The 53283-nt window shown below is 66.2% G+C and carries 67 protein-coding genes (2 of these 67 running past the window's edge); 52 read left to right on the top strand and 15 right to left on the bottom strand.

The features are described from left to right. From K8P63_RS19655 to K8P63_RS19635, 5 genes are all read left to right on the top strand, one after another. A protein-coding gene (locus K8P63_RS19655; protein ID WP_223797666.1) for an EAL domain-containing protein crosses the window boundary here: on the top strand, positions 1-211 show its 3' portion. Its footprint begins 788 nt before the window's first position; the window shows 211 of its 999 coding nt (coding positions 789-999); its start codon lies off the left edge, out of view; the stop codon is at positions 209-211. 152 nt (positions 212-363) lie between these two features. Then, positions 364-795: a hypothetical protein gene (locus tag K8P63_RS19650; RefSeq protein WP_223797665.1), complete on the top strand. Its 432-nt coding sequence runs from the start codon at positions 364-366 to the stop codon at positions 793-795. Between the two features lie 167 nt (positions 796-962). After that, positions 963-3392 (top strand): ATP-binding protein, encoded by a 2430-nt coding sequence (locus tag K8P63_RS19645; protein WP_223797664.1) that lies wholly within the window; start codon positions 963-965, stop codon positions 3390-3392. Between the two features lie 24 nt (positions 3393-3416). Then, complete coding sequence (locus tag K8P63_RS19640; RefSeq protein ID WP_223797663.1) at positions 3417-3803, top strand: response regulator; 387 nt, start codon at positions 3417-3419, stop codon at positions 3801-3803. 106 nt (positions 3804-3909) lie between these two features. After that, complete coding sequence (locus K8P63_RS19635; protein WP_317629329.1) at positions 3910-4929, top strand: sulfate ABC transporter substrate-binding protein; 1020 nt, start codon at positions 3910-3912, stop codon at positions 4927-4929. 9 nt (positions 4930-4938) lie between these two features. Here the strand turns inward: K8P63_RS19635 and K8P63_RS19630 are convergent, their stop codons facing one another. From K8P63_RS19630 to K8P63_RS19620, 3 genes are read right to left on the bottom strand one after another with little or no spacing between them, the layout of a single operon-like run. Next, positions 4939-5388 carry a nucleoside deaminase gene (locus K8P63_RS19630; RefSeq protein WP_223797662.1) on the bottom strand — a complete coding sequence of 150 codons (450 nt, stop codon included), beginning with the start codon at positions 5386-5388 and terminating at the stop codon, positions 4939-4941. A gap of 27 nt (positions 5389-5415) precedes the next feature. Beyond that, positions 5416-5604: a YqaE/Pmp3 family membrane protein gene (locus K8P63_RS19625; RefSeq protein WP_223797661.1), complete on the bottom strand. Its 189-nt coding sequence runs from the start codon at positions 5602-5604 to the stop codon at positions 5416-5418. 1 nt (position 5605) lies between these two features. Next, entirely contained in the window at positions 5606-5863 is a 258-nt protein-coding gene (locus tag K8P63_RS19620; RefSeq protein WP_223797660.1) for a hypothetical protein, read from the bottom strand. A 142-nt stretch (positions 5864-6005) separates the two neighbouring features. Between K8P63_RS19620 and rpmB the strand changes: the two genes are divergently transcribed. Together rpmB and K8P63_RS19610 are read left to right on the top strand one after the other, a co-directional pair. Further along, complete coding sequence (gene rpmB / locus K8P63_RS19615; protein WP_223797659.1) at positions 6006-6293, top strand: 50S ribosomal protein L28; 288 nt, start codon at positions 6006-6008, stop codon at positions 6291-6293. Between the two features lie 116 nt (positions 6294-6409). Beyond that, on the top strand, positions 6410-6790 hold the full coding sequence (locus K8P63_RS19610; RefSeq protein WP_223797658.1) for a glycine zipper 2TM domain-containing protein: 381 nt from the start codon (positions 6410-6412) through the stop codon (positions 6788-6790). A 24-nt stretch (positions 6791-6814) separates the two neighbouring features. On the opposite strand, the gene cobT is transcribed toward K8P63_RS19610, so the two are convergent. After that, positions 6815-8641 (bottom strand): cobaltochelatase subunit CobT, encoded by a 1827-nt coding sequence (gene cobT, locus K8P63_RS19605; RefSeq protein ID WP_223797657.1) that lies wholly within the window; start codon positions 8639-8641, stop codon positions 6815-6817. 358 nt (positions 8642-8999) lie between these two features. On the opposite strand from cobT, the gene K8P63_RS19600 reads away from it, so the two are divergent. Continuing rightward, positions 9000-9629 carry a PEPxxWA-CTERM sorting domain-containing protein gene (locus tag K8P63_RS19600; protein ID WP_223797656.1) on the top strand — a complete coding sequence of 210 codons (630 nt, stop codon included), beginning with the start codon at positions 9000-9002 and terminating at the stop codon, positions 9627-9629. 63 nt (positions 9630-9692) lie between these two features. Here K8P63_RS19600 and cobS read toward each other — a convergent pair whose 3' ends face one another. Beyond that, complete coding sequence (gene cobS, locus K8P63_RS19595) at positions 9693-10697, bottom strand: cobaltochelatase subunit CobS (protein ID WP_223797655.1); 1005 nt, start codon at positions 10695-10697, stop codon at positions 9693-9695. Positions 10698-10879: 182 nt separating this feature from the next. On the opposite strand from cobS, the gene K8P63_RS19590 reads away from it, so the two are divergent. Both K8P63_RS19590 and K8P63_RS19585 read left to right on the top strand, forming a co-directional pair. Continuing rightward, the gene (locus tag K8P63_RS19590) at positions 10880-11248 is read left to right on the top strand and encodes a DUF1428 domain-containing protein (protein WP_223797654.1); all 369 of its coding nucleotides are present in this window, start codon (positions 10880-10882) and stop codon (positions 11246-11248) included. Positions 11249-11292: 44 nt separating this feature from the next. Beyond that, a complete protein-coding gene (locus K8P63_RS19585) occupies positions 11293-11754 on the top strand; it encodes an SRPBCC family protein (RefSeq protein ID WP_223797653.1) in 462 nt (153 codons plus the stop codon). Positions 11755-11834: 80 nt separating this feature from the next. Here K8P63_RS19585 and K8P63_RS19580 read toward each other — a convergent pair whose 3' ends face one another. Further along, positions 11835-12362, bottom strand: a complete 528-nt coding sequence (locus K8P63_RS19580) for an FxDxF family PEP-CTERM protein (protein ID WP_223797652.1) — start codon at positions 12360-12362, stop codon at positions 11835-11837. Positions 12363-12564: 202 nt separating this feature from the next. Further along, positions 12565-13161: a J domain-containing protein gene (locus K8P63_RS19575; protein WP_223797651.1), complete on the bottom strand. Its 597-nt coding sequence runs from the start codon at positions 13159-13161 to the stop codon at positions 12565-12567. A gap of 38 nt (positions 13162-13199) precedes the next feature. Between K8P63_RS19575 and K8P63_RS19570 the strand changes: the two genes are divergently transcribed. The 8 genes from K8P63_RS19570 to K8P63_RS19535 all read left to right on the top strand — a co-directional run bounded on the left by K8P63_RS19570 (position 13200) and on the right by K8P63_RS19535 (position 21505). Next, positions 13200-13484 carry a BolA family protein gene (locus K8P63_RS19570; RefSeq protein ID WP_223797650.1) on the top strand — a complete coding sequence of 95 codons (285 nt, stop codon included), beginning with the start codon at positions 13200-13202 and terminating at the stop codon, positions 13482-13484. A gap of 2 nt (positions 13485-13486) precedes the next feature. Next, a complete protein-coding gene (locus K8P63_RS19565) occupies positions 13487-14197 on the top strand; it encodes a glutathione S-transferase (RefSeq protein ID WP_223797649.1) in 711 nt (236 codons plus the stop codon). 67 nt (positions 14198-14264) lie between these two features. Continuing rightward, positions 14265-15662, top strand: coding sequence for a dihydrolipoyl dehydrogenase (lpdA, locus tag K8P63_RS19560; protein ID WP_223797648.1), 1398 nt, complete (start codon positions 14265-14267; stop codon positions 15660-15662). A gap of 72 nt (positions 15663-15734) precedes the next feature. Continuing rightward, positions 15735-17249, top strand: coding sequence for a hypothetical protein (locus K8P63_RS19555; protein ID WP_223797647.1), 1515 nt, complete (start codon positions 15735-15737; stop codon positions 17247-17249). Positions 17250-17286: 37 nt separating this feature from the next. Next, a complete protein-coding gene (locus K8P63_RS19550) occupies positions 17287-17640 on the top strand; it encodes a DUF3140 domain-containing protein (protein ID WP_223797646.1) in 354 nt (117 codons plus the stop codon). Between the two features lie 61 nt (positions 17641-17701). Next, a complete protein-coding gene (locus K8P63_RS19545; protein ID WP_223797645.1) occupies positions 17702-19003 on the top strand; it encodes a Xaa-Pro dipeptidase in 1302 nt (433 codons plus the stop codon). Continuing rightward, positions 19000-19968, top strand: coding sequence for a cation diffusion facilitator family transporter (locus tag K8P63_RS19540; protein WP_223797644.1), 969 nt, complete (start codon positions 19000-19002; stop codon positions 19966-19968). The genes K8P63_RS19545 and K8P63_RS19540 overlap by 4 nt, the downstream gene beginning before the upstream one ends. Continuing rightward, positions 19931-21505 carry a hypothetical protein gene (locus K8P63_RS19535; protein WP_223797643.1) on the top strand — a complete coding sequence of 525 codons (1575 nt, stop codon included), beginning with the start codon at positions 19931-19933 and terminating at the stop codon, positions 21503-21505. Before K8P63_RS19540 ends, K8P63_RS19535 begins: the two co-directional genes overlap by 38 nt. Here K8P63_RS19535 and K8P63_RS19530 read toward each other — a convergent pair. Further along, on the bottom strand, positions 21502-23031 hold the full coding sequence (locus tag K8P63_RS19530) for an ArnT family glycosyltransferase (RefSeq protein WP_223797642.1): 1530 nt from the start codon (positions 23029-23031) through the stop codon (positions 21502-21504). The two genes, K8P63_RS19535 and K8P63_RS19530, sit on opposite strands and share 4 nt — an antisense overlap. 357 nt (positions 23032-23388) lie before the next feature. Between K8P63_RS19530 and rpsL the strand changes: the two genes are divergently transcribed. The 28 genes from rpsL (at position 23389) to K8P63_RS19390 (ending at position 41384) form a co-directional block, all read left to right on the top strand. Beyond that, positions 23389-23760, top strand: coding sequence for a 30S ribosomal protein S12 (gene rpsL / locus K8P63_RS19525; protein WP_116091428.1), 372 nt, complete (start codon positions 23389-23391; stop codon positions 23758-23760). A 107-nt stretch (positions 23761-23867) separates the two neighbouring features. Then, on the top strand, positions 23868-24338 hold the full coding sequence (rpsG, locus tag K8P63_RS19520; RefSeq protein WP_223797641.1) for a 30S ribosomal protein S7: 471 nt from the start codon (positions 23868-23870) through the stop codon (positions 24336-24338). Between the two features lie 83 nt (positions 24339-24421). Beyond that, a complete protein-coding gene (fusA, locus tag K8P63_RS19515) occupies positions 24422-26518 on the top strand; it encodes an elongation factor G (protein ID WP_223797640.1) in 2097 nt (698 codons plus the stop codon). A gap of 150 nt (positions 26519-26668) precedes the next feature. After that, positions 26669-27859 carry an elongation factor Tu gene (tuf, locus tag K8P63_RS19510; RefSeq protein ID WP_223797639.1) on the top strand — a complete coding sequence of 397 codons (1191 nt, stop codon included), beginning with the start codon at positions 26669-26671 and terminating at the stop codon, positions 27857-27859. A 214-nt stretch (positions 27860-28073) separates the two neighbouring features. Then, positions 28074-28382 carry a 30S ribosomal protein S10 gene (gene rpsJ, locus K8P63_RS19505; protein ID WP_167074487.1) on the top strand — a complete coding sequence of 103 codons (309 nt, stop codon included), beginning with the start codon at positions 28074-28076 and terminating at the stop codon, positions 28380-28382. Positions 28383-28681: 299 nt separating this feature from the next. Further along, complete coding sequence (rplC, locus tag K8P63_RS19500) at positions 28682-29419, top strand: 50S ribosomal protein L3 (RefSeq protein WP_223797638.1); 738 nt, start codon at positions 28682-28684, stop codon at positions 29417-29419. 2 nt (positions 29420-29421) lie between these two features. Further along, entirely contained in the window at positions 29422-30048 is a 627-nt protein-coding gene (gene rplD / locus K8P63_RS19495) for a 50S ribosomal protein L4 (RefSeq protein WP_223797637.1), read from the top strand. Then, positions 30041-30355, top strand: a complete 315-nt coding sequence (locus K8P63_RS19490) for a 50S ribosomal protein L23 (RefSeq protein WP_223797636.1) — start codon at positions 30041-30043, stop codon at positions 30353-30355. The genes rplD and K8P63_RS19490 overlap by 8 nt, the downstream gene beginning before the upstream one ends. Positions 30356-30359: 4 nt before the next feature. Continuing rightward, positions 30360-31196 (top strand): 50S ribosomal protein L2, encoded by an 837-nt coding sequence (gene rplB / locus K8P63_RS19485; protein ID WP_223797635.1) that lies wholly within the window; start codon positions 30360-30362, stop codon positions 31194-31196. 3 nt (positions 31197-31199) lie between these two features. Then, complete coding sequence (gene rpsS / locus K8P63_RS19480; RefSeq protein WP_223797634.1) at positions 31200-31475, top strand: 30S ribosomal protein S19; 276 nt, start codon at positions 31200-31202, stop codon at positions 31473-31475. Further along, positions 31475-31852: a 50S ribosomal protein L22 gene (rplV, locus tag K8P63_RS19475; RefSeq protein WP_223797633.1), complete on the top strand. Its 378-nt coding sequence runs from the start codon at positions 31475-31477 to the stop codon at positions 31850-31852. The genes rpsS and rplV overlap by 1 nt, the downstream gene beginning before the upstream one ends. Further along, on the top strand, positions 31852-32547 hold the full coding sequence (gene rpsC / locus K8P63_RS19470) for a 30S ribosomal protein S3 (RefSeq protein WP_223797632.1): 696 nt from the start codon (positions 31852-31854) through the stop codon (positions 32545-32547). The genes rplV and rpsC overlap by 1 nt, the downstream gene beginning before the upstream one ends. A gap of 64 nt (positions 32548-32611) precedes the next feature. Continuing rightward, complete coding sequence (gene rplP, locus K8P63_RS19465) at positions 32612-33043, top strand: 50S ribosomal protein L16 (protein WP_223797631.1); 432 nt, start codon at positions 32612-32614, stop codon at positions 33041-33043. Positions 33044-33045: 2 nt separating this feature from the next. Beyond that, positions 33046-33249 carry a 50S ribosomal protein L29 gene (gene rpmC / locus K8P63_RS19460; protein ID WP_223797630.1) on the top strand — a complete coding sequence of 68 codons (204 nt, stop codon included), beginning with the start codon at positions 33046-33048 and terminating at the stop codon, positions 33247-33249. Positions 33250-33262: 13 nt separating this feature from the next. Continuing rightward, on the top strand, positions 33263-33529 hold the full coding sequence (gene rpsQ / locus K8P63_RS19455; RefSeq protein ID WP_223797629.1) for a 30S ribosomal protein S17: 267 nt from the start codon (positions 33263-33265) through the stop codon (positions 33527-33529). A gap of 16 nt (positions 33530-33545) precedes the next feature. Then, the gene (rplN, locus tag K8P63_RS19450; protein ID WP_223797628.1) at positions 33546-33917 is read left to right on the top strand and encodes a 50S ribosomal protein L14; all 372 of its coding nucleotides are present in this window, start codon (positions 33546-33548) and stop codon (positions 33915-33917) included. Then, the gene (gene rplX / locus K8P63_RS19445; RefSeq protein ID WP_223797627.1) at positions 33917-34234 is read left to right on the top strand and encodes a 50S ribosomal protein L24; all 318 of its coding nucleotides are present in this window, start codon (positions 33917-33919) and stop codon (positions 34232-34234) included. The genes rplN and rplX overlap by 1 nt, the downstream gene beginning before the upstream one ends. Beyond that, positions 34227-34808 (top strand): 50S ribosomal protein L5, encoded by a 582-nt coding sequence (gene rplE, locus K8P63_RS19440; protein WP_223797626.1) that lies wholly within the window; start codon positions 34227-34229, stop codon positions 34806-34808. Before rplX ends, rplE begins: the two co-directional genes overlap by 8 nt. Positions 34809-34856: 48 nt before the next feature. After that, the gene (gene rpsN, locus K8P63_RS19435) at positions 34857-35162 is read left to right on the top strand and encodes a 30S ribosomal protein S14 (protein WP_223797625.1); all 306 of its coding nucleotides are present in this window, start codon (positions 34857-34859) and stop codon (positions 35160-35162) included. Between the two features lie 10 nt (positions 35163-35172). Next, positions 35173-35568 carry a 30S ribosomal protein S8 gene (gene rpsH / locus K8P63_RS19430; protein ID WP_223797624.1) on the top strand — a complete coding sequence of 132 codons (396 nt, stop codon included), beginning with the start codon at positions 35173-35175 and terminating at the stop codon, positions 35566-35568. After that, complete coding sequence (gene rplF / locus K8P63_RS19425) at positions 35568-36101, top strand: 50S ribosomal protein L6 (protein ID WP_223797623.1); 534 nt, start codon at positions 35568-35570, stop codon at positions 36099-36101. The genes rpsH and rplF overlap by 1 nt, the downstream gene beginning before the upstream one ends. Then, a complete protein-coding gene (gene rplR, locus K8P63_RS19420) occupies positions 36101-36457 on the top strand; it encodes a 50S ribosomal protein L18 (RefSeq protein WP_223797622.1) in 357 nt (118 codons plus the stop codon). Before rplF ends, rplR begins: the two co-directional genes overlap by 1 nt. Then, positions 36458-37186: a 30S ribosomal protein S5 gene (rpsE, locus tag K8P63_RS19415; RefSeq protein WP_223797621.1), complete on the top strand. Its 729-nt coding sequence runs from the start codon at positions 36458-36460 to the stop codon at positions 37184-37186. Between the two features lie 4 nt (positions 37187-37190). After that, entirely contained in the window at positions 37191-37367 is a 177-nt protein-coding gene (gene rpmD, locus K8P63_RS19410; RefSeq protein ID WP_223797620.1) for a 50S ribosomal protein L30, read from the top strand. A gap of 131 nt (positions 37368-37498) precedes the next feature. Next, positions 37499-38605, top strand: coding sequence for an acyltransferase family protein (locus tag K8P63_RS19405; RefSeq protein ID WP_223797619.1), 1107 nt, complete (start codon positions 37499-37501; stop codon positions 38603-38605). Between the two features lie 46 nt (positions 38606-38651). Then, positions 38652-39182, top strand: coding sequence for a 50S ribosomal protein L15 (gene rplO / locus K8P63_RS19400; RefSeq protein WP_223797618.1), 531 nt, complete (start codon positions 38652-38654; stop codon positions 39180-39182). A 172-nt stretch (positions 39183-39354) separates the two neighbouring features. After that, positions 39355-40716 (top strand): preprotein translocase subunit SecY, encoded by a 1362-nt coding sequence (gene secY, locus K8P63_RS19395; RefSeq protein WP_223797617.1) that lies wholly within the window; start codon positions 39355-39357, stop codon positions 40714-40716. A 2-nt stretch (positions 40717-40718) separates the two neighbouring features. Beyond that, entirely contained in the window at positions 40719-41384 is a 666-nt protein-coding gene (locus K8P63_RS19390; RefSeq protein ID WP_263282735.1) for an adenylate kinase, read from the top strand. Positions 41385-41473: 89 nt separating this feature from the next. Here K8P63_RS19390 and K8P63_RS19385 read toward each other — a convergent pair whose 3' ends face one another. Then, positions 41474-41995: a hypothetical protein gene (locus K8P63_RS19385; protein WP_223797615.1), complete on the bottom strand. Its 522-nt coding sequence runs from the start codon at positions 41993-41995 to the stop codon at positions 41474-41476. 360 nt (positions 41996-42355) lie between these two features. Further along, positions 42356-43408: an NAD(P)-dependent alcohol dehydrogenase gene (locus tag K8P63_RS19380; RefSeq protein WP_223797614.1), complete on the bottom strand. Its 1053-nt coding sequence runs from the start codon at positions 43406-43408 to the stop codon at positions 42356-42358. Between the two features lie 285 nt (positions 43409-43693). Here K8P63_RS19380 and rpsM point away from each other — a divergent pair, with 285 nt between their 5' ends. The 4 genes from rpsM to rplQ all read left to right on the top strand — a co-directional run bounded on the left by rpsM (position 43694) and on the right by rplQ (position 46401). Next, entirely contained in the window at positions 43694-44062 is a 369-nt protein-coding gene (gene rpsM / locus K8P63_RS19375; RefSeq protein ID WP_223797613.1) for a 30S ribosomal protein S13, read from the top strand. 101 nt (positions 44063-44163) lie between these two features. Further along, the gene (rpsK, locus tag K8P63_RS19370; RefSeq protein ID WP_223797612.1) at positions 44164-44553 is read left to right on the top strand and encodes a 30S ribosomal protein S11; all 390 of its coding nucleotides are present in this window, start codon (positions 44164-44166) and stop codon (positions 44551-44553) included. A 94-nt stretch (positions 44554-44647) separates the two neighbouring features. Then, the gene (locus tag K8P63_RS19365) at positions 44648-45715 is read left to right on the top strand and encodes a DNA-directed RNA polymerase subunit alpha (protein ID WP_223797611.1); all 1068 of its coding nucleotides are present in this window, start codon (positions 44648-44650) and stop codon (positions 45713-45715) included. Positions 45716-45984: 269 nt separating this feature from the next. Then, a complete protein-coding gene (gene rplQ, locus K8P63_RS19360) occupies positions 45985-46401 on the top strand; it encodes a 50S ribosomal protein L17 (protein WP_223797610.1) in 417 nt (138 codons plus the stop codon). A 68-nt stretch (positions 46402-46469) separates the two neighbouring features. Here the strand turns inward: rplQ and K8P63_RS20900 are convergent, their stop codons facing one another. Further along, positions 46470-47546 carry a methyl-accepting chemotaxis protein gene (locus K8P63_RS20900; RefSeq protein ID WP_317629328.1) on the bottom strand — a complete coding sequence of 359 codons (1077 nt, stop codon included), beginning with the start codon at positions 47544-47546 and terminating at the stop codon, positions 46470-46472. A 101-nt stretch (positions 47547-47647) separates the two neighbouring features. Here K8P63_RS20900 and guaA point away from each other — a divergent pair, with 101 nt between their 5' ends. Continuing rightward, positions 47648-49207: a glutamine-hydrolyzing GMP synthase gene (guaA, locus tag K8P63_RS19350; RefSeq protein WP_223797609.1), complete on the top strand. Its 1560-nt coding sequence runs from the start codon at positions 47648-47650 to the stop codon at positions 49205-49207. Between the two features lie 114 nt (positions 49208-49321). On the opposite strand, the gene K8P63_RS19345 is transcribed toward guaA, so the two are convergent. The 3 genes from K8P63_RS19345 to K8P63_RS19335 all read right to left on the bottom strand — a co-directional run bounded on the left by K8P63_RS19345 (position 49322) and on the right by K8P63_RS19335 (position 51522). Next, positions 49322-49498 (bottom strand): type II toxin-antitoxin system prevent-host-death family antitoxin, encoded by a 177-nt coding sequence (locus K8P63_RS19345; RefSeq protein ID WP_223797608.1) that lies wholly within the window; start codon positions 49496-49498, stop codon positions 49322-49324. A 72-nt stretch (positions 49499-49570) separates the two neighbouring features. Continuing rightward, on the bottom strand, positions 49571-50413 hold the full coding sequence (fghA, locus tag K8P63_RS19340) for an S-formylglutathione hydrolase (protein WP_317629376.1): 843 nt from the start codon (positions 50411-50413) through the stop codon (positions 49571-49573). After that, positions 50410-51522 carry an S-(hydroxymethyl)glutathione dehydrogenase/class III alcohol dehydrogenase gene (locus tag K8P63_RS19335; RefSeq protein WP_223797606.1) on the bottom strand — a complete coding sequence of 371 codons (1113 nt, stop codon included), beginning with the start codon at positions 51520-51522 and terminating at the stop codon, positions 50410-50412. The genes fghA and K8P63_RS19335 overlap by 4 nt, the downstream gene beginning before the upstream one ends. Positions 51523-51717: 195 nt before the next feature. Here K8P63_RS19335 and K8P63_RS19330 point away from each other — a divergent pair, with 195 nt between their 5' ends. After that, entirely contained in the window at positions 51718-53133 is a 1416-nt protein-coding gene (locus K8P63_RS19330; RefSeq protein WP_223797605.1) for a methyl-accepting chemotaxis protein, read from the top strand. 4 nt (positions 53134-53137) lie between these two features. Here the strand turns inward: K8P63_RS19330 and K8P63_RS19325 are convergent, their stop codons facing one another. Then, positions 53138-53283, bottom strand: the 3' portion of a protein-coding gene (locus tag K8P63_RS19325) for a heme exporter protein CcmB (RefSeq protein WP_223797604.1). 502 nt of this gene lie beyond the right edge of the window; the window shows 146 of its 648 coding nt (coding positions 503-648); the start codon falls outside the window, past its right edge — the gene reads right to left on this strand; it ends in the stop codon at positions 53138-53140.

Genomic DNA, 53283 nt, shown 5'->3' with positions numbered 1-53283 from the left:
GCTCGAAATGGAAGTGACCGCCGAAGGCGTCGATTCGCCCGCGGCGCTGGCCTTGCTTAAGGTCATGGGCTGCGACATCATCCAGGGATTCCTGATCGCCCAACCGATGCGTCTGGGTGAACTGCGCGCCTTCTTGGACACGCGCGATAGCGGGAAGACTGAGGGGATGTCCTTGGGTTTCAACTGGCTGAGGAGGGCGACTGGACGGTAGTTCATTCCCCGGATGTGACTTTTGCGTGACAAGCTTGGACTTTAGTCCAAGGGTTAATGGTGCGTTAAACTTAACTTTACGTTAAAAGCCGGAAGGGCTATCTTCCGCTGCGATGGCGTGCGCCCCCGCGCGTCCGTCGATGCGGAGGCGTTATGATCAAGCGTTCGGCTCGTTTTGTCTGTTCGGCAGCGGCAGTTTTGGCAGCCATGGGTGCGGGCGCTCCGGTCGCAGCCTCGACGGCTCAGACGACTGCGTATGACGATATCCGCCCGGTCGTGACCGCGTATGACGACATCCGCCCGGTCGTGACCGCGTATGACGACATCCGCCCGGTTGCGACCGCGTATGACGACATCCGCCCGGTTGCGACCGCGTATGACGACATCCGCCCGGTTGCGACTGCGTATGACGACATCCGCCCGGTTGCGACTGCGTACGACGACATCCGCCCGGTTGCGACCGCGTACGACGACATCCGCCCGGTTGCGACTGCGTATGACGACATCCGCCCGGTTGCGACCGCGTATGACGACATCCGTCCGGTCGTGACTGCGTATGACGACATCCGTCCCGTCACGGCCTGACCCGACCCACTCGGCCCAGCCGCCATCTAGGCGGGCGGCCGATACATTTGCCGGTTCTGATCGAGCCCTCGCGCCTGCCAAAGCGCGAGGGCTTTTACATTTATGGGGTAGCCGAGCAAAGTGGTAACCTCCTCGCGCTACGCCCCAGACTGAACGGCAGGATTGGCATGAAGCGCGGGATATTGGCCGTCATCGGCGTCACGCTTGCAAGCGCCGCGGCGGCGCAATCGCTGCCGCCGGTATCGCCTGCCTTCGACGCGCGCGTGGCTGGCCTTCGCGCGGACATCATGCGCAACCCGCAACAGTCGCTCGATTCGGCAGCCCAGTTGCGTATCGTCGCCGATCGCATGACCCAGCCCCGGCAGCGTCTGCTTGCCGAGGCGATCGCCGATTGGCTCGGTGCCGAGGCGCTGCTCGGGCTGAACCGCCCCCGCGAGGCGCGGCGAAAGATCGAGCAGGGGCTCAGGCTTACCCGTCAGGTCGAGCCGGATTCCGCGCTTGCGGGTGAGCTGATCCTCGCGCGTGGCGGCGCATCGAATATGATGGGGCGGGTCCAAGATGCCCTGACCGATTATCAGCGCGCCTATCAGATCTTCCAACGCGCCGGCGAGGCGCGGGGGCAGTCCGTGGCGCTGCAGACGATCGGTTCGATCTACCGGAGCGCCGGCGATTACGAGAATGCGTTGCGTTATAATGCGGAGGCGATCGAGGCCTATGGCGGCGATCCGGCGCTGCTTCTTTCCGCCTATAACAACCGCGGAAATGCACTGATCGAGCTGGGCCGATCGCGTGCTGCGATTGCCGAATACAACAATGCGTTCGCGGCGGCGCTGAAGCTCGGAAGCCCGTTACTCCAGACCCGCATCCTCCAAAATCTGGCACGCGCCCAAACGGATGCGGGCGATTATACCGATGCCGACGCGACCCTCGCACGCGCGTTCCGCTTGTCGGAAACCGGCCCGGCGGCAAGCTGGCAGCCAGCGCTTTACGGGGTCGCCGCACAGCTCGCGCTGCGGCGTGGCCAACTGGATCGCGCAGCCGATCTGATCGATCGCACCTTCGCCGGCGCGAGCGCGGTCGCGGCGGCGATGCCGATGCGCGATTTTCATCGCACCGCCTACGAGATCTACAAGCGTCTCGGCCAGGACGACAAGGCGCTCGCGCATCTCGAGGCATTCAAGCAACTCGACGACGATGCGCGCGCCGTCGCCGCCTCGGCCAGCGCCGCGCTGATGACCGCGCAGTTCGATTTCGCCAACCAGGATGCCAAGATCAAGACGCTGCAGCTCGCACGCGAGCGCGTTCAGACGCGGCTGCGCACCACGATCATCGGCGGGTTGCTGGCCGCGGCGACGATCATTTCGGCCCTGCTCGCACTGGGCTTCATCTCGATCCGGCGCAGCCGCAATCAGGTGCGCGCGACCAATGCCGAGCTGACCCATAGCAACGCTGAACTTGGCAAGGCATTGGCCGCCAAGGGAGAATTCCTTGCGACCACCAGCCACGAGATCCGCACGCCGCTGAACGGCATCCTTGGCATGACCCAGGTCATTCTTGCCGACCAATCCGTCGCAGGGCCATTGCGCAACCGCATCGAACTAGTGCACGGCGCCGGCGAGACGATGCGGGCACTGGTCGACGACATCCTCGACATGGCGAAAATCGAGAATGGCGAATTGCGCATCCTGCCTGTGGAAATGAACCTTGCCCGGCTGCTCGACGATGCCGTGACGGTGTGGAGCGGTCAGGCGGAGACCAAGCGTCTCACGATCGAAACCGATCTTGGCCAATGCCCGGCCATGATCATCGCCGATGAAGTGCGCCTGCGCCAGATCGTGTTCAACTTGATGTCCAACGCCATCAAGTTCACCGATCAAGGTCATGTGCGGCTCAGCGCCGGCGCGATATCGGCGCCCGATGGCGAGCGGCTGGTGATCCGGATCGCGGATACGGGCATCGGCATCCCGGCCGATCGCCTTGCCGACATCTTCGACTCGTTCAGCCAGGTGGATAGCGGCACCACGCGGCGCCACAGCGGCACCGGGCTTGGTCTGGCAATCTGTCGCAATATCGCGCGCGCGATGGGCGGCGACGTGACGGTGTCGAGCCTGCTCGGCGCTGGATCGACCTTCATCCTCGATCTGCCGCTGGAGCGCGCCGCAGTGCCCGAAGCGAAGCCCAGCGCGGGTGCGCCGTCGAAGCTGGCCGCCGCCGACCTGCTGCTGGTGGATGCCAACCCGCTGGCACAGGGCATCATGCGCGCGTTGCTGACGCCCGCGGTGGGGTCGTTGCGGATCGTCGCGAGCCTCGATGAAGCGCTGGCGGCGATCGCGGCGGGTGGTGTCGATCATGTCGTCGCCGATGGCGGCACGCTCGGCCTCGATGCCGGTCGTGCGGGCGCGGTCGCCGATGCGGCACACGCCGCGGGTGCGCGCCTGACCCTGCTGTGGCCGCAACCCGATGCCTCGACGGCGGACGATCTGCGCGCCCGTGGCGTCACGCATTTGATCGCCAAACCAATTCAGGCGCCCGACCTTCTCGCCGCCTTGCAGATGGTCTATGATCCACAGCCCGCCAGCCGCGACATTGCGGCATGACGTGCAAGCCGGGAGCGCGCTGAGATGAACATCCTGTTCGTCGAAGATGATGCGATGAACCGACGTGTCGTTCGCGACATGCTGACGGTTGCTGGCGCAAGCATGGACGAGGCGGAGAATGCCGAGACCGGGCTCCGCATGATCGATCAGCGTGATTACGACATCGTGCTGATGGATTTGCGCATGCCGGGGATGGACGGGCTCACCGCGATCCGTCACGTCCGCGCGCGCACCGACGCCAAGGCGACGGTGCCGATCATCGTCGTCACCGCCGACACCGCGCTCGATATCTGCCGCGACTGCATCGATCAGGGCGCCGACGAGGTCATCCTGAAGCCGGTGGCGATGAACAAGCTGTTCGACGCGATCGGGCGGCTGATCGCGCGCGGCGGCGCGGTGATGCTCAACTAGCGGCGCGACGGCGGCTTCGACCCCGCCAAGATTTTCTGCCCTGCCGCCGCTGGCGTCATCTCCTATTCCCGGCGTGGGAAAAGTTGCAGCGACGGAGAAGCGACCAATGCGCCTGTTCACTCGGATGATTGCGGCAATGACGGCAGTCTCTGCTGCCATCGGGCCGACCGCCGCGGCGCCGCCGCCTCCGGCCGAGCTGCTGAACGTCTCCTACGATCCCACGCGCGAGCTTTACCGCGACATCGACGCGGCGTTCGCCGCGCAGTGGAAGGCGAAGACCGGGCAGGACGTTACGATCAAGCAGAGCCATGGCGGCTCGGGCGCGCAGGCGCGCGCGGTGATCGACGGGCTGCAGGCGGACGTGGTGACGCTGGCGCTGGCCGGCGACATCGATTCGATCGCCGCCAAGACCGAGGCGCTGCCCGCAAACTGGCAGACGCGGCTCCCGGAAAACTCGACCCCTTATTATTCGACGGTCGTGTTCCTCGTGCGCAAGGGCAATCCCAAGGGCATCAAGGATTGGGGCGACCTGATCCGGCCCGACGTGAAGGTCATCACCGCCAACCCGAAGACGAGCGGCGGTGCGCGCTGGAACTACCTCGCGGCGTGGGGCTACGCCCAGCGCAAGACCGGCACCGTCGCCGGCGCGCGCGATTACATGACCAAGCTGCTGCACAATGTGCCGGTGCTCGATTCGGGGTCGCGCGGCGCCACCACCACCTTCGTCCAGCGCGGCCAGGGCGACGTGCTGCTGGCGTGGGAGAATGAGGCGATGCTGGCGGTCGACGAATTGGGCAAGGGCCAGTTCGAGATCGTCGCGCCGTCGGTCTCGATCCTCGCCGAACCGCCCGTGGCCCTGGTCGACCGCGTCGTCGACAAGAAGGGCACGCGCGCCGTGGCCGAGGCTTATCTGCGCTTCCTCTACACCCGTCCGGGGCAGGAGATCATCGCCAAGAATTATTATCGGCCGCGCGATCCCGTCGTCGCAAAGAAATATGCCACCACCTTCCCCAAGCTGACCCTGCTGACGATCGACCGCAATTTCGGCGGCTGGGCGCGTGCGCAGGCGGCGCATTTCGACGACGGTGGCGAGTTTGATCGCCTGTTCGAGGCGGCGAAAAGGTAACGCTTCCCGTCAGCGCCGACTGGCGAAGAAGGCGCGCAGCTGACCCGCCGCCTCTTCGCCGCCGATGCCGGGATAGACGTCGGGCCGGTGATGGCAGGTTGGCTGGGTGAATAGCCGTGGCCCGTGTGCCACGGCGCCACCCTTCGGATCGTCGGCGGCGTAATAGAGGCGCGCTATCCGTGCGAGCGCGATGGCGCCGGCGCACATCGCGCACGGCTCCAGCGTCACCCACAGATCGCAATCGTCGAGCCGGCTGGTGCCCAGCGCGCTTGCGGCACGCCGAATCGCGACGATCTCGGCATGGGCGGTAGGATCGCTGTCGCTGACCATCGCATTGGCCGAGGTGGCGATCACCACGCTGCCGCGGGTCACCGCCGCCCCGACCGGCACCTCGCCGGCTTCGGCTGCGGATGCGGCGAGGTCGAGGGCAAGGCGCATCGGGTGGGGCAGCGGGAACATCGCGCCGCCCCTTACGTCAGGCGTGGCTCAGGCGCGAGCGATGGGTGCCGGGCGCAGGATCGCGACCAAGGCGAAGATGACCCCCGGCACCCACCCCAACAGGGTCAGTACCACGCCGATCCAGAATTCGGTCCCTAGGCCACGAACCAGGAAGATGCCCAGCGGCGGGAGCAGGATGGCGGCGACGATCGCGCCGATGCCGGCTTCGCGTGGCATCTTATTGCGGCTTGTTGACGGTGACGGTGGGGACGGCGACGTCCTTCTTCACCGTCTCGACCTTCGGCACGTCGACCTTGGTGGTCTTGGTGCCGACATCGACCGATCCGACGTCGGCGTTGACCGTCGGCAGCTTGCCGCCCGAGACCGCGACGCTGGGAAGCTGGCCGGAATTACCGTGCAGATTGACGAAGCCGGTAGCGACGGCGACGATCGCGATCACCACCACGATCGCGAGAATAGTCACAATGGCGCGCATCGGAGGTTCCTTCTTTCGTGTCGCCGTCGTAACGTCGGTCGCGCATTGGGGTTGCATCCGCGGCCCATCCACCTTGACGCGAATCGGTCGTGCCGCTAAGGGCGCGTCCTTTCCGGACACCAATATTGGGACTTTGAAGCGCATGGCGCGTATTTGCGAGCTGACCGGCAAGGGCCGGCAGGTGGGCCACAATGTGAGCCACGCCAACAACAAGACCAAGCGCACGTTCCTGCCCAACCTGCAGAACGTCACGCTGATTTCGGACAAGCTCGGCAAGAGCGTGAAGCTGCGCGTCTCGACGCACGGCCTGCGTTCGGTCGAGCATGTCGGCGGTCTCGACAACTGGCTGCTCAAGACGCGCGCCGAGTCGCTCTCGCTGAAGGCTCGCCGCCTGAAGCGCGAGATCGAGAAGGCCTCGATCGCCGCCTGATCCCGCAACCGTTGCCGCCGATGAACGGCGGCTAACGGGTGCATTCAGCCTCGTCTCAGTGACGATCCGGTAGATCCATTCCCGACAGCGCGTGACGCGCCGGTCGGGAGTTGGTCATGCCGGGTCGTTCTTTCGCGTTGGTGGGTGCCGCCCTGATCGGCCTGGGTGCATTGGCGCCAAGCGCGGCGCTGGCCCAATATTGGGGCGGCCCGCCGCCACCCCCGCCTCCCGTCGCTTATTATTATGACCGTGGTTATGGCTGGGATGCTCCGCCACCGCCGCCACCGCCTCCCCCGCGCGTGGTCTACGCCCGGCCTTATTATGGCGGCTATCACCGCTATCGCTGCGACCGTGGCACTGGCGGCGCCATCGTTGGCGCGATCGCGGGCGGCCTGCTCGGCAATGTCGTGGCAGGGCGTGGCGATCGTGGCATCGGCACGCTGTTCGGCGCGGGTGCCGGCGCCCTCGCCGGCCGTGCGGTCGATCGCCACTGCTGATCGTCCCCGAACGGTGGCGAAGCCTTATGCCGCCTCGAACAGCGAGGCGAGTTGTTCGACCATCGTACCGCCGAGCTGCTCGGCATCCATGATCGTCACCGCGCGCGCATAATAACGCGTTACGTCGTGGCCGATGCCGATCGCGATCAGCTCCACCGGCGAGCGGTCCTGGATCCAGCCGATCACCTGGCGCAGATGTTTCTCGAGATATGAGCCGCTGTTGACCGACAGCGTCGAATCATCGACCGGCGCGCCGTCGGAGATCACCATCAGGATACGCCGCTCCTCCGGCCGCGCAATCAGGCGCGAATGCGCCCACAGCAGCGCCTCGCCATCGATATTCTCCTTCAGCAGCCCTTCGCGCATCATCAGGCCGAGCTGCTTGCGCGCGCGCCGATAGGGCTCGTCGGCGCGCTTGTAGACGATGTGGCGCAGGTCGTTGAGCCGGCCGGGCGCAGGCGGCCGCCCGGCCTGCAGCCACGCGTCGCGCGACTGGCCGCCCTTCCATGCCCGCGTGGTGAAGCCGAGGATCTCGACCTTGACCCCGCACCGTTCCAGCGTGCGCGCGAGAATGTCGGCCGAGATTGCGGCAATCGAGATTGGCCGCCCGCGCATCGATCCCGAATTGTCGATCAGCAACGTCACCGTCGCGTCGCGAAAATCCATGTCGCGCTCGATTTTGTACGAGAGCGAGTGGCCGGGGGCGACGATCACGCGCGCGAGTCGCGCTGCGTCGAGCAGCCCTTCTTCCTGGTCGAAATCCCAGCTGCGATTCTGCTGCGCCATCAGCCGCCGCTGGAGGCGGTTGGCGAGCTTGGTCACCGCGCCCTGCAGATGAACGAGCTGCTGGTCGAGATAGGCGCGCAGCCGCGTCAGCTCATCCTCGTCGCACAGTTCGTCGGCACCGACGATCTCGTCGAAGCGGGTGGTATAGGCCTTGTAATCGAGAAAGCCGGGCGTGTCGGACGGCGGACGATTGGGCCGCGCCGGCTGGACGCCGTCCTCGCCCTCGCCGCCCTCCTCGCCGTCGCCCTCAAACTCGCCGGCTTCCTGCTCGCGCGAATCGGTCTGTTGCTCGGCGCTGTCCGATGCCTCGGCGCGTGCATCCATCTGTGCATCGCTCTGGCCGCCGGTCTCGTCGTCGCCCTCATCGGACTGCTGTTCGGCCTGATCCTGCTCGCCCTCATCCTCGCCTGCTTCCTCGGGCTCGGTCGGCTCGGGCTGGGCCTCGACCAGCTCGAGATCCTCGAGCAGGCGCGTAGCGAGCCGCGCGAAGGCGCCCTGATCGTCGAGCGCGAGGCCGAGTGCGTCGAGATCGGCGGCGGCCTTCTCCTCGATCCAGTCGCGTACCAGCGCGAGGCCAGTTTCGGCGATCGCCGGCGATGTCTCGCCGGTCAACCGCTCGCGCACGATCAGGCCGAGCGCGGAGGCGAGCGGCACCTCGGTGCGCGTGCGCGCCCGCGTCAGCGGATCGGTGCGCAGCCGCATCTCCAGCGCCGTCGCGAGATTGCGCTGCACGCCCGGCATGGCGCGCGCGCCCAATGCCTCGACCCGTGCCTGCTCGACGGCATCGAACACGGCGCGCGCGGATGGATCGGCCGGCGCGGCGCGGTTGTGGAGGGTGGCGTCGTGATGGCGCTGGCGGAGCGCGAACCCGTCGGCGACACCGCGCGCTTCGGCGATCTGCGCTGCCGGCAAAGCGCGGCTCGGCATCGGCACGCGGATCTGCTTGAGCGAGGCCGACGGCGTCTCGGTGGTGAAGGAAAGCTCGAGCTCAGGCTCGTGCGCCATCGCCCGTGCGGTGCCGGCGAGGACGGCCCGGAACGCTTCGAGAGGGCTTTGCTCGGCCACGGCGCCTGTTTGGCGCGCCCGCGATCATTGTCAATCAAGCCCCGGCAAACGTCCGGATCGGACCCGTTACCTTACGCCAAAGCAACAAAATCTTGCTCAATGGTTAATATCATGAGATTCTCAAGATGCGACTCAGGGGGCTGATTCGCGCCAACGATATAATGGTGGGGATGCTGAAATGTCGAAAAACCTATCCAAGGTTATGCTTGCGGCGGCACTTGGTCTGATCATGACCAGCACGGCGAACGCAGCGTCAGGATTTGTCGCGCTCGAGGGATCGGACTCGACAGCATACCACCAAGATCCGCAATACACGCCACAGCTCTTTTCTTACCTTCAGGGAAGTTCGTCGCTTCCCGTGCTGATCCTTGGCGGCGTGACGCTGGAACATACCGGCGCGGTCTCGACGGTCTATGCGTCGTCGCTCGCGGGCAAGACGCTGTCCAGCTACAGCGCGATCTATATCGAATCGCCCAGCGGCTGTTGCGTGGCCGACAATACGGCGCTGAACGGATATGGCGCGGCGGTGAACAGCTTCATCGCGGCGGGCGGCAACCTGTCGATCGAGAATTATATCGGCGGTGGCTATGACGGCGTCGTGGTGGGCGGTGCCGCGGCTCCGGCGGGCTCGATCCTGGGCTTCGGTACGGCGGGCGGGGGTGCCGGTTGCACCGATGGTGAGGTCGTGACCGCCTTCGGTATCTCCAAAGGCTTCACCCAGCCGCCCGTCGACGATTGCTGGGAGCATCAGGGCTACGAGATGAGCTATTGGGGCAAGCTCGGCTATCAGAGCCTGATCGCCTCGGATCCCGCGGGCTACGTGTTCGCCGACGGGACGGGCATCGGTTCGGCCTTCCTCGCGCTCGGTGGTTCGCTCGGAACGCCGACCTCGGTACCCGAGCCGGCGTCGTGGGCGCTGATGGTCGGCGGGTTCGGCCTGATCGGCGGCGGGTTGCGCCGTCGTGCGACGCGGATCGTCCACGTCTAGGGTCCGACCAGAATAAAATCGTGAGGGGGCCGCCGATCGTCCGGTCGGCGGCCTCTCCGGTACTTACGCCTTGCCGACGATGCTTTCGGGCAGATCCTTGCCGAATACGCGCTGATAATATTCGGCCACCAAGGCGCGCTCAGCCTCGTCGCACTTGTTGAGGAACGACAGGCGGAAGGCGAAGCCGACGTCGCCGAGGATCAGCGTGTTCTGCGCCCACGAGATCACGGTGCGCGGGCTCATCACGGTCGAGATGTCGCCGGCCATGAAGCCTTGGCGGGTCAGTTCCGCCACCTTGACCATCTGGTCGACGGTCTTCTTGCCGTCGGGCTTGTCATATTCGCCCGATTTGGCGAGCACGATCTGCGCCTCGATCGCCGCCGGCAGATAGTTCAGCGTCACGACGATGTTCCAGCGGTCCATCTGGCCCTGGTTGATCTGCTGCGTGCCGTGGTAGAGCCCGGTCGTGTCGCCGAGGCCGACCGTGTTGGCGGTGGCGAACAGGCGGAACCACGGATTGGGCCGGATCACGCGATTCTGGTCGAGCAGGGTGAGCTTGCCCTCGGTCTCCAGCACGCGCTGGATCACGAACATCACGTCGGGGCGGCCGGCATCATATTCGTCGAAGACGAGCGCCGACGGCGTCTGCAGCGCCCATGGCAATAGCCCCTCGCGGAATTCGGTGACCTGCTGACCCTCGCGCAGCACGATTGCGTCGCGGCCGATCAGGTCGATCCGGCTGATATGCGCGTCGAGGTTGATGCGGATCAGCGGCCAGTTGAGCCGCGCCGCCACCTGCTCGATGTGCGACGATTTGCCGGTGCCGTGATAGCCCTGGATCATCACGCGGCGATTGTGCGCGAAGCCGGCGCAGATGGCGAGCGTGGTGTCCGGATCGAACACGTAGCTGGGATCGAGATCGGGCACGCGCTCGTCCACTTCGGAGAAAGCGGGCACCGTCATGTTCGAATCGATGCCGAACAGGTCGCGCACCTTCTTCAACTGATCGGGCGCGTCGAGCACCGTGGCGGAGCGGCTGTCGGGCTGGATGTTGGGCAGGTCGGTCATGATGCGTCTCGTGAACTTCGACGGGAATGCGTGAAGGCGGTAGAGGCTCCCCGCTCCTCCGGCAACGCCGATCCTTCGCGCTGTGCCACGCCGATGCCGCCCTTCGCGCGCCTCGGGTCGCCAAACGCCGCCATGTGCGGCAGGCTGCCGTCGACGAGTCGGTAGAACCGATGGAGGAGAGAATGACCTATATCGACGGGTTCGTGGCTCCGGTTCTCGCGGGCCGGCGGGACGCATATCGACAGCTGGCCGAGGAGGCGTCGGCCGTGTTCGTCGAATGCGGCGCGCTTCACGTGGTGGAGGCGATCGGCAACGACGTGCCGCACGGCCAGGTGACCGACCTGTGGCGCGCGGTGGCGGCGGAGGAGGGCGAGGACGTCGCGTTTTCGTGGATCGTCTGGCCGTCCAAGGCCGCGCGCGATGCAGGATGGGAGAAAGCGATGGCCGATCCGCGCATGAAGCCGCCGGGCGAGATGCCGTTCGACGGCAAGCGCCTCATCTTCGGCGGCTTCGACGTGATCGTCGACATCGCCGCGCCGGTGGCGGGCTGAGCCGTGCGGACCATGCCGGAGCGCATCTGTGGAGGAGAAATAGCATGAGTGCGGCCATCGATCTGGTCGTTACCCGCACGATCGACGCGCCGGTCGACGCGGTGTGGCGGGCCTTCACCGATCATCTGAGCGAATGGTGGTGCCCCAGGCCGTGGACGACCGAGGTGGTCGCGCTCGATCTGCGCCCCGGGGGGCGATCGGCGATGGTGATGCGCGGGCCCGCCGGCGAGGAGCATGCGATGGAAGGCGTGTTCCTCGAGGTGGTGCCCGCGCGCCGGATCGTCTTCACCGACGCCTACAGGTCGGGATGGGAACCGCAGGGGCCATTCATGACTGCCATCATGGAATTCACGCCCGAGGGCGACCGCACGCTCTATCGCGGCACCGCACGCCACTGGACCGCCGAGGCGAAGGCACAGCACGAGGCGATGGGGTTCGAGGCTGGCTGGGGCACCGTCGCGATGCAGCTGGAAGAGGTTGCCCGTAGGATTACCGCGGGCGGGTGATACGCCTCGTCATGTCTCCAAACGTAAGAGGCGCCTCGATCCGAACCGAGGCGCCCCTGTCGCTGGCTGACCCGACACGGTCAGGCGAAACCGACCTTTACCGTCCTGCGCCGCATCGCGGCGCCCGCAAGGCCCATGCCACCGATGAACATCGCCCACGTCGCCGCCTCCGGCACCGCTGCGGCGGTGAACGTGACGTTACCGCCGTAGGACACCGAACCGGCTGCCCCGACCGTGCCGCCAATGGCCAACGTCTGCGGATTGGCGATCGTCGGCACCATGGAGCTGGCGACATAAACATTCGTCGAACTGTCGAACGACACCGTCAATGCGGTGCCGTTCAGCCAGACCGAATTGATGACCGAGGTGGGATCGAAGCTCACGCTGAGGACGCCGCCGAGAATGGAGCCGGCGGACGGCACCGAGAATTCGTAATAATCCGTGAACGAGCCGCTGCTCGCCACCGTGTTGCTGAAGCTTCCGGTGAGCGAGGTGGCTGAACCCGTCATCACGATCGTCACCACCGCCGAAGCTGGCGCAGTTATCGCTACGCTCGAAACCAAGCCGGAACAGAAGACCGCAGACTTGATGATAGAGGAAAGCTGCATGATCGCCCCCTTGCGATGCTTGCCAGACCCAATAATAGTCTCTCAAGATTCCATCGCAGGGTCAATGAAATCTTAAGATATTGAAATAGCTGTCTGGTTATTCTCGACGTGAGCTTGCAGGCAGTTTTGGTCCGGTTCGCCGGCGGCGACTCGGCTTAGGCCGCCGTCGTCCCGGCTTCGCCTTGACCGACGTGCGGCAAGCTCAGGCGAAGGCGGGTGCCGACTTGAGGCGGTTATAGGCCTCGATCACGTCCTGCAGTGCCTTCTCGTGGCTGCGGTCGCCACCGTTGCGATCGGGATGATAGCGGCGAACCAGTTCGGCATAGCGGGTGCGCAGCGCGCGGCGATCGGCGTCGGCGTCGAGCGCCAGCACCTTCAGCGCGCGGCGGTCGGCGTCGGACAGCAGCTTCCCGTCCTGCCGCATCGCCGGCCGGGCGGCACTGAAGCGCGCCTGGATCGCGTCGAGCGGGTCGACGAAATCGGTCCAGCGCGGGCCGCCGCTCCCCTGCGCGGCGGCGGCGAAGGCGCGCGTCTCGCGCTCCCACCCGGCATAGGGGCGCTGCTGCGCCGAAATCTCCTCGGCGGTCATGCCGTTGAAGAAATTGTAGCCGGCGTTGAACGCGCGCACGTGATCGAGGCACAGCCAGCGCCACGCCCCCGGCCCGTCGAAGCCGGCGCGCGATCCCTCGATCGGCGGCGCGCGGAACTCGCCCGCTTCGGTACAGCCCGGATGGTCGCACGACCGCTGTCCGGGGATGCGCCCATGAAATCGCGCCTGCCGTTCGTTCTTCTCGGCCAACTGATCGCGTCCTCCTGAAACCGCGCTATATGGCGGCGATGAACGAGATTCCTACCGGCCCGGTCGCCCACGAAATCGATGCGCGGCTGCGCGCCGCCCTTCATCCCGAACGGCTCGCCGTGATCGACGACAGCGCCAAGCATCGCGGCCATTCCGGCCACGATCCGCGCGGCGAAAGCCACTTCACCGTCGAGATCGTGGCAGAGGCGTTTGCAGGCGCGAGCCGCGTCCAGCGCCACCGCCTCGTCAACCAGGCGTTGGGCGAACTGCTGGCGGAGCGCGTTCACGCGCTGGCGATCAAGGCCGCCGCGCCGGGAGAGTGACGATGATCGACCTGTATTATTGGCCCGGTATTCCCGGCCGCGGCGAGTTCGTGCGCCTCGCGCTGGAGGCCAAGAACGTGTCCTATCGCGACGTGGCGATGGAGGCCGGTGACGACGGCATGGACCGGCTCGTCGCCGACATGGAGCGCCCGCGCGATACCGCCCCGTTCGCGCCACCCTATGTCGTCGCCGACGGCATGACGATCGCGCAGGTGGCCAACATCCTGCTGTGGCTGGGCGAGACGCAGGGACTGGCACCGGCGGACATGGCGGGCCGCCTGTGGGTCAACCAGTGCCAGCTCACCATCGCCGACATGGTGGCCGAGGCGCACGACGCGCATCACCCGATCTCGCCCGGCGCTTATTACGAGGAGCAGAAGGACGAGGCGAAGAGGCGCGCGGCGGATTTCCGCACGGCGCGAATGCCCAAATTCCTCGACTGGTTCGAGCAGGCGCTGGAGCGGCGCGGGCCGTGGCTCGCCGGCGCCGACTGGAGCTATGCCGACACCTCGCTGTTCCAGCTGATCGAGGGGCTGCGCTTCGCATTCCCGAAGCGGATGGCCACGCTGGAATCCGGCCTGCCCAGGCTGATCGCGCTGCACGATGCCGTCGCGGCGTTGCCCGGCATCGCCGCCTATCTGGCGAGCGACCGGCGTCAGCCGTTCGGCGAGGGCATCTTCCGCCATTATCTCGAGCTGGACGGGGCAGACTAGCAGGCGGCTTGCGCCCGCCCGGCGGGCGGGCCATCTAGCGGCCGGATTTTCAGCAGCAGAGATACAGATGGCCGACAGCTACGACCTCGTCATCATCGGTTCCGGTCCGGGCGGCTATGTCGCCGCGATTCGCGCGAGCCAGCTCGGACTCAAGACCGCGATCATCGAACGCGAGCGGCTCGGCGGCATCTGCCTCAACTGGGGTTGCATCCCGACCAAGGCGCTGCTGCGCACCAGCGAAGTCTATCATTACATGACCCACGCCGCCTCCTACGGGCTGACGGTGGAGAAGGCCGGGTTCGATCTGTCCAAGATCGTCGACCGCAGCCGCAAGGTGGCGGGCCAGCTCAATGCCGGCGTCAAGGGCCTGATGAAGAAGAACAAGGTGACGGTGGTCGAGGGCGTCGCCACCGTGCCGGTCAAGGGCAAGGTCGTCGTCAAGAATGGCGACGTCACCACCGAGCTCGTCGCCAAGAACATCATCCTCGCGACCGGCGCGCGTGCGCGCGACCTGCCCTTCGCCAAGGCCGACGGCGACCGCATCTGGACCTATCGTCACGCGATGACGCCGGCGGAGATGCCGAAGGATCTGCTGGTGATCGGCTCGGGCGCGATCGGCTGCGAGTTTGCGAGCTTCTATTCGGACATGGGCGCCAAGGTGACGATCGTCGAGATGCTCGACCGCATCCTGCCGGTCGAGGATGCCGAGGTCTCGGCCTTCGTCCAGAAGCAGTTCGAGAAGCAGGGCATGACGATTTTGGCCAAGCACGGCGTCGAGAAAATCGACGTGAAGCCCGGCCGTTCGGTCACCGCGACGATCAAGCTGCCCGACGGCAAGACCGAGGCGCGCGAATATAGCCACGTCATCGTCGCGGTCGGCATCGTGCCGAACACCGAGAATCTCGGGCTGGAGGCGCTCGGCATCGCCACCGATCGCGGCCATGTGAAGATCGATGCGATGTGCCGCACCAATGTCGAGGGCATCTGGGCGATCGGCGACATCACCGGCGCGCCGTGGCTGGCACACAAGGCGAGCCATGAGGGCATCATCGCGGTCGAGGCGATCGCCGGCGGCCATCCGCACGCGATGGACGTGCGCAACATCCCCGGCTGCACCTATTCGCGCCCGCAGGTGGCGTCGGTCGGCCTGACCGAGGCGAAGGCCAAGGAGGCCGGCTACGAGGTCAAGGTCGGCAAATTCCCGTTCATCGGCAACGGCAAGGCGATCGCGATGGGCGAGGCCGAGGGTTTCGTGAAGACGGTGTTCGACGCCAAGACCGGCGAGCTGCTCGGCGCGCACATGGCCGGCCCCGAAGTCACCGAGCTGATCGAGGGCTATACCGTCGCCAAGCAGCTCGAGACCACCGAGGGCGATCTGATGGAGACGATCTTCCCGCACCCGACCCTGTCCGAGGCGATGCACGAAAGCGTGCTCGCCGCCTATGGCCGGGTGATCCATATCTGAGTTGCGAAGTGTCATCCCGGACTTGTTCCGGGATCCACATCACGGCGTGACCCTGCGCGAGAGGATTGCGCGGTGAGCCGGGCAGAGGGGTGGACCCGGGACCAAATCCGGGGTGACGGGGATGGCCGAGCCGAGCGCCACGCACAACGCTCGCGTTCGCCGCTGCCGTGGCTGGCCGCCGCGGCCTTTCTCTGCATCGCCAGCCTCGCCGCGCGCTGGCCCGGCGTCGCGATGTACGACAGCGTGTCGCAATACGGCCAGGGCATCGACGGCGACTATACCGATTGGCACCCGCCGATCATGGCGCGGCTGTGGTCGCTGCTGCGACTGGGGTGGCCGGGCACGCAGCCGATGCTGCTGCTCCAGATGCTCGCATGGTGGGGCGGCCTCGGCCTGATCGCCGCGGCGCTCGGCCGTCGCCAGCGGCACGGCGCGGCGGCGCTGGTGCTGCTGGTCGGCGTCGCGCCGCTCGGTCTCGGCTGGGCGACCGCGATCCTCAAGGATGCGCAGATGGCGGCCGCTTTGCTCCTGGCGACGGGGCTGGTGGCGTGGTGGCGGCTCGACGACCGCGCCGTGCCGCGCTGGGCGGCGGCGCTGGCCGGCGTGCTGATCGCCTATGCGACGCTGGTGCGTGGCAATGCCTTGTTCGCAACGGTGCCGTTCTCCTTCGCTTTGGCGCATGTCGCGGGTGCGCGGCCGCTGTGGCAGCGCGCCGTGCTGGCGCTGGTCGCGATGGTGGCGGTGATCGGCCTCAGCCCGCTCATCAACCATCGGCTGTTCGGCGCCGAGCCGACACAGGTCGAGCGCGCCTTGCCGCTCTACGACATGGCTGGAACCGCGCACGAGGCCGGGCTCGCGACGTTGCCTGGCCTGAGCGCGGCGCAGTGGCGCGAGGCCGAGCGGCGCGGCTGTTATTCGCCCTATTTCTGGAACCCCTTTGGCGAACCCGCGCAGTGCGACTTCGTCGGGCAGGCGGTGGCGTTCGGCGACGATCAGCGCCCGCATCTGATGCGCGACTGGGCGGCGATTTTGCTCGCGCACCCGTTCGCTTATGCCGCGCACCGCGCCGGCCACCTCAATTCCAACCTGCGCTTCTGGGTCGGGCCGGGCGAAGGCGATGCCGCCCCGCCGCTGGTGTCGGAGCGCAACGATCTCGGGCTCGGCGCGCCGCCCGGCCCCGCCGCCGCGGCGCTGGTCGATGGCGGCAAATTGATGGCGCTGAGCCCGCTCGGTTGGCCGTTTCTGTGGCTGGCGGTGGCGCTCGGCCTGCTCTGGGCCGGCATGCGGACGACGAGCGCGCAGGGGCGGCTCGCGTTCGCGCTGGCGCTGACCGCGGCGTGCATGAGCGCGAGCTTCGCGGTGGTCAGCATCGCCAGCGACCTGCGCTATCACCTGTGGTCGATGGTCGCCGCCGCGCTGGCGCTGATCCTGATGGTCGACGCGCGCGCGCTCGACATCAGGCGTGCCCGGATCGCAGGCGCGGTGGTCGTGGCGCTGGGCGTGATCGCGGCGCTGGGGCATCTCGGGCTCGCTGCGCGGATCTACGTGCCCGTGCCGCCGCACATCCCGCCCGCGGCGCATCCCTGACGGACCTTGCTCGTTCCGTCCGGCGGAAGGAGCCGCCATGGCCGAGAGCGACGAACATAAAAAGGTCCGCGCCGATTTCGAGGAGGCGGTCAACATGACCCCCGCCGAGATCGAGCATTGGCTCGACAGCGACGACAGCAAGCGCGTCGGCTGGAAGGGCGCCGACGGCGCGGGATCGGGCGAGAGCGTCGGCCATAGATCGGGCAAGCGCATCGTCGCGATCAGGCGGACCAAGGTCGCCGACCTCGACGCCGACGATTATGCCCACATGCGCAAGGTGATCGGCTACGTCCATCGCCACGCGGCGCAGGGGCCGGAGAAGGACGCCGAAACCTCGGACTGGCGCTATTCGCTGATGAACTGGGGGCACGATCCCTGCAAAAAGGGCTGAGCGCCGTTGCACTCGCCCGCGCGACCGTTCACGCAGGGACGAGCGACGAAAAGGGGATCGGATGAAGCGGATGATGGCGCTGGCGGCGGCGTGCCTGCTGGCGGGAACGGCGCCAGTGGCGGCCGCGACGGTGGTGACGGCGGCCCACATGCTCGATCCGGTGAAGGGCGTGCTGCTCGACGCGCCGGTGGTGGTGATCGGCGACGACGGGCGCGTGGTCGCGCTGGCGACCGGCGCGGCGGCCCGGCCGGCGATCCCGCAGGGTGCGAAGCGGCTCGATCTGGGCGACGTCACGATCCTGCCCGGCCTGATCGACATGCACGTCCATCTCGACGGCGACGCGACGATCGGCGGCTATCAGGGCCTCGCTTATACCGACACCTTCTGGACCGTCGTCGGCGTCGCCAATGCGCGGAAGATGCTGGAGGCAGGCTTCACCTCCGTGCGCAATCTCGGCTCGTCCAACTATAACGACGTCGCGCTGAAGGAGGGGATCGAGCATGGCTATGTCCCCGGCCCGCGCATCGTGCCCGCCACCTTCCTGATCGGCGCGCTCGGCGGCCATTGCGACGGCACCGAGGGGCTGCCGCCCTCGATGAGCGATCTGCTGCCCCAGCCCAATACCGGCTCGGGCCCCGATGCGATGCGCCAGCTCGTGCGCAAGCTGCACAAGAATGGCGCGCAGGTCATCAAGGTGTGCGCCACCGGCGGCGTCCTGTCGAAGACCGACGCGCCCGGCGCGCAGCAGCTGAGCTTCGAGGAGATGAAGGCGATCGCCGACGAGGCGCATATGCTCGGCCTCAAGGTCGCGGCGCATGCCCACGGCACCGAGGGCATCAACGATGCGCTGCGCGCCGGCATCGACACGATCGAGCATGCCAGCCTCGCCGACGCGACCTCGTTCAAGCTGGCGAAGGAGCGCGGCGCCTGGTTCGACATGGATATCTATGACGACGATTATATTCTCGCCGAAGGCGCCAAGAACGGCACCTGGGCCGAGAGCCTCGACAAGGAGCGCCAGATCGGCCGCAAGCAGCGCGAGACGTTCCGCGCCGCGCATGCCGCCGGCGTGAAGATGATCTTCGGCACCGACAATGGCGGCGTCTTCCCCGCCGGGCAGAATGCGCTGCAGTTCGCGACGATGGTGCAATGGGGCATGACCCCGGCCGAGGCGATCCGCGCCGCGACCAGCGACGCCGCGATCGCGCTGGATCGCGCGGCCGATGTCGGCCAGCTCACGCCGGGCCATTATGGCGACCTGATCGCGGTGGCCGGCGATCCGCTGAAGGACGTGCGCCTGCTCGAGCATCCCGCCTGGGTGATCAAGGGCGGTGTCGTCGCGAAGGGCCCCGGCGCACCGTGAGCGCCAAGGCCCATGGCGAAGGCGCCGACGGCGGCAAGCTCGTCCTCTACGCCGCGCTCGCCGCCAATCTCGGCATCGCCGTCGCCAAGTTCGTCGCGGCGGCGCTGACCGGATCGTCGGCGATGCTTACCGAGGGCTTCCACTCGGTGGTCGATTCGACCAACCAGTTGCTGCTGCTCTACGGGCAGAAGAAATCGCTGAAGCCCGCCGACGCGCTCCATCCGCTGGGCTATGGGCGCGAGCTGTATTTCTGGAGCTTCGTCGTCGCGATCCTGATCTTCGCGACCGGCGCCGGCCTGTCGATCTACGAGGGCGTACTCCACATCCTTCATCCCGAGCCGATGGAACGGCCGCTGATCAATTATATCGTGCTGGGCGTGTCGCTGGCGCTGGAGGGCGGTTCGTGGCTGCTGGCGCTGCGCGAGTTCGGCCAGACCAAGGGCGAGCAGGGCTGGTGGCAGGCGGTGCGCCGCTCGAAGGATCCGGCGACCTTCATCGTATTGTTCGAGGATTCGGCCGCGATCTTCGGGCTGGTGGTGGCGGCGATCGGGGTGACGCTCAGCCAGGTCACCGGTGCATCCTATTGGGACGGCACCGCCTCGGTCGTGATCGGCGTGGCGCTGGCGATCGTCGCCTTCATGCTCGCGCGCGAATCGAAGGGGCTGTTAATCGGCGAGCGCGCCGACCCGCGCCTGATCGAGGGCGTGCGCAGCCTGCTCGCCGCCAAGCCCGAGGTGACCGCAGTGGGCGAGGTGGTGACGATCCACATCGCGCCCGAGATCATCTTCGTCGCGGCCAGCGTCGATTTCGAGGATGCGGTCGCGGTCGGCCGGATCGAACGGATGATCGCCGAGATCGAGATCGAGCTGCGCAACGGCTGGCCGTCGATCGCGTCGATCTACATCAAGCCAAAGGCGGGGGACGCTGATGACGGCGCACGACGATTGTCGGCCGGGACGGACTGAACCGCCTTTGGGCCTGCTCGATCGGCGGCCCTCCATCGCCGTCGGCATCGTGGCGATGCTTTATCTTGCGGCAGCGATCGCGTCGATCAAGCCGCACAACCTGCTTCATCTGGAGCAGGTTCACTGGGCGCATTGGTCGGATCAGAGCCTGTATCTGACCTCGGCGAAGGCGTTTGCGCGGTTCGATCTCTCGCCCGATCGCCACTGGTATCCGCTTTTCTATCCGCTCGTCGCGGCGCCGTTCACGATCCTGAGCGGACAGGTGCCATTCCTGTTCGTGGATATCGCCTGCTATCTCGTTGCATTCGCTTCCTTCTGCCGGGTCGCGCTCCTCTTCGGCGTGGCGCGCGCGATCGCGATGCCGATCTTTCTCGCGACCACTATCCTCTATCCGATCATCGGCAAGCGATGGGCCGAACCATGGACGACCACCCCCTCGGCAGCGCTGATCTGGCTCGCGCTCGCATGCGCATTGCCGCTGCTGAAAAGTCCGACACCCGCGCGCGCCTTGACCGTTCGGTCCGCGATCACGCTCGGCGCGACGCTGGCCCTGATCCCCGCCAATCGGCCGGCGGATATCGTCATCAGCCTGCTTATCATGGGCTGCTGCGCCGGTACGTTGGTGTTCGATCGGACGCGCGATCGCTTTGCGCTGGTCGCGATCGCGAGCGGGGTAAGCGTGGCCACGCTCTACGGGCTCCTCTATCTGGCGATCTACGGCCTGCGACCGACCGACTATATGCAATTGTCGGCCGCCTTCGGATTGAATCTGCGTTGGCTGGGCTGGAAGAGCTACATCCTGCTGGTCGAGCCCAAGCCCTGGTTTCCGCAGGGGCGCGGCTTGCTCGTCGTCTGCCCATGGCTGCCGCTCGGCGCGGCAGGATTGCTCGCGGCCAGTCTGCGCTACAGCCGCGCGCGGGCGTGCGCCGCCTGCCTTCTCGCCGTGGCGGCCGTCTATGCCAGCGTCATGCTGGGCTATGTCGATCTGCTGCCGAGCGGCCTGTGGTATTACCAGAACGTCCATTATTTCAAATGGCTGCTGCCGCTGTTCGGGCTCTTTGCGTGGCTGTTCCTGCGTGACGTCCGATCCGCTCCATGGCTCAGCGGGGCCATGCTCGCTGGGGTGCTGATGCTGACCTGCATCAGGCTCTACCCTGTGCCGGTGGCATCCGACGCCCCCGCCCGCGCGGTCGTGTTCGACCGCCCTGCGGCTGGCGACGAGACGATCTACATGGCGCGCTCGACGATCAGTGATCGTGGCGGGCTGCAACGCAATTTCTTCGACTATCACCAGGTCGCCGCCGGGCCGCGCGTCATCGCCATCGCCGCGCGCCGTGACTTTGCTGGCGGCGAGGCGTGGCGCGGCAATGCCGCTGCCGACGTGCCCTGGCCTCCGTCACCGCACGGTGTCGTGACGTTCGATCAGCCGCTACCGGGCCGATGGCCGCGCGGCGCGGTCGCACGCTACGCGGTCGGCTGGACGATCGGCTGGTCCTGCTGGCTTCCGCCTTATGCGTGCGGAGGCGGCGCGCTCTAGGATTGCGGGCGCCGCACCCAGATCCGATCCACGTCCATCGACGGATCGGGACGGCGATACGACCAGGCCAGCCGGTAATTGCGCGCGAGATCGGCGCGGACGAGGTGCTGGACCACGGGATTGATCTCGTCATCGGTGGTGATGCGATCGACCACCACCGGCGGTTTGGAGGCCATGATCCGGCGCGCCTCGGCGACCGGGTCGACGCCCAGCGCCGGCGCCTCGCGCGCGAGGCTCAGGTGGAACGGAAAGGCCCAGCGCGACGGCAGGCAGCTGTGCGTCAGCTGGTAGAGGATCGGCTCGCCGTAAAAGACGTAGAGGCAGCGGCCGTGCAGGTTCGGCGCGATCTGCGCCGTCATCATGGCAGCATAATCGGCGCCGCCATGGCGCCGCTCGTCCTTCGCGGCATTCAGCGGATAGGGGATGAACAGGCCAAGCAGGCTGATCGTCCCCATCACCGCGCCCGCGCGGCGATAACGGATCGCGAAGGTCGGCGCGGCGACGATCGCCAGCGGCACCAGCAGCGGCAGCGCATAATGGTTGAAGAAGGTCCCGAACGCCGCAAAGCCGATGATCGCCGCGACGAGCCAGCCGATCAGGAATGCGTGCGCGGCCGTGCCGTCGAACCGCCGCCGCCAGAAGGCGCCATGATCGCGCAGCAGCCATTCACCGAGGATGATCGGCAGCGTGAACGGCAGCATCCGCACCACGATGTGACGCAAATCCTTCGATTCATGATCGGGGGAAACGGCGCCGCGCGCGGCGATCGAACTGAAATTGGCGTACAGGAATGCCTGCATTTCGCCGATGCCGGCATAATAAGCGAGCGCGGCGACGGTCGGCAGCAGCGCCACGCCGGCCCACAAGGCGGCGTCGAGCAGCAGTTCCACCCGTCGCGGCGCACAGCGCCACGACAGCCACATCAGGGTGAGGCCGAAATAGACGCCCTCGAACACCGCCGAATATTTGATCTGCATGGCGATGCCCACCAGCAGCATCGCGGCGACGCCGTGAAGCCGAATGCGCGCGAGGCTCGCCGGACGGGCGGCGAGGTTCAGGATCAGCCATGCCGCCACGACCATCGGCAGATTGTAGAAGACTGGCGTCTGACCGCCGGCGCCCCCGTTCATCGCCAGCGCGGGAATATAAGCGAGCGCTGCCACCAGAGCCGCGCCGGGGGGGGCGATCCGCCGGGCCATGACGGCGATCATCACCGCCGTCGCCGCAGCGAAGCCCGAGGCGACGAGCTGATACTGGATGATGCCGTCGCCGCCGAGCAGGCGGATCGCGGCGTAGAGCAGGAACAAGCCGACGGGCTTGCGATCCCAGATGTCGATATAGGGCACCGCGCCATGCAGCATGCGGTCGCCGGTCAGCAGGTAGAATTGCTCGTCGACGTCGATGAACGGATTTCCGTAATAGCGCGCGCGGATGAGGAACGTCGCGACAACGAGCAGGATGAGCGCAAGCGTCCAGCCGCGTCCGGAAAGGTCCAGCCAGCTATTGCGATCGACTGTCCGCGGCACGGGGACGCGAGACGTCCATCCGTCGGAGCGCATCGACCACGGGGGAAGGCGGCGCTCGGCTGCGGACTTCAAACTGATGCTGCTCATCCTCTGGTCTCCGGCGATCAAGCCGGCGCGCTATCCTGCGCTTGTGTAACCGCGATATTTCGCTTTTGCAGCAGCCCGGTGGCGGCGTGTGCTCTCCTTGACTCGTTCTTGTCCCACGCGTAGGAGCGCGCGTCCGCTCGGCCGGTTCCGGTTGCGCGCGGACGATTTGAACATTGCCGCGGCTTGGGCAGGTGCCCGGCGGGTCATCATGACCGCCGGGTTTTCGTGCTTCTCGTCCGGTAAAGTAACCTAAGGAAGGTGAAGGCTTCAATGCCTACGATCAACCAATTGATCCGCAAGGGTCGCGAACCGCAGATCGCCAAGTCCAAGGTGCCTGCGATGGAGAAGAACCCGCAGAAGCGCGGCGTGTGCACGCGCGTCTACACCACCACGCCGAAGAAGCCGAACTCGGCGCTTCGCAAGGTGGCCAAGGTGCGCCTGACGAACCAGCGCGAGGTGATCTCGTACATCCCTGGCGAGGGGCACAACCTGCAGGAGCACTCGGTGGTGCTGATCCGCGGCGGCCGCGTGCGCGACCTTCCGGGCGTGCGCTATCACGTGCTGCGCGGCGTGCTCGACACGCAGGGCGTGAAGAATCGCAAGCAGTCCCGCTCCAAGTACGGCGCCAAGCGTCCGAAGTGAGCCAGCGGGCGCGGAGCGTCCGCGCGGACTCATCCTGGCGCCAAGAAAGTTTGGTGGGGCCGGGATCCAGGGCTGCAAGCGGCCCGGTTGATTAGAAGGAAATATCGATGGCCCGTCGTCGTCGTCCCGAGAAGCGCGAAATTCTGCCCGATCCGAAGTTCGGGGATATCGTGCTCACCAAGTTCATGAATTCCGTCATGCTCGACGGCAAGAAGTCCGTCGCCGAGGGCATCGTCTACACCGCGTTCGATACGGTCGAGACGCGCGCCAAGCGCGATCCGCTCGGCGTGTTCCACGACGCGCTCAACAATGTCCGTCCGGGCATCGAGGTGCGCAGCCGTCGCGTCGGTGGCGCCACCTATCAGGTTCCGGTCGAGGTGCGTCCCGAGCGCAGCCAGGCGCTCGCCATCCGCTGGCTCATCACCGCGGCGCGCGGCCGTTCGGAGCACACCATGTCGGCCCGCCTGTCGGGCGAGCTGATGGACGCCGCGAACAATCGCGGCAACGCCGTCAAGAAGCGCGAAGACACGCACCGCATGGCTGAAGCGAACCGCGCGTTCAGCCACTACCGCTGGTAAGCGGCTGACAAGCGCAGCAACGTCACCTATATCGTGGGGAGCCGGACCGTCCGGCTCCCCACATCCTTAAGGAAGCCCGACCCATGGCCCGCAGCCATCCGCTCGACCGCTATCGTAACATCGGCATCATGGCGCACATCGACGCCGGCAAGACGACGACGACCGAGCGCATCCTCTATTACACCGGCAAGTCCTACAAGATCGGCGAAGTGCACGAAGGCACTGCGACGATGGATTGGATGGAGCAGGAGCAAGAGCGCGGCATCACGATCACGTCGGCCGCGACGACCTGCTTCTGGAAGGCCGAGGAGGGCGAGGGCCCCGAGCATCGTATCAACATCATCGACACGCCCGGCCACGTCGACTTCACGATCGAAGTCGAGCGTTCGCTGCGCGTGCTGGACGGCGCGGTCGCCTGTTTCGACGGCGTCGCGGGTGTCGAGCCGCAGTCGGAGACGGTGTGGCGTCAGGCCGAGAAGTATCGCGTGCCGCGCATGTGCTTCGTCAACAAGCTCGACCGCACCGGCGCCAATTTCGAGCGTTGCGTCGATATGATCAAGGATCGCCTCGGTGCGCGTCCGCTGGTCCTGTATCTCCCGATCGGCATCGAGGGCGGCTTCAAGGGCCTGGTCGATCTGGTCAACAACCGGGCGATCATCTGGCTCGACGAATCGCTCGGCGCGAAGTTCGAATATCGCGACATTCCGGACGACCTGAAGGATGCGGCCGAGGCCGCGCGCCAGGAGCTGATCGAAGCCGCCGTCGAGCAGGACGATGCGGTGATGGAGAAGTTCTTCGAGGGCGAGGAGCCCGATGCGGCGACGCTCAAGAAACTGATCCGCAAGGGCACGCTCAACTTCTCGTTCGTGCCGGTGCTGTGCGGCTCGGCGTTCAAGAACAAGGGCGTGCAGCCTTTGCTCGACGCCGTGGTCGATTATCTGCCGAGCCCGCTCGACATTCCGCCCGTCGAGGGCGTCAAGCTGGACGGCGAGACCAAGGATTCGCGTCCGGCCGACGACAGCGCGCCGATGTCGGCGCTGGCGTTCAAGATCATGAACGATCCCTTCGTCGGCACGCTGACCTTCGCCCGCATCTATTCGGGCAAGCTCGACGCCGCCTCGACCGTCCAGAATTCGGTCAAGGACAAGAAGGAAAAGGTCGGCCGCATGCTGCTGATGCATGCCAACAGCCGTGAGGACATCCAGGAGGCCTATGCGGGCGACATCGTCGCGCTGGCGGGCCTGAAGGACACCACGACCGGTGACACGCTCTGCGCGCAGAACGCCCCGATCATACTCGAGCGGATGGAGTTTCCGGACCCCGTCATCGAGCTGTCGGTCGAGCCGAAGACCAAGCAGGACCAGGAGAAGATGGGCATCGCGCTCAATCGCCTCGCCCGCGAGGATCCGTCGTTCCGCGTGTCGTCGGACGCCGAGAGCGGCCAGACGATCATCAAGGGCATGGGCGAGCTTCACCTCGAGATCCTCGTCGATCGCATGAAGCGCGAGTTCAAGGTCGAGGCGAATGTCGGCGCCCCGCAGGTCGCCTATCGCGAATATCTGAAGAAGCCGGTCGAGCTGACCTACACCCACAAGAAGCAGTCGGGCGGCTCCGGCCAGTTCGCCGAGGTCAAGGTGCAGGTGAAGCCGGGCGAGCGCGGCACGGGCTTCGTCTTCAAGGACGAGGTCAAGGGCGGCAACGTCCCGCGCGAATACATCCCCTCGGTCGAGAAGGGCATGCGCGAGACGGCGCTGACCGGCGCGCTGATCGGCTTCCCGATCGTCGACGTCGAAGTGCATCTGATCGACGGCAAGTATCACGACGTCGACTCGTCGGCGCTCGCCTTCGAAATCTGTGCGCGCGGCGCGATGCGCGAAGCGGCGCAGAAGGCCGGCATCACGATCCTCGAGCCGATCATGAAGGTCGAGGTCGTCACTCCCGAGGATTATCTCGGCGACGTGATCGGCGATCTCAACAGCCGTCGTGGCCAGATCCAGGGCACCGACACGCGCGGCAACGCGCAGGCGGTCGAGGCGCAGGTGCCGCTCGCGAACATGTTCGGCTACGTGAACTCGCTGCGTTCCTTCACCCAGGGCCGCGCGCAGTACACGATGCAGTTCTCGCATTATGACGAAGTGCCGCAGAACGTTGCGGACGAGGTGAAGGCGAAGCTGGCCTAATCGGCTCCGATCCTCGCTCGCTCGGCCTGCCCGCGCAGGCGGCGGCCCTGAGAGCGAGAAGGCTGGCGTAGCTTAAAAAAGCTGCTATGGGCGCCCGCTGCGATGGCGGGCGTCCGCTGTTCCTGAGATTCGAAAGCAAGGTAGGATATAATGGCCAAGGCTAAATTCGAGCGCACGAAGCCGCACTGCAACATCGGCACCATCGGGCACGTCGATCACGGCAAGACGTCGCTCACGGCCGCCATCACGAAGGTGCTCGCCGAGACCGGCGGCGCGACCTTCACCAGCTATGCCAACATCGACAAGGCTCCCGAGGAGCGCGAGCGCGGCATCACCATCTCGACCGCGCACGTCGAGTATGAGACCGAAGCGCGCCACTATGCGCACGTCGATTGCCCGGGCCACGCCGATTATGTGAAGAACATGATCACCGGCGCCGCGCAGATGGACGGCGGCATCCTCGTCGTGTCCGCGACCGACGGCCCGATGCCGCAGACCCGCGAGCACATCCTGCTCGCCCGTCAGGTCGGCGTGCCGGCCCTGGTCGTGTTCATGAACAAGGTCGATCTGGTCGACGATGCCGAGATCCTCGAGCTCGTCGAGCTCGAGATTCGCGAGCTGCTCTCGTCTTACGACTTCCCGGGCGACGACATCCCCGTCATTCCGGGCTCGGCCGTGTGCGCGCTCGAGGACAAGCAGCCCGAGATCGGCCATGACGCCGTGCTCAAGCTGATGCAGGCCGTCGACAGCTACATCCCGCAGCCGGAGCGTCCGCTGGACCGTCCGTTCCTGATGCCGATCGAGGACGTGTTCTCGATCTCGGGTCGTGGCACGGTCGTCACCGGCCGCGTCGAGACCGGCATCGTCAAGGTGGGCGAGGAAGTCGAGATCGTCGGGCTCAAGGACACCCGCAAGACCACCGTCACGGGCGTCGAGATGTTCCGCAAGCTGCTCGACTCGGGCCAGGCTGGCGACAATATCGGCGCGCTGATCCGCGGCGTCGGCCGTGAAGAGGTTGAGCGCGGCCAGGTGCTGTGCAAGCCCGGCTCGATCAAGCCGCACACCGAGTTCTCCTCCGAGGTCTACGTGCTGTCGAAGGAAGAGGGTGGCCGTCACACGCCGTTCTTCGCCAACTACCGTCCGCAGTTCTACTTCCGCACGACCGACGTGACGGGCGAAGTGAAGCTGCCGGAAGGCACCGAGATGGTGATGCCCGGCGACAACGTGCAGCTCGGTGTCAAGCTGATCGCGCCGATCGCAATGGAAGAGGGGCTCCGCTTCTCGATCCGCGAAGGCGGCCGCACCGTCGGCGCAGGGGTTGTCAGCGCGATCTCCGCGTAATATAGCCGCCACCAACAACGAGCCGGCCGGCTCTCCTCGGAGAGTCGGCCGGTTTGCTTTTTATGAGAGGTGCCCCCGCCCTCTCGTCATGCCGGCGGAAGCTGGCATCTCCCGAAGCAGGGCATGCCCCGGCCTCACGAGACCCCAGCCTTCGCTGGGATGACGAGCGGATCGGTGGCGCCCCGCTCATCGCTCTTTCGCATCGGTAGGAATCATGGACAGCAATATCCGCATCCGCCTCAAGGCGTTCGATCATCGCGTGCTCGATCAGGCGACCGGCGAGATCGCCGACACCGCCCGCCGCACCGGCGCGCTGACCCGTGGTCCCATTCCGTTGCCGACGCGCATCGAGAAGTTCACGGTCAACCGTGGCCCCCACATCGACAAGAAGAGCCGCGAGCAGTTCGAGGTGCGCACCTACAAGCGCCTGCTCGACATCGTGCAGCCGACCCCGCAGACCGTTGACGCGCTGATGAAGCTCGATCTCGCGGCGGGTGTTGATGTCGAGATCAAACTCGCGTAAAGCGCCGGCTTCCGTAGCGGTGGTGTGATTCCCTGCTACGCCGCTCCGGTTCAGGTCGGGGTCCAGCCGTGAAACGCTGAGGACTGGATACCGGCTTCGGTCGGTATGACGGCATACGAGGATACCGGTCAGCTCTGCTGGCGCCTGCGTCCCCGCCGCTCGCTTCAACAGGCGAGCAACCGAGCCCGGGCGGGGGCAATGCAGTTTCGTTGGGCTGGGGCTTCGGGCGACCGAGGCCTTTTTCGTTGGCAAGCTCCGTGGGACGACCTTGGAGCCTCTGTTGTGGAAGGAATTGGATCATGCGCACTGGCGTGATCGCGAAGAAGGTTGGGATGACCCGGCTGTTTCAGGAGGATGGCCGGCATGTGCCCGTCACCGTTCTGCAGCTCGACGGTCTCCAGGTTATCGCGCGCAAGGAAATGGACCGCGACGGCTATGTCGCAGTCCAGCTCGGCGCGGGTGTCGCCAAGTCCAAGAATGTCGCCAAGCCGCAGCGCGGCCACTTCGGCAAGGCCGAGGTCGAGCCGAAGGCGATCGTGCACGAGTTCCGCGTGACCGAGGATAACCTCCTCGACGTCGGCGCCGAGATCTCGGCCGAGCATTTCGTTGCCGGCCAGTATGTCGACATTGCCGGGCGCACGCAGGGCAAGGGTTTCCAGGGCGGCATGAAGCGCTGGGGCTTCGGCGGTCTGCGCGCCACCCACGGCGTCTCGGTCTCGCACCGCTCGCTCGGTTCGACCGGCCAGCGTCAGGATCCGGGCAAGGTCTTCAAGAACAAGAAGATGGCCGGCCACATGGGCGACAAGCAGCGCACCCAGCAGAACCTCGAGATCGTCCGTACGGACGCCGAGCGCGGTCTGCTGTTCGTGCGCGGCTCGGTGCCGGGCTCGAAGGGCGCGTGGCTGTTCGTCAAGGACGCGGTCAAGCTGCCGGGCCATGCCGATGCGCCGAAGCCGGCCGGCCTGAAGGTCGCCGCCAACACCAACAATGCCGCTCCGGTCGAAACGCCCGAAGCCGCCGAAGGCCAGGAGGGCTGACAATGAAGATTGAGGTCAAGAACCTCGATGCGTCGGCCGCCGGCGACCTCGAGCTCAACGACGCGGTGTTCGGCATCGAGCCGCGCGCCGACATCCTGCACCGTGTGGTGACCTGGCAGCTGGAAAAGCGCCGCGGCACCGCTCGTGGCACGCGCGAGCGTGCCGACGTGGCGCGATCGGGCAAGAAGCTCGGCAACCAGAAGGGTGGCGGCGCCGCCCGTCACGGTGATCGCCGCGCTCCGGTGTTCATCGGCGGCGGCAAGGCGCACGGCGCCCGCGTCCGCGACTTCAACCCAGGCCTGAACAAGAAGGTTCGTGCGCTCGGCTTGAAGATGGCGCTCTCGGCGAAGGTCAAGAGCGGCAGCCTGATCGTGCTCGAAGGCCTCGACGTGGCCGACGGCAAGACCAAGGCGCTGGTCGGCCAGCTCGCCGGTCTGGGCTTCGGCAACAAGGCGCTGGTGATCGACGGCGACGCGCTGAACGTCAGCTTCGCGAATGCGTCGGGCAACCTGCGCGGCGTGAACCTGCTGCCGGCCGTGGGCGCGAACGTCTACGACATCCTCAAACACGACACGCTGGTGCTGACGCGCGCCGCCGTGGAGAAGCTGGAGGCGCGCCTCAATGGCTAAGAAGCAGACAGCGGCGGTCGATAACCGCCACTATGACGTGGTGCTCGCGCCCCACATCACCGAGAAGTCGACCTTGCTCTCCGAGCATAATGCGGTCGTCTTCAAGGTGGCCAACGACGCATCGAAGCCCGAGATCAAGGCGGCGGTCGAGGCTCTGTTCGGCGTGACCGTGACGGGCGTCAACACGATCGTCCAGAAGGGCAAGTCGAAGAAGTGGAAGGGCGCTCCCTACAAGCGCTCCGACACGAAGAAGGCAATCGTGACGCTGGCCGACGGTCAGTCGATCGACGTCACGACGGGAATCTGACGCGATGGCGCTCAAGCATTATAACCCGACGAGCCCGGCCCGCCGCGGCCTGATCCTCGTCGACCGCTCGCAGCTGCACAAGGGCAAGCCCGTCAAGGCGCTGACCGAAGGCCTGAGCAAGTCGGGCGGCCGCAACAACCAGGGCCACGCCACCGCGCGTGGCATCGGTGGCGGTCACAAGCAGAAGTATCGCTTCGTCGACTTCAAGCGTCGTCGCTGGGACGATCCCGCGACGGTTGAGCGGCTGGAATATGATCCTAACCGTTCGGCGTTCATCGCGCTGGTGAAGTATGCCGATGGCGAGCTGTCGTACATTCTCGCGCCGCAGCGCCTCGCCGCCGGCGATGTCGTCGTCGCGTCGAAGAAGGCCGACGTGAAGCCGGGCAACGCGATGGAGATCGGCCAGGCGCCGGTCGGCACGATCGTCCACAATGTCGAGATGAAGCCCAGCAAGGGTGGTCAGATCGCGCGTGCCGCAGGCACCTATGCGCAGATCGTCGGCCGTGATCGCGGCATGGTGATGGTCCGTCTTAACTCGGGCGAGCAGCGCTACATCCGTTCGGATTGCATGTGCACGGTGGGCGCGGTGTCGAACCCCGACAACGCCAACACCTATCTCGCCAAGGCAGGCCGCAATCGCTGGCTCGGCCAGCGTCCGCTCACCCGCGGCGTCGCGAAGAACCCGGTGGATCACCCCCATGGCGGCGGCGAAGGCCGTACCTCGGGCGGTCGTCACCCGGTGACTCCGTGGGGCAAGCCCACCAAGGGCCATCGCACTCGCAAGAACAAGTCGACGGACAAGATGATCATCCGGTCACGTCACGCAAAGAAGAAGGGCTGATAGATGGCTCGTTCTGTATGGAAGGGCCCGTTCGTCGAACTGAGCCTGCTCAAGAAGGCTGAAACGGCGCAGGAAGGCGGCACGCGCGGGGCGATCAAGACCTGGTCGCGTCGTTCGACGATCCTGCCCCAGTTCGTCGGCCTGACGTTCAACGTCTACAACGGCCGCAAGTTCGTGCCGGTGTCGGTCAACGAAGACATGGTCGGCATGAAGCTCGGCGAGTTCGCGCCCACGCGCTACTTCCCGGGCCACGCCGCCGACAAGAAGGGCAAGCGCTGATGAGCAAGCCTGCATCCCCCCGCAAGGTGGGCGACAAGGAAGCCCTTGCCGTCAACACCTCGGTGCGCGGTTCGCCGTACAAGCTCAATCTCGTCGCGGGCCTGATCCGCGGCAAGAAGGCCGGCGACGCGCTCAACATCCTCGCTTTCTCCAAGAAGGCGATGGCGATCGACGTGCGGAAGTGCCTGGCCTCGGCCATTGCGAATGCCGAGAACAATCACAATCTCGATGTCGACGCGCTGGTCGTCCAGGAAGCGTCGGTTGGCAAGGGCCTCGTGATGAAGCGTTTCGCGACCCGCGCCCGCGGCCGCAGCGCGCGCATCGTCAAGCCGTTCAGCCGGATCCGTGTGGTCGTCCGCGAGCAGGAAGAAGCATAATGGGTCACAAGTCGAACCCGATCGGCATGCGGTTGCAGATCAACCGCACGTGGGACAGCCGCTGGTATGCGGAAGGCGCCGACTATGCCCGGCTGCTGCTGGAGGATCTCAAGATCCGCCAGTACATCTTCAAGCATCACCCGCAGGCCGCGATCAGCAAGGTCGTGATCGAGCGGCCGGCGAAGCTCGCCCGCATCTCCATCTATGCCGCACGCCCGGGCGTGATCATCGGCAAGAAGGGCGCGGACATCGAGAAGCTGCGCCGGACGCTGGGCAAGATGACCTCGTCGGAGGTGAGCCTCAACATCGTCGAGATCCGCAAGCCGGAGATCGACTCGAAGCTCGTCGCGCAGGGCGTCGCCGATCAGCTCGAGCGTCGTATCGCCTTCCGTCGCGCGATGAAGCGCGCGGTGCAGTCGGCGCTGCGCCTCGGTGCCGAGGGCATCCGCATCACCTGCGCCGGCCGTCTGGGCGGCGCGGAGATCGCGCGGACCGAATGGTATCGCGAGGGTCGGGTGCCACTGCACACGCTGCGCGCCAACGTCGACTATGCCGAGGCGGAAGCCCACACCGCTTACGGTGTGTGCGGCGTCAAGGTCTGGATCTTCAAGGGTGAGATCCTGGGCCATGACCCGCTCGCGCAGGACCGTCTGATGATGGAAGCGCAGACTTCCGGAGTTCGTCCGGCGCGCTGAGGCTTTAGCCCTCCGCCCGCCTTATCGGCCGCGTCTTGATCGCGGTGTTTGAAGGTTAGAGAACATGCTGCAACCGAAGCGCACCAAGTTCCGCAAGGCCCACAAGGGCCGCATCCACGGCGATGCCAAAGGCGGCACTGCGCTCAATTTCGGGGCTTTCGGCCTCAAGGCGCTGGAGCCGGATCGCATCACCGCCCGCCAGATCGAGGCGGCGCGCCGTGCGATCACGCGCCATATCAAGCGCCAGGGCCGCTTGTGGATCCGCATCTTCCCGGACGTTCCGGTGTCGAGCAAGCCTGCCGAAGTCCGCATGGGCTCGGGTAAGGGTGCGCCCGAATTCTGGGCGGCACGCGTGAAGCCGGGCCGTATCCTGTTCGAGCTCGACGGCGTCCCCGGCCCGATCGCCCGCGTCGCCTTCGAGCGCGCGATGGAAAAGCTGCCGATCAAGACCAAGGTCGTCGCCCGTCTGGGCGAGTCCGTGCACGAGGCTGTGTGACAATGGCGAAGATTGCCGATCTCAAGGTCGCGACCGACGACCAGCTGTCCACCCAGCTCTCCGAGCTGAAGCGTGAGCAGTTCAACCTGCGCTTTCAGGCCGCCACCAACCAGCTCGAAAAGCCGAGCCGGGTGAAGGAAGTGCGCCGCACCATCGCGCAGATCAAGACGCTGCAGACCGAGCGCACGCGCTCGGCTGCCAAGTAAGGAGCCACTTCAGATGCCGAAGCGCGTGCTGACGGGCACTGTGGTGTCCGACAAGACCGACAAGACGGTGGTTGTGCTGGTGGAGCGCCGGGTGAAGCACCCGCTCTACAGCAAGATCATCCGTCGTTCGAAGAAGTATCATGCCCATGACGAGGGCAACGTCTTCAAGGAAGGCCAGACGGTCCGCATCGAGGAATGCGCACCGATCTCCAAGCTGAAGACGTGGCGGGTGATCGAGGCGCTCGATACCCACCGTACCCCCGAAGCCCACACGGCGTAAGCAGGAGGACTGAACCATGATCCAGATGCAGTCCACCCTCGACGTGGCCGACAATTCGGGCGCCAAGCGCGTCCAGTGCATCAAGGTGCTCGGCGGCTCGAAGCGTCGCTTCGCGAGCGTCGGCGACGTCATCGTCGTCTCCATCAAGGAGGCGGCACCGCGCGCCAAGGTCAAGAAGGGCGACGTTCACCGCGCCGTGATCGTCCGCACCGCCAAGGACATCAATCGTGCGGACGGCTCGACCATCCGTTTCGACGGTAACGCCGCGGTGCTGATCAACAAGAATAACGGGGAGCCGATCGGCACCCGTATCTTCGGGCCGGTGGTGCGCGAGCTGCGCGCCGCAGGGCACATGAAGATCATTTCGCTCGCGCCCGAGGTGCTGTGATGTCGGCTGCCAAGATCAAGAAGGGTGACCCCGTCATCGTCCTGTCCGGCAAGGACAAGGGCAAGACCGGCACCGTCACCAAGGCGATGCCCAAGGACGGCAAGGTGATCGTGTCCGGCGTGAACGTCGCGACCCGCCACCGCAAGCCGAGCCAGTCCAACCCGCAGGGCGGGCTGGAGAAGGTCGAAGCGCCGATGCACATTTCCAAGGTCGCGCTGGCGACCGCGGACGGCAAGCCGACGCGCGTTCGGTTTGAAACCCAGGACGGCAAGAAGGTTCGCGTCGCCGTCAAGACCGGGGAGAAGATCGATGGCTGATGGCTACACGCCCCGCCTCAAGAAGCTGTACGACGACAGCATCGCCAAGGCGATGACGGAGAAGTTCGGCTACACCAACCCGATGCAGATCCCGAAGCTCGAGAAGATCGTGCTGAACATGGGCGTCGGCGAGGCCACGCAGGACAAGAAGAAGGTCGAGCAGGCCGCCACCGAGATGACGGCGATCGCCGGTCAGAAGGCGGTGGTCACCAAGGCCAAGAAGTCGATCGCGCAGTTCAAGCTGCGTGAAGGCATGCCGATCGGCTGCAAGGTGACGCTGCGTCGCGAGCGGATGTACGAGTTTCTCGACCGCTTCGTGACGATCGCGCTGCCGCGCGTCCGCGATTTCCGCGGCCTGTCGGACAAGTCGTTCGACGGCCGTGGCAATTATGCGACCGGCCTCAAGGAGCAGCTGATCTTCCCCGAGATCAGCTACGACCAGGTCAGCACGGTTCGCGGCATGGACGTGATCGTCCAGACGAGCGCGAAGACCGACGAGGAAGCGCGCGAGCTGCTCCGTCTGTTCGGTTTCCCGTTCCCGCAGCCGGCCGCCGAGCAGAAGCAGGCCGCCTAACCATTTCTCCCCGCGCCGGATGGCCGGCGCGGCAAAGGACTTAAGTCGATGGCGAAACTGAGTTCGATCAACAAGAACGAGCATCGCAAGAAGCTCGTTAAGAAGTATGCCGGCAAATATGCCCGGCTCAAGGCGATCGCGGACGACCAGTCCGTGGACGAGACCGAGCGCCTGATCGCGCGGCTGAAGCTGGCCGAGATCCCGCGCAACGGCAATCCGACGCGCGTGCGCAACCGTTGCGAGCTCACCGGCCGTCCGCGTGGCGTCTATCGCAAGTTCGGTCTGGGCCGCGTCATGCTGCGGCAGCTTGCCACGCGGGGCATGATCCCCGGCGTCGTCAAGTCGAGCTGGTAAGGGTTTAGATATGGCGATCAACGATCCCCTGGGCGATCTGCTCACCCGCATCCGCAACGGTCAGCGCGCCCGCAAGGACAGCGTGCTGAGCCCGGCGTCGAAGCTGCGCGCCCGCGTGCTCGACGTGCTGCAGCGCGAGGGTTACATCCGTGGCTATTCCGAGGAGCAGCTCGGCGAGCATCCTGGCCTGCGCATCGAGCTGAAGTATTTCGAGGGTCAGCCCGCGATCCAGCACGTCGCACGCGTCTCGAAGCCGGGCCGCCGCGTCTATTCGGGCTCCAAGGAGCTGCCGCGCGTCCGCAACGGCCTCGGCATGACCATCGTCTCGACGCCGCGTGGCGTGCTTTCGGATGCCGAAGCACGCGACCAGAATGTCGGCGGCGAAGTGCTCGCGGAGGTGTTCTGATGAGCCGCATCGGTAAAAGGCCGGTTCCCGTTCCGACGGGCGTGACCGCGAACATCGACGGCCGCGTGCTGTCGGTGAAGGGCCCGAAGGGCACGCTCACGCTCGATCTCGCGGACGAGGTGACCTACGCCGTCGAGGAAGGCGCGATCAGCGTCCAGCCGGCGAACGACACCCGCCGCGCCCGTGCCTTCTGGGGCATGCAGCGTACGTTGGTGCAGAACCTGATCGTCGGCGTGACGGAGGGCTTCACCCGCCAGCTCCTGATCACCGGCGTCGGCTATCGCGCCAACGTCCAGGGCAAGAACCTGAAGCTGCAGCTCGGCTACAGCCATGATGTCGACTTCGCGATCCCCGAGGGGATCACGATCGCGACGCCGGACCAGACCACGGTCAACATTTCCGGCATCGACAAGCAGCAGGTCGGCCAGGTGGCCGCGGAGATCCGTCGCTGGCGCAAGCCGGAGCCTTACAAGGGCAAGGGCATCAAGTATGCCGGCGAGTTCATCTTCCGCAAGGAAGGGAAGAAGAAGTAATGACCAAGGGTCTCTCCCTGTTCGAGAAGCGTCGCCGCCGCGTGCGGACCGCGCTCAAGTCGAAGGGCGGTCTCCGCCCGCGTCTTTCCGTCCATCGTTCGGGCCGGCACATCTATGTGCAGGTGATCGACGATGCGGCCGGTCGCACGGTCGCCTCGGCATCGACGCTCGAGAAGGACGTCCGCAGCCAGTCGGGCGCGAACATCGATGCGGCGACCTCGGTCGGCCAGCGGATCGCCGAGCGCGCTTCGGCGGCCGGCGTCACTTCGGTGGTGTTCGATCGTGGCGGCTTTCTGTTCCACGGGCGCGTGAAGGCGCTCGCCGAAGCCGCCCGCGCCGGCGGATTGGAGTTCTAAATGGCTGACGAAGTTCAGAACGAAACGCCGGGTTCGGAGCAGGCGACTGCGGCCGCCGGTGGCGAAGGCGCACAGCCGCAGCGCGAGGCCCGTGGCCCGCGCGGTGGTCGTGGCCGGGGCGGCAACGACAATCGCGGCCGCGGTGGGCGTGACGGCAATCGCCGCCGCGACGACCGCAATCGCGACGAGGGCGGCGAGGAACTGGTCGAGAAGCTGGTTCACATCAACCGCGTCTCGAAGACGGTGAAGGGCGGCAAGCGCTTCGGCTTTGCGGCACTCGTCGTCGTCGGCGATGCGTCGGGCCGGGTCGGTTTCGGCCACGGTAAGGCGCGCGAGGTGCCGGAGGCGATCTCGAAGGCGACCGCCGCTGCCAAGAAGGCGATGATCCGCGTGCCGCTGCGCGACGGTCGTACGCTGCATCATGACGGCGTCGGCCACTTCGGCGCGGGCCGGGTCTATCTCCGTGCGGCTCCGGCCGGCACGGGAATCATCGCGGGTGGCCCGATGCGCGCCATCTTCGAGAGCCTGGGCGTGCACGACGTGGTGACCAAGTCGGTCGGCACCAACAATCCCTACAACATGATCCGTGCGACCTTCGAGGCGCTCGGCGAGCAGACGAGCCCGCGCTCGGTCGCGCAGCGCCGTGGCAAGAAGATCGCCGATCTGCTGCGTCGTGGCGGAGCCTCGGTCGAGGTTGCCGATGCCGACGCCGCGATGGTGACGGAGTAATCTGATGGCGACCATCAAGGTGACCCAGACCGGATCGCCGATCCGTCGTACCGCCGACCAGCGGGCGACCCTGATCGGGCTCGGCCTGAACAAGATGCACAAGACGCGCGAGCTCGAGGATAGCCCCGAGGTCCGCGGCATGATCCGCAAGGTTCAGCACATGGTGAAGGTCGACGGCTAAGCCGTACGCGACCTGATCGAAACAGAGGGGGCCGTCCGCAATCGCGGGCGGCCCCTTTTTCGCATCTGCACCATCGCCGCTGGACGTTGGCCCGCGCGGCAGCCTAAACGGTCAGGCTCAGGGGGTGTGGCATGATCTACAACATCCAGGCGCTGCGTGCGCTGGCCGCCTTTCTGGTTCTCTTCGTCCACGCCGATTCGCTCATTGCGCCGCTTGGATTGCACGCCTCCGATGTGCGGTTCGGCCATGTCGGGGTCGACCTGTTCTTCGTGATCAGCGGCTTCGTGATGGTGCATACCTGCCTGCGGCGCCCCACCACGCCGGGTGGGTTCCTGCTCAACCGCGTCATCCGGGTGGTGCCGATCTACTGGATCCTCACCTTCTGCATCTTCGGCGTCGCGCTGGTGGCGCCGTCGCTGGTGCAGGCGACGCGCGCCGCCCCGTTCGATCTCGTCAGGTCGCTGCTGTTCATCCCGTTCCGCAAGGTCAACGGCCTCGTCCAGCCGGTGCTGTTCGTCGGCTGGACGCTCAATTACGAGATGTTCTTTTACCTGCTGTTCGCGGCCGCCTTGTGGCTGACGCGCGGTGCGTTGCCGCGCACCGTTGCGGCGGCGAGTGGCGCGCTGCTGGCGATCGTGCTGGCGGGCGCGACGGTGCGGCCGACCGACCTGTTCGCGGCGTTCTACAGCGACGGTATCGTGCTGGAATTCGGCTTTGGCATGGTGATCGCGCTGCTTGCGTCGCGCGAGTGGCTGCCGGGGCGCGTGGGCGGGGCATTGATAGCCGCGCTCGGCACGATGCTGCTGCTCGGCAATCCGTTCATGGTGACGATGGAGCCGCGCTGGCTGTTTGCCGGCCTGCCGGCGTCAGCCGTGTTGATCGGCGCGCTGGCGCTCGAGCGTTCGGGGTTGCGCGCGAAGCAGCCGCTGCTGCAGCTGCTGGGTGCGGCGAGCTATGCGCTCTATCTGACCCACCCGTTCGTGCTGCGCGGCATCGCCAAGCTGGCCGGCGGGCATGGCGGCCCTTTGCTTGCGGCAGTGCTGATCCCGGTCGCGTTCCTGATCGCGCATCTCGTCGCGGTCGCGCTCCATTGGTGGCTGGAGCTGCCTCTCGGCCGGCGGCTGCGTGCGCTTACGGGGCATCGCCCGTCGGTCGTCACGCGCGAAGAGGCGCGGGCCGGCGTGGTGCCCGCGCGAAACGCGCAGGAATCGGGTGACAAAGCGCACGTAACTCCGTAAGGGCCCCGCTTTCCCCGCGCGACCATAGCGAAAGCGAGTGCATCAGATGAAGCTCAACGAAATCCTCGACAATCCCGGCGCCCGCAAGAGCCGCATGCGCGTCGGACGCGGCATCGGCTCGGGCAAGGGCAAGACCGCCGGCCGTGGCCAGAAGGGCCAGAAGAGCCGTGAGGGTGTCTCGATCAACGGGTTCGAGGGCGGCCAGATGCCGCTCCACATGCGTATTCCGAAGCGTGGCTTCAACAACATCTTCGCCAAGGATTATGCCGAAGTGAACCTCGGCCAGCTGCAGAAGCTGGTCGATGCGGGCACGCTCGCGACTGACGGCACGATCGACCATGCCGCGCTGAAGGCGGCGGGCGTTGCGCGCGGTGGCAAGGACGGCGTCCGTCTGCTCGCCAAGGGCACCTTCTCGGCCAAGCTCGCCTTCCGCGTCGCCGGCGTGTCGAAGTCGGCGCGCGAGGCGGTCGAGGCCGCCGGCGGTTCGGTCGAGGTGATCGAAGTCGTCCCCGCGCAGGAGAAGGCCGCCGCCAAGAAGGGCAGCACGCTGGCCGCCAAGAAGGCTGCGCGCGCCTAAATCATAGCCGTCGTGCCGGGCTTGTCCCGGCATCCACCCCGCCGCTCGCGCCGCGCCTGCGGCAGGGTGGACCCCGGAACAAGTCCGGGGTGACGGATGGCATCAGGTCACTATATGAGGCGGCGGGCGCATATGCGTTTCGTCGCCTTTTCTTCGGGGTAGATACAGACAGATGGCATCCGCAGCCGAACAGATGGCGGCTAACGCAAGCCTGTCGCAGTTCACCAAGGCGACCGATCTCAAGAAGCGCCTGTGGTTCACCCTCGGCGCGCTGATCGTGTTCCGCCTGCTGTCCTACGTACCGCTGCCGGGCATCGACCCGCGCGTGCTGGCGTCGCTCTTCGACACGACGAAGGGCGGGGTGATGGATTTCTTCAACACCTTCACCGGCGGCGCGCTCACCCGCATGTCGATCGTCGCGTTGGGCGTGATGCCGTACATCACCGCGTCGATCGTGGTGCAGCTCTCCACCTCGCTGTCGCCGGCGCTCGCCGCGATCAAGAAGGAAGGCGAGAGCGGACGCAAGAAGCTCAACCAATATACCCGCTACGGCACGGTCGGGCTGACCGCGGTCCAGGCCTATTTCATCGCGGTCGGGCTCGAGGCGTGGGGTTCCAGCGCCGGCGCGCAGGCGGTGGTGGTCGATCCCTTGCTGTTCCGCGCGACGACGGTCATCACGCTCGTCGGCGGCACGATGTTCCTGATGTGGCTGGGTGAGCAGATCACCAGCCGCGGCATCGGCAACGGCGTCAGCCTCATCATCATGTCGGGCATCGTCGCCAGCCTGCCGACCACGATCGCCGGCGCGCTGGAAAGCGCGCGCACCGGCGCCACCTCGCCGCTGATGGTGATCGGCGGCTTCATCCTGGTGATCGGGCTGATCCTGTTCATCTGCTTCATGGAGCGCGCGCAGCGCCGGGTGCTGATCCAGTATCCCAAGCGCCAGACCCAGCGCGGCATGATGCAGGCCGACAAGAGCCACCTGCCGCTCAAGATCAACACCGCCAACGTGATCCCGCCGATCTTCGCCTCGTCGCTGCTGGCGCTGCCGCTGACGATCACGCAGTTCGCCGGCAAGCATATCAGCGGCGAGAGCCGGTTCGGCGATTTCGTCATCACGCTGAACCAGTGGATCGGCCAGGATACCGCGCTCTATTTCGTGCTGTATGCCGCGGGTATCATCTTCTTCTCGTTCTTCTACACGGCGGTCGTGTTCAATCCCGAGGAGACGGCCGACAATCTGAAGCGCTACGGCGGCTTCATCCCCGGCATCCGTCCCGGCAAGAATACCGAGACCTATCTCGATTATGTGCTGACGCGCATCACCGTGCTCGGCGCGGCCTACCTGACCTTGATCTGCGTGGTGCCGGAGATCTTCATTCCGCGGCACCTTGTCGGCTTCGGCGGCACCAGCCTGCTGATCGTCGTCAACGTGACGATCGATACCGTCACGCAGATCCAGAGCCATCTGCTCGCCCACCAATATGGCGACCTGATCAAGAAGGCGAAGCTCAAGGGGGGTATGCGTCGGTGAAGATCCTGATCCTGCTGGGCCCGCCGGGGGCGGGAAAGGGCACGCAGGCGCAATTGTTGATGAGCCGCTACGGGCTGGTGCAATTGTCCACGGGCGACATGCTGCGCGCGGCGGTGAAGGTCGGCAGCGAGATCGGGCGCAAGGCCGACGCGATCATGAAGGCCGGCCAGCTCGTCCCCGACGAGGTCGTGACCCAACTGATCGCCAACCGCCTCGATTTCGAGGCGCACGCGCCGGGCTTCATCTTCGACGGCTATCCGCGCACCCAGGCGCAGGCCGAATCGCTCGACGCGCTGCTCGCCGAGCGCGGGCTCAAGCTCCAGCACGTGATCGAGCTGGCGGTGGACGAGGATGCGCTGGTCGAGCGCATCTCGGGCCGCTTCACCTGCGCCAAGTGCAATGAAGGCTATCACGACGTCTTCAAACTGCCGAAGGTGGCGGGCGTCTGCGACGTCTGCCACTCGACCGAATTCCGCCGCCGTCCCGACGACAATGAAGAGACGGTGCGCGCCCGGCTAGCCGAATATCGCGCCAAGACCGCGCCGATCCTGCCTTATTACGAGGCGAAGGGGCTGGTCGCGCGCGTGGACGGCATGGCGGACATCAATACCGTCGCCGCCGCGATCGAGGCGGTGCTGGCGGACAGTCCGGCTGCCAGGATGGTTTGAGGCCGTGGATTTGCAGTCCTGAATTAAACGATTGGATCATAGCCTGTTCTGCGCGAGCAACGACCCAGCTTCGCTATCTGCGCGCAGTTTTAATTGGACGTGCTGCCTGATCTCTCGGCCGGGGCAAAAGTTAAGTTGGAAAACTTGAACTGGCCGGTCGAGCAAAATGCTGCCACTTTTCCTGATGAAAAAGCTGTGAAGTCTGCTTGAAAGCTACGGCTACCGACGAGGAGTGATACCTTACCGGTGTCGGATAAGCTAAGAATGAATGAGATCGGGCCGTCGGTCCCGACTTGTCCAAGCGTATTCCGTTTGGCTTCGTCTCCCCGCCTTGTGTTCAGTACGATATCAAACTGCTTGGCGTGAGATGAAGCAGCTACGAGCTGAAGCCCGAAGCTTGTTTTGCCATCGGCGCTAGCAATTCGGGCGCCTGCTACTGGTAAGTTGTTCCCGGCTCGCAGCTCCACCGCTTCTATCGTGCCACTAACGGCCATCGTGCCGCTCGCCTCTTCGGAAACCGAAGAATAATGGTCGGATGGCACATCGCAGTCGAAACTCAGCGGAGCAGCGCCCGCAAACGCCGGTTGCGCGAGCGCGATGAGGATCAGCATCTTCGAACATGTCGAGCTTCCGAAATTCCGCATTCTATTCCCCTCGATGCGACCAAAGTGTCGGCGGTTGGCACGATCGACGCAAGAGCGGTGCCGCTGAGATCGAAGCGGTGCTGCCGGATCCGGTAGCTGCCGAAGGCTGAAGCCGGTCGACGATTCCTGCCCGACGATCGGTGGCGCAGGAATCAGCCGCCATCCTCCGACGTCATCCCGGACCTGATCCGGGATCCAGCTTCTTGTTTCTTTGTCGGCGTAGAAAAGCGTCACCCCGGATCAGGTCCGGGGTGACGGAGAATTATAATGCCGTTCTGGGACAAAAGCCGGTCAGGGCGGCTCGCCCGAGCGAGCCGCCCTCGTCCCTTAGCCCAACGTCGCGGTGTCGATGACGAAGCGATACTTCACGTCGCCCTTCAGCATGCGATCATAGGCCGTATCGATCTCGTCCATGCGGATCATCTCGATGTCGGCGACGATGCCCTTCTCGGCGCAGAAATCGAGCATCTCCTGCGTCTCGGCGATGCCGCCGATCAGCGAGCCGGCGATCGCCTTGCGCCCGAACACCAGCGGGAACACCGCTGGCGACGGGTGCGGATGCTCGGGGACGCCGACGAGGGTCAGCGTGCCGTCGCGCTTCAGCAGCGCCGTGAACGGATCGAGATTGTGGCTGGCCGCGACCGTGTTGAGGATGAAGTCGAAGCTACCGGCATGCGCCGCCATCTCGTCCTCGTTGCGCGAATTGACGACCTCGTCGGCGCCGAGCTCGAGCGCTGCCTGCTTCTTGCTCTCCGACGTCGTGAAGGCCACGACGTGCGCGCCCAGCGCATGCGCGATCTTCACGCCCATGTGGCCAAGCCCGCCGATGCCGACGATGCCGACCTTCTTGCCGGGGCCGGCGCCCCAATGCTTGAGCGGCGAGTAGGTGGTGATGCCCGCGCACAGCAACGGCGCGACCGCGGCGAGATCCTTCTCGTCATGGCCGATCTTCAGCACGAACTTGTCGGAGACGACGATCCGCTGCGAATAGCCGCCGAGCGTATGGCCGGGCGCGTCGGGGGTCGGGCCGTTATAGGTGCCGACGAAGCCGCCGCCGGTGCAATATTGCTCCAGCCCCTCGCCGCACGACGGGCAATGCTGGCAGCTGTCGACCATGCAGCCGACGCCGACGATCTCGCCGACGGCGAACGCCGCGACATGATCGCCCACCGCCGACACGCGGCCGACGATTTCGTGGCCGGGGACGCAGGGAAACTGGGTGCCGTCCCATTCGGACCGCGCCGTGTGCAGGTCGGAATGGCAGACGCCACAGAAGAGGATGTCGATCTGGACGTCGTGCGGGCCGGCCGCGCGGCGCTCGATGTCGATCGGGCCGAGCGGGGTCGTCGCCGATTGGGCGGCAAAGGCTTTGGTGGTCATGGGATCCCCTTTGGAGCAAGGCGCCTACGTCGGGCATGGCGCTGGGCGCAGTGTCGAGGTAGGTCGCGACCGTGACGATTCAACGGGTGCGCGTGGCGGGAACCCGCCGTTACGTCGCGCTTTACGCGCGCTTGACAGCGTCCGACTCACTCTCTAGCTAGCGCTCCTCCCACGAACCCGGTTTCCGGCGGCGCTTGCGCGTGCGCTGCATTTCCGTTCGGCTGGGATGAAGCGTCGAGATGGACTGGTGGCCAGCCAATCCGTGGAGCAGGAGATTAAAAGACCATGGCACGTATCGCGGGGGTCAACATCCCTGACAACAAGCGCGTCGAGATCGCGCTGACCTACATCCACGGCATTGGCCCGGCCAAGGCCAAGCAGATCACCGCCAAGCTGGGCATCGAGCCTGCGCGCCGCGTCAACACGCTGAGCGATCAGGAAGTGCTCCAGATCCGCGAGACGATCGACGCCGGCTATCAGGTCGAAGGCGACCTGCGCCGCCAGGTGGCGATGAACATCAAGCGCCTCATGGATCTCGCCTGCTATCGCGGGCTGCGTCACCGCAAGGGCCTGCCGGTCCGCGGCCAGCGCACGCATACCAATGCGCGCACCCGCAAGGGCAAGGCCAAGCCGATCGCCGGCAAGAAGAAGTAAGCCAGGCGGCGTCGTCCCGGGGGACGATGCCACGGCTTACTCCGCCCGAACGCGCAGGCGAGCGGGCGTAGCGCAACAGATTAGGTCAGGAAGATTTCGAAATGGCACGCGAACCCCAGCGCATCAAGCGCCGCGAGAGGAAGAACATCACTGCCGGCGTGGCCCACGTCAACGCCAGCTTCAACAACACCATGATCACGATCACCGACGCGCAGGGCAATGCGATCTCGTGGTCGTCGGCCGGCATGATGGGCTTCAAGGGCTCGCGCAAGTCGACGCCTTACGCCGCCCAGGTTGCCGCCGAGGATGCCGGCAAGAAGGCAGCCGAGCACGGCGTGCGCACGCTCGAGGTCGAGGTCAAGGGCCCCGGTTCGGGCCGCGAGTCGGCGCTGCGCGCGCTGCAGGCAGTCGGGTTCCACATCACGTCGATCCGCGACGTGACGGCGATCCCGCACAATGGCGTTCGTCCCTCCAAGCGCCGTCGCGTCTGATCCTGCTTATCTGGGGGGCCTCGTCCAGCCCTTTGTCCGATCTTGTTTCCAGCCGCAGCGGACGCGCCGCGGCTCCAGCCCCGAGGGGACCATGATGGCGATCAATGCCAAGAACTGGCAGGAACTTAAGAAGCCTGTCGCGCTCGAGAAGAAATCGGGCGGCGACGGCAAGCGGCGCGCGACCTTCGTCGCCGAGCCGCTGGAGCGGGGCTTCGGCCTGACGCTCGGCAACGCGCTGCGTCGCGTGCTGCTCTCCTCGCTGCAGGGTGCGGCGGTGACGTCGATCCGCATCGAGAACGTGCTGCACGAATTCTCGAGCCTCGCCGGCGTGCGCGAGGACGTGACCGACATCGTCCTGAACGTGAAGCAGATCGCGCTGCGCATGCAGGGCGAGGGTGCGAAGCGCCTCCAGCTCGCCGCGACCGGCCCGGCCGAGGTGACCGCGGGCGACATCGCCACCACCGGCGACATCGAGGTGATGAACCCCGAGCTCGTGATCTGCCACCTGGACGAGGGCGCGACGCTCAACATGGAGCTGACCGCGCAGGCCGGTAAGGGCTATGTCCCCGCCGCCTCCAACCGGCCGATCGACGCGCCGATCGGCCTCGTGCCGGTCGATGCGCTCTACTCGCCGGTCCGCCAGGTCGCGTACAAGGTCGAGAATACCCGCGTCGGGCAGGAGCTCGATTACGACAAGCTCACGATCACGGTCGAGACCGACGGCACGCTGACGCCCGAGGACGCGCTCGCTTATTCGGCGCGCATCCTGCAGGATCAGCTCCAGCTGTTCGTCCACTTCGACGATGGCATGGCGGTCGCCGCTCCCTCGCAGAGCGTGGCGATGGCCCCGATCGGCGGCGGCGTGACCGAACCGGAAGTCGGCTCGAACCAGCTCAACCGCTTCCTGCTCAAGAAGGTTGACGAGCTCGAACTGTCGGTGCGTTCGGCCAACTGCCTGAAGAACGACAACATCATCTATATCGGCGATCTGGTTCAGAAGACTGAGGCCGAGATGCTGCGCACCCCGAATTTCGGACGCAAGTCGCTGAACGAGATCAAGGAAGTGCTGTCCTCGATGGGGCTGCGGCTGGGCATGGAAATCCCCGGCTGGCCGCCCGAGAATATCGAGGAAATGGCCAAGAAGCTCGAACAGGAGTTCTGATGCGGGGCGTGCCAAGCGCACGCACCGCGTCATCCTGACGCAAGTCAGGATCTCCCACGGCGGCGAACAACCTCGACGCGGTGTCGCTGCCATAGGAGGCCCCGCTTCTTGACGGGGCATCGATTACGGGCTGGGCGGACGAACAGGTCCGCCCGACCCTCAACTTCCTCAACTTCGGTTGGGGCTCGGGTTTCGGGCGGTGGCCCTCATTCACCGCCTGGCCGGCGCTACCTGATCCGGGTGCCGGACGAACGTGAAGGACAAGACCCATGCGTCATCGTGTCGGCGGCCGTAAGCTGCAGCGTACCTCCAGCCACCGTACTGCCCTGTTCCGCAACCAGTCGGCCGCGCTCATCAAGCACGAGCAGATCATCACCACCCTCGCCAAGGCGAAGGAACTCCGCCCCTACGTCGAGAAGCTGGTGACGCTCGCCAAGAAGGGCGGTCTGTCGAACCGTCGTCTCGCTTATTCGCGCCTGATGGACGAAGCACAGCTCGTGAAGCTGTTCGACGTGCTGGCAGCGCGCTACGCGGATCGCAACGGCGGCTACACCCGCATCATCAAGGCCGGCATCCGCGGGTCGGATGCGGCGTCGATGGCGGTGATCGAGTTCGTCGACCGCGACGAATCGGCCAAGGGCCAGGATTCGGGCCCGGTGTTCGACGACGAGGCCGAAGCCGCCTGATCGACCAGACATAATCGGTCATCGAAGCGCCGCTCTGGTTCGTCCGGGGCGGCGTTTTCGTGTGCGGATCAGGCGAGCTTGCGCTCGGGGCGGTCACTTTCGCGCCGCGCAGGCGGCAGGATGGCGGCGGCGATCTCCGCCTCGCTCGCCATTTTCTGCTCGATCAGGCAGCGCAGGCCGAGCACGTCGAAATCGCCGATCGCCCGCGCGGCGGCGAAGGCCACGACGGCATCGGCGCGCGTCTCGGTGCCGCTATGCGTGCCGGGCGGCAGCGCGACGGGCGTGCCGAACGGGGTCGAGCCGGACGTGCCGATGACGCGATTGTCGGCATCGACGATGCTGATGACGGTCTCGCGCCGTTCGTCGCTGGCGTCGCGCGGCGGGTGCAGCACCTCGCGCATCAGCAGTTCCCAGTCGAATTCGAGGTACAGCACGCCAAGCGGCGGTGCGTCGGGCCGGCTGCGGATCGCCTTCACGAACACCAAAACGGCATGATTGTCGGACCAGGGATTGAGCCACACCTCGTCGGTGAACCATGCGTCGCCGCTTTGGCTCTGCATCGCGCGGTTGAACTGCGGTGCCGTGCGGAAATCGTGCATCGCGACGCTGGCATTGGGATTGGTCGAAGTGAGCATCCGCCCGCTGGCGGCGACGATGAACGCGCAGAGATATTCGCCAGAGGTGCGATGCAGCAGGCGAAGCCGGGCGTTAGCCAGCGCCACCGATTGGCTGCCCGGCTCCTCGAGCGCCGCGACCACGGCGGGGTCGGATGCGAGCATGACGAGGTGGCTCGCCCGCGCGTGGAGCGCACGGCCGATCTCGCGCGCGATCGTCTCGGCCAGCTTCACCAGCCGGTCCCCTTCGATCTCGCTCAGCATCTCGTCGGCGAAGCCTGCGCCGAGCGCCAGCCGGTCGAGCACGCCGACGCGGAACGCCTCGGCCGAGCCGCGCGCCTGGTTGGCGAGCGCCTTCACCTCCTGTGCCACGATCGAAAAGCCGCGGCCCGCTTCGCCCGAGCGCGCCGCCTCGATCGTCGCGTTGAGCGCGAGCAGGTTGGTGCGCCCCGCAATGCGTTCGCTCTCCGCGACGAAATGCTGCACGTCCTCGCGCAGGATCGACAGCAATGTGCGGATTCGACGCGGCATGTTTACCTCCTGCGGATCGATCGATTGTTAACGACAGAAGGTTAACGGGTCGTTTCCCATGACCGCTGGACAGGCGCGCGACGCCTCCTTAACTGCCTGCCATGACCGCTACCCCGACCGACTGCATCCTGATCGTCGATTTCGGCAGCCAGGTGACCCAGCTGATCGCCCGCCGCGTGCGCGAGGCAGGCGTCTATTGCGAGATCGCGCCGTTCCAGTCCGCCGAGGCGGCATTCGATCGGCTGGCACCCAGCGGGTTGATCTTCTCGGGCGGCCCCGCCTCGATCATGGACGACGGCAGCCCGCGCGCGCCGCAGCGTTTCCTCGAGGCCGGCCTGCCGATCATGGCGATCTGCTACGGCCAGCAGACGCTCGCGCATCAGCTCGGCGGCATCGTCGCGCCGTCGACCAGCCGCGAGTTCGGCCGTGCCTTCATCGATGTCGTCGCCGATTCGGCGTTGTTCGACGGGCTGTGGAAGATCGGCGACACGCATCAGGTGTGGATGAGCCACGGCGACCGGGTCGAGGCGCTGCCCGACGGGTTCAGCATCGTCGCCCGATCGGAAGGCGCGCCGTTCGCGATCGCCACCGACGAGGCGCGCCGCTTCTATTCGATGATGTTCCACCCGGAGGTGGTCCACACCCCCGATGGCGGCAAATTGATCGCCAATTTTGTCCGCCACGTGTGCGGGCTCGGCGGCGACTGGACGATGGGGGCGTTTCGCGCCGCCAAGATCAACGAGATCCGCGCACAGGTCGGCACCGGCAAGGTGATTTGCGGTCTGTCCGGCGGGGTCGATTCGTCGGTCGCGGCGGTGCTGATCCACGAGGCGATCGGCGACCAGCTCACCTGCGTCTATGTCGACCACGGGCTGATGCGCGCCGGCGAGAGCGAGCAGGTCGTCTCGCTGTTCCGCAACCATTACAATATCCCGCTCGTCCATGTGAACGCCGAGGCGCTGTTCCTGGGCGGCCTCGCCGGGGTCACCGACCCCGAGGCCAAGCGCAAGTTCATCGGCAAGACCTTCATCGAGGTGTTCGAAGAAGAGGCCAGGAAGATCGGCGGCGCCGATTTCCTCGCGCAGGGCACGCTCTATCCCGACGTGATCGAGAGCGTCTCGTTCACCGGCGGCCCGTCGGTGACGATCAAGAGCCACCACAATGTCGGTGGCCTGCCCGAGCGGATGAACATGAAGCTCGTCGAGCCGCTGCGCGAGCTGTTCAAGGACGAGGTCCGCGTGCTCGGTCGCGAACTGGGGCTGACCGAGGCGTTCGTCGGCCGCCATCCCTTTCCGGGGCCGGGCCTCGCCATCCGCATCCCCGGCGAGGTCACCAAGGAGCGCTGCGACATCCTCCGCAAGGCCGACGCGATCTATCTCGAGGAGATCCGCAATGCCGGGCTCTACGACGCGATCTGGCAGGCGTTCGCGGTACTGCTGCCGGTGCGCACCGTCGGCGTGATGGGCGACCACCGTACCTACGATTCGGTGTGCGGCCTGCGCGCGGTGACCTCGGTCGACGGCATGACCGCTGACGTCTACCCGTTCGACGGCGCCTTCCTCGCGCGCGTCGCGACCCGCATCGTCAACGAAGTCGCTGGCATCAACCGCGTCGTCTACGATTATACGAGCAAGCCGCCCGGCACGATCGAGTGGGAGTGAGGCGGAGAGGCGGGCATTCGGGGGATGCTCGCTGCTGCGTCAGTCGGCGCCGCGACGGCATTACGAGTGCGGAGTTGGCGTCACCGAGCCGCTGACCGAATGCATCGGTGGACATCAGTAACGCTCACTGTCTCGCATCATCCGCACCAGATCGGCGGCGCCTTGAGGGCGGAACTGCATGGTCGCGGTCAGCGATCGGAGTCGTGTAATATCGATCGGTCCGCTGGCCACGGCCCGATCGGCCAGTTCATTCAGACGTGCTTTGGCGTTCGCTTGATCGACCGTGTCCACGCCGCGCTCCTGCCCATGTAGAACGCGACGTAAAAGCATCGCGTCGAATGATTCCACACGAACTGCTGGCGCTCACCCCAGTCGCGCGGCGTGCCAGTGCAGATGGTCGGCCAGGAAGGTCGAGATGAAGAAATAGCTGTGATCGTAGCCGGGCTGGCGGCGAAGCGTGAGGTCGATGCCGGCATCGCGGCAGGCGATTTCGAGCAGTTCGGGCCGGAGCTGCTCGGCGAAGAACGGGTCGGCGTCGCCCTGATCGACGAGCAGGCCGGGCAGACGCGCGCCATCCTCGATCAGCGTCACCGCATCGTGCGCGCGCCAGCAAGTGGCGTCGACGCCGAGATAGCCGGTCAGCGCCTTGCGCCCCCACGGCACCTGGCTCGGTGCGACGATCGGCGCGAAGGCGGAGACCGCCTTGTAGCGATCGGGATGGCGCAGGCCGATGGTGAGCGCGCCATGTCCGCCCATCGAATGGCCCATGATCGACTGGCGCGCCATATCGGCGGGGAAATGCGCGGCGACCAGCGCCGGCAGCTCCTCCGTGACGTAGGACCACATGCGATATTGCGCGGCGTAGGGTGCCTGCGTCGCGTCGACGTAGAAGCCGGCGCCGAGGCCGAAATCATAACCGCCGGCGGGATCGTCGGGCACGTCGGGGCCGCGTGGGCTGGTGTCGGGCGCGACGAGGATCAGCCCCAGTTCGGCGCAGGCGCGGCGATATTCGCCTTTCTCCATCACGTTGGCGTGGGTGCAGGTGAGGCCCGACAGATACCACACCACCGGCAGCCGCGTGTCCTCGGCATGCGACGGCACGTAGACCGCGAAGGTCATGTCGGTGCCGGTCGCGGTCGAGCCGTGGCGATAGACGCCCTGCACGCCGTCGAATGCGCGTGCGGTGGAGAGCGTCTCCACGATCAGTAGACCACGACCGAGCGGATGCTTTCGCCGGCATGCATCAGGTCGAAGCCCTTGTTGATCTCGTCGAGGCTGAGGACGTGGGTGATCATCGGATCGATCGCGATCTTGCCGTCCATGTACCAGTCGACGATCTTGGGTACGTCGGTGCGGCCCTTGGCGCCGCCGAAGGCGGTGCCGCGCCAGTTGCGCCCGGTGACGAGCTGGAACGGCCGCGTACTGATCTCCTTGCCCGCCTCGGCGACGCCGATGACGATCGAGGTGCCCCAGCCGCGATGGCATGCCTCCAGCGCGGTGCGCATCACCTCGGTATTGCCGGTGCAGTCGAACGTATAGTCGGCACCGCCGTCGGTCAGCGCCAGCACCTCGGCGACGATCGCGGCGCGATCCTTGCCGCGCGCGTCGATGAAGTCGGTCATGCCGAACTGGCGGCCCCACGCCTCGCGGTCGGGATTGAGGTCGACGCCGACGATCCGGTTGGCACCAGCCAGTCGCGCGCCCTGCAGCACGTTCAGCCCGATGCCGCCGAGGCCGAACACCACGACATTGTCGCCGACCTGCACTTTGGCGGTGTTGACCACCGCGCCGACGCCGGTGGTGACGCCGCAGCCGATATAGCAGCTCGTCTTGAACGGCGCGTCGTCGCGGATCTTCGCCACCGCGATCTCGGGCAGCACGGTGAAGTTCGCGAAGGTCGAACAGCCCATATAATGGAAGATCGGCTGGCCCTTGTAGCTGAAGCGCGTCGTGCCGTCGGGCATCAGCCCCTTGCCCTGCGTCGCGCGGATCGCGGTGCACAGGTTGGTCTTGCCGCTGAGGCACGATTTACACTGGCGGCATTCGGGCGTGTAGAGCGGGATGACATGGTCGCCCGGCGCGACGCTGGTCACGCCCGCGCCGACCTCGCGCACGATGCCCGCGCCTTCATGGCCGAGGATCGAGGGGAAGATGCCCTCGCTGTCCAGCCCGTCGAGCGTATAGGCGTCGGTGTGGCAGATGCCGGTCGCCATGATCTCGACCAGCACCTCGCCAGCCCTGGGGCCGTCGAGATCGAGCTCGACGATCTCCAGCGGGCGCTTGGCTTCGAAGGCGACGGCGGCACGGGTCTTCACGGCTTTCTCCTCGAACGCGGCGACGCGTGCCCCGCTCCTGTCGCCACAAGCGCGGCAGATCAATCCCTGGCGGCCATGCCCGATCTGATCCGATTCGGGTGGCTTTCACGGGCAATGTTAACGGGGGTACATCAAAAACCGGCGCATTCCACTGGCCGGTGAATGTCCGGTCGCGATCGCTGCAGGGGCGCTAAGATGCTGACTTGGTTTGGAAAGAATGCTCCCATCCGCGTAAAGTTCAAGGCGCTGACCGGCCTGCACGTGGTGCTGGGTGGTATCGCCACCGCTGCCATATTTTCGGCTGGTGACGGTCTGGTGCACCTCTCCCCGATCGCGTTGACGACGATCGTCGCGCTGGCGTCGCTCGCATTGGCCGGCTCGACCTGGCTTGCCGGTCGCCTGATCTGCGGGCCCTATGTCGATACGGTCGTGCGGATGGAAGCGCTGGCGGCGGGCGATCTCGCCAGCCCGATCCTCTATACCGAAAATCGCGACTGCGTCGGCCGCATGACCAAGGCGATGGCGATCTTCCGCCGCAACAGCGAGGAGGCCGATCAAGCCGAGCGGCAGCGGGCGATGGCGGAAGCGCTGGGCACGGGGCTCGGTCGATTGGCGCAGGGCGATCTCGTCCACCGCATCGATACGACCTTTCCCGAAGAGTATGAGTCGCTCCGTCACGACTTCAATCGCGCGATGACCGCGATGCTGGAGGCGGTGGTCGCGGTGTCGAGCGCCGCATCCAGCATCGACGCGGGCGCGCACGGTATCGGTCAGGCGTCGGACCAGCTGTCGCTGCGCACCGAGCAGCAGGCGGCCAGCCTCGAAGAGACGGCGGCGGCAATGGCGGAGATCACCTCCACCGTCCGCCAGACCGCCGATGGCGCCGCACGCGCCGCCTCCGCGGTCGACAGCGTTCGCGCCGAGGCCGAGCAATCGGGCGACGTGGTGCGCCGCGCGGTCGAGGCGATGAGCGGGATCGAGCGTTCGTCGAACGAGATTTCCGAGATCATCGCCGTCATCGACGCGATCGCGTTCCAGACCAACCTGCTGGCGCTGAATGCCGGGGTCGAGGCTGCCCGCGCGGGCGACGCCGGGCGCGGCTTCGCAGTGGTCGCGTCCGAGGTGCGCGCGCTGGCGCAGCGTTCGGCCGACGCCGCCAAGGACGTCAAGACGCGCATCACCGCATCCTCGCGCCAAGTCGGCGTCGGCGTCGACCTGGTCGCGCAGACCGGCCAGGCGCTGCAGCGCATGATCGGCCGCATCGGCGAGATCAACGCTTTGGTGTCGACCATCGCGAGCGCCGTCGAGCAGCAGGCGGGCGGCCTCCAGCAGGTCAATGTCGCGGTCAACGAGATGGACGGCGTGACCCAGCAGAATGCCGCGATGGTCGAGGAATCGACCGCCGCCGCGCGCACGCTGACCGACGAGGCAGCGATGCTGATGAACGAGGTCGGCCGATTCGAGATCGGCGCCGCCACGTCGGCGCCCGAACGGCCGGTCGTCCATCAGCTTCAGGATCGTGCCGCTCGCGCCGGGCGCCGGATGGCCCCGCAGCGCCGTGCTGCCGGCGGAGCGGCGGTGGCGATCGACGAGGATTGGTCGAGCTTCTGAGGCCTCAGTCGCGGGCGGCGCGCAGCGCGGCGCCCGCGGCGAAGGGCGCGCCGGCCAGCAACAGCAGCGAGGTCGCCGCGAGCAGCTTGAGCGCGCTTCCTCCATCCGGGGCGAGCGCGCCGGCGCCGAAGATCAATAGCGGCACCGCGA

The sequence above is a fragment of the Sphingomonas nostoxanthinifaciens genome, from assembly GCF_019930585.1.
GTDB lineage: Bacteria > Pseudomonadota > Alphaproteobacteria > Sphingomonadales > Sphingomonadaceae > Sphingomonas_I > Sphingomonas_I nostoxanthinifaciens.
The sequence above is the reverse complement of the archived record's forward strand: the minus strand, read 5'-3'. Positions and strand labels throughout refer to the sequence as shown.

Bases quoted from the DNA above. Each gene is read 5' to 3' on its own strand.
- rpsC (WP_223797632.1), top strand. From the start codon at position 31,852: ATGGGTCACAAGTCGAACCCGATCGGCATGCGGTTGCAGATCAACCGC.
- rplC (WP_223797638.1), top strand. From the start codon at position 28,682: ATGCGCACTGGCGTGATCGCGAAGAAGGTTGGGATGACCCGGCTGTTT.
- rplF (WP_223797623.1), top strand. From the start codon at position 35,568: ATGAGCCGCATCGGTAAAAGGCCGGTTCCCGTTCCGACGGGCGTGACC.
- rpmB (WP_223797659.1), top strand. From the start codon at position 6,006: ATGGCGCGTATTTGCGAGCTGACCGGCAAGGGCCGGCAGGTGGGCCAC.
- K8P63_RS19625 (WP_223797661.1), bottom strand. From the start codon at position 5,604: ATGCCACGCGAAGCCGGCATCGGCGCGATCGTCGCCGCCATCCTGCTC.
- tuf (WP_223797639.1), top strand. From the start codon at position 26,669: ATGGCCAAGGCTAAATTCGAGCGCACGAAGCCGCACTGCAACATCGGC.
- rplB (WP_223797635.1), top strand. From the start codon at position 30,360: ATGGCGCTCAAGCATTATAACCCGACGAGCCCGGCCCGCCGCGGCCTG.
- rpsK (WP_223797612.1), top strand. From the start codon at position 44,164: ATGGCACGCGAACCCCAGCGCATCAAGCGCCGCGAGAGGAAGAACATC.
- rpsL (WP_116091428.1), top strand. From the start codon at position 23,389: ATGCCTACGATCAACCAATTGATCCGCAAGGGTCGCGAACCGCAGATC.
- K8P63_RS19650 (WP_223797665.1), top strand. From the start codon at position 364: ATGATCAAGCGTTCGGCTCGTTTTGTCTGTTCGGCAGCGGCAGTTTTG.
- K8P63_RS19565 (WP_223797649.1), top strand. From the start codon at position 13,487: ATGATCGACCTGTATTATTGGCCCGGTATTCCCGGCCGCGGCGAGTTC.
- K8P63_RS19490 (WP_223797636.1), top strand. From the start codon at position 30,041: ATGGCTAAGAAGCAGACAGCGGCGGTCGATAACCGCCACTATGACGTG.
- secY (WP_223797617.1), top strand. From the start codon at position 39,355: ATGGCATCCGCAGCCGAACAGATGGCGGCTAACGCAAGCCTGTCGCAG.
- rplD (WP_223797637.1), top strand. From the start codon at position 29,422: ATGAAGATTGAGGTCAAGAACCTCGATGCGTCGGCCGCCGGCGACCTC.
- K8P63_RS19610 (WP_223797658.1), top strand. From the start codon at position 6,410: ATGCCGGGTCGTTCTTTCGCGTTGGTGGGTGCCGCCCTGATCGGCCTG.
- K8P63_RS19640 (WP_223797663.1), top strand. From the start codon at position 3,417: ATGAACATCCTGTTCGTCGAAGATGATGCGATGAACCGACGTGTCGTT.
- K8P63_RS19645 (WP_223797664.1), top strand. From the start codon at position 963: ATGAAGCGCGGGATATTGGCCGTCATCGGCGTCACGCTTGCAAGCGCC.
- rpsG (WP_223797641.1), top strand. From the start codon at position 23,868: ATGGCCCGTCGTCGTCGTCCCGAGAAGCGCGAAATTCTGCCCGATCCG.
- rpsS (WP_223797634.1), top strand. From the start codon at position 31,200: ATGGCTCGTTCTGTATGGAAGGGCCCGTTCGTCGAACTGAGCCTGCTC.
- K8P63_RS19550 (WP_223797646.1), top strand. From the start codon at position 17,287: ATGGCCGAGAGCGACGAACATAAAAAGGTCCGCGCCGATTTCGAGGAG.
- K8P63_RS19620 (WP_223797660.1), bottom strand. From the start codon at position 5,863: ATGCGCGCCATTGTGACTATTCTCGCGATCGTGGTGGTGATCGCGATC.
- K8P63_RS19535 (WP_223797643.1), top strand. From the start codon at position 19,931: ATGACGGCGCACGACGATTGTCGGCCGGGACGGACTGAACCGCCTTTG.
- rpmD (WP_223797620.1), top strand. From the start codon at position 37,191: ATGGCGACCATCAAGGTGACCCAGACCGGATCGCCGATCCGTCGTACC.
- rplX (WP_223797627.1), top strand. From the start codon at position 33,917: ATGTCGGCTGCCAAGATCAAGAAGGGTGACCCCGTCATCGTCCTGTCC.
- K8P63_RS19635 (WP_317629329.1), top strand. From the start codon at position 3,910: ATGCGCCTGTTCACTCGGATGATTGCGGCAATGACGGCAGTCTCTGCT.
- rpsM (WP_223797613.1), top strand. From the start codon at position 43,694: ATGGCACGTATCGCGGGGGTCAACATCCCTGACAACAAGCGCGTCGAG.
- rplQ (WP_223797610.1), top strand. From the start codon at position 45,985: ATGCGTCATCGTGTCGGCGGCCGTAAGCTGCAGCGTACCTCCAGCCAC.
- rpsQ (WP_223797629.1), top strand. From the start codon at position 33,263: ATGCCGAAGCGCGTGCTGACGGGCACTGTGGTGTCCGACAAGACCGAC.
- guaA (WP_223797609.1), top strand. From the start codon at position 47,648: ATGACCGCTACCCCGACCGACTGCATCCTGATCGTCGATTTCGGCAGC.
- fusA (WP_223797640.1), top strand. From the start codon at position 24,422: ATGGCCCGCAGCCATCCGCTCGACCGCTATCGTAACATCGGCATCATG.
- K8P63_RS20900 (WP_317629328.1), bottom strand. From the start codon at position 47,546: ATGCCGCGTCGAATCCGCACATTGCTGTCGATCCTGCGCGAGGACGTG.
- rpmC (WP_223797630.1), top strand. From the start codon at position 33,046: ATGGCGAAGATTGCCGATCTCAAGGTCGCGACCGACGACCAGCTGTCC.
- lpdA (WP_223797648.1), top strand. From the start codon at position 14,265: ATGGCCGACAGCTACGACCTCGTCATCATCGGTTCCGGTCCGGGCGGC.
- K8P63_RS19385 (WP_223797615.1), bottom strand. From the start codon at position 41,995: ATGCTGATCCTCATCGCGCTCGCGCAACCGGCGTTTGCGGGCGCTGCT.
- K8P63_RS19585 (WP_223797653.1), top strand. From the start codon at position 11,293: ATGAGTGCGGCCATCGATCTGGTCGTTACCCGCACGATCGACGCGCCG.
- rplP (WP_223797631.1), top strand. From the start codon at position 32,612: ATGCTGCAACCGAAGCGCACCAAGTTCCGCAAGGCCCACAAGGGCCGC.
- cobS (WP_223797655.1), bottom strand. From the start codon at position 10,697: ATGACCGACCTGCCCAACATCCAGCCCGACAGCCGCTCCGCCACGGTG.
- K8P63_RS19380 (WP_223797614.1), bottom strand. From the start codon at position 43,408: ATGACCACCAAAGCCTTTGCCGCCCAATCGGCGACGACCCCGCTCGGC.
- rpsE (WP_223797621.1), top strand. From the start codon at position 36,458: ATGGCTGACGAAGTTCAGAACGAAACGCCGGGTTCGGAGCAGGCGACT.
- rpsH (WP_223797624.1), top strand. From the start codon at position 35,173: ATGGCGATCAACGATCCCCTGGGCGATCTGCTCACCCGCATCCGCAAC.
- K8P63_RS19630 (WP_223797662.1), bottom strand. From the start codon at position 5,388: ATGTTCCCGCTGCCCCACCCGATGCGCCTTGCCCTCGACCTCGCCGCA.
- K8P63_RS19330 (WP_223797605.1), top strand. From the start codon at position 51,718: ATGCTGACTTGGTTTGGAAAGAATGCTCCCATCCGCGTAAAGTTCAAG.
- K8P63_RS19570 (WP_223797650.1), top strand. From the start codon at position 13,200: ATGAACGAGATTCCTACCGGCCCGGTCGCCCACGAAATCGATGCGCGG.
- K8P63_RS19405 (WP_223797619.1), top strand. From the start codon at position 37,499: ATGATCTACAACATCCAGGCGCTGCGTGCGCTGGCCGCCTTTCTGGTT.
- K8P63_RS19365 (WP_223797611.1), top strand. From the start codon at position 44,648: ATGGCGATCAATGCCAAGAACTGGCAGGAACTTAAGAAGCCTGTCGCG.
- rplE (WP_223797626.1), top strand. From the start codon at position 34,227: ATGGCTGATGGCTACACGCCCCGCCTCAAGAAGCTGTACGACGACAGC.
- rplR (WP_223797622.1), top strand. From the start codon at position 36,101: ATGACCAAGGGTCTCTCCCTGTTCGAGAAGCGTCGCCGCCGCGTGCGG.
- K8P63_RS19590 (WP_223797654.1), top strand. From the start codon at position 10,880: ATGACCTATATCGACGGGTTCGTGGCTCCGGTTCTCGCGGGCCGGCGG.
- rplO (WP_223797618.1), top strand. From the start codon at position 38,652: ATGAAGCTCAACGAAATCCTCGACAATCCCGGCGCCCGCAAGAGCCGC.
- K8P63_RS19580 (WP_223797652.1), bottom strand. From the start codon at position 12,362: ATGCAGCTTTCCTCTATCATCAAGTCTGCGGTCTTCTGTTCCGGCTTG.
- rpsN (WP_223797625.1), top strand. From the start codon at position 34,857: ATGGCGAAACTGAGTTCGATCAACAAGAACGAGCATCGCAAGAAGCTC.
- rplV (WP_223797633.1), top strand. From the start codon at position 31,475: ATGAGCAAGCCTGCATCCCCCCGCAAGGTGGGCGACAAGGAAGCCCTT.
- rpsJ (WP_167074487.1), top strand. From the start codon at position 28,074: ATGGACAGCAATATCCGCATCCGCCTCAAGGCGTTCGATCATCGCGTG.
- K8P63_RS19545 (WP_223797645.1), top strand. From the start codon at position 17,702: ATGAAGCGGATGATGGCGCTGGCGGCGGCGTGCCTGCTGGCGGGAACG.
- rplN (WP_223797628.1), top strand. From the start codon at position 33,546: ATGATCCAGATGCAGTCCACCCTCGACGTGGCCGACAATTCGGGCGCC.